44 protein-coding genes and 1 pseudogene are annotated in these 46,977 nt (G+C 44.3%); 23 read left to right on the top strand and 22 right to left on the bottom strand.

Going from position 1 to position 46,977, the window contains the following annotated elements:
• Positions 1-156 precede the first annotated feature (156 nt).
• The 7 genes from HZY94_RS06110 to HZY94_RS06080 all read left to right on the top strand — a co-directional run bounded on the left by HZY94_RS06110 (position 157) and on the right by HZY94_RS06080 (position 6,698).
• Positions 157-654 carry a hypothetical protein gene (locus tag HZY94_RS06110; RefSeq protein WP_179925446.1) on the top strand — a complete coding sequence of 166 codons (498 nt, stop codon included), beginning with the start codon at positions 157-159 and terminating at the stop codon, positions 652-654.
• 1 nt (position 655) lies between these two features.
• Complete coding sequence (locus tag HZY94_RS06105; RefSeq protein WP_179925445.1) at positions 656-1,198, top strand: hypothetical protein; 543 nt, start codon at positions 656-658, stop codon at positions 1,196-1,198.
• 61 nt (positions 1,199-1,259) lie between these two features.
• Positions 1,260-1,955, top strand: a complete 696-nt coding sequence (locus tag HZY94_RS06100; protein ID WP_179925444.1) for a hypothetical protein — start codon at positions 1,260-1,262, stop codon at positions 1,953-1,955.
• Between the two features lie 5 nt (positions 1,956-1,960).
• Positions 1,961-2,479, top strand: a complete 519-nt coding sequence (locus HZY94_RS06095; protein ID WP_179925443.1) for a hypothetical protein — start codon at positions 1,961-1,963, stop codon at positions 2,477-2,479.
• 373 nt (positions 2,480-2,852) lie between these two features.
• Positions 2,853-4,268 (top strand): PTS system trehalose-specific EIIBC component, encoded by a 1,416-nt coding sequence (treP, locus tag HZY94_RS06090; RefSeq protein ID WP_179925442.1) that lies wholly within the window; start codon positions 2,853-2,855, stop codon positions 4,266-4,268.
• 57 nt (positions 4,269-4,325) lie between these two features.
• A complete protein-coding gene (gene treC / locus HZY94_RS06085) occupies positions 4,326-5,972 on the top strand; it encodes an alpha,alpha-phosphotrehalase (RefSeq protein ID WP_179925441.1) in 1,647 nt (548 codons plus the stop codon).
• Positions 5,973-5,975: 3 nt separating this feature from the next.
• A complete protein-coding gene (locus tag HZY94_RS06080) occupies positions 5,976-6,698 on the top strand; it encodes a UTRA domain-containing protein (protein ID WP_179925440.1) in 723 nt (240 codons plus the stop codon).
• A 67-nt stretch (positions 6,699-6,765) separates the two neighbouring features.
• Here HZY94_RS06080 and HZY94_RS06075 read toward each other — a convergent pair whose 3' ends face one another.
• From HZY94_RS06075 to HZY94_RS06060, 4 genes are read right to left on the bottom strand one after another with little or no spacing between them, the layout of a single operon-like run.
• Entirely contained in the window at positions 6,766-7,974 is a 1,209-nt protein-coding gene (locus HZY94_RS06075) for a CapA family protein (RefSeq protein ID WP_179925439.1), read from the bottom strand.
• Positions 7,975-7,985: 11 nt separating this feature from the next.
• Positions 7,986-8,924, bottom strand: coding sequence for a peptide-methionine (R)-S-oxide reductase MsrB (gene msrB / locus HZY94_RS06070; RefSeq protein WP_179925438.1), 939 nt, complete (start codon positions 8,922-8,924; stop codon positions 7,986-7,988).
• Between the two features lie 9 nt (positions 8,925-8,933).
• The gene (locus HZY94_RS06065; RefSeq protein ID WP_179925437.1) at positions 8,934-9,473 is read right to left on the bottom strand and encodes a DUF4352 domain-containing protein; all 540 of its coding nucleotides are present in this window, start codon (positions 9,471-9,473) and stop codon (positions 8,934-8,936) included.
• A 14-nt stretch (positions 9,474-9,487) separates the two neighbouring features.
• Positions 9,488-10,342 carry a mechanosensitive ion channel family protein gene (locus HZY94_RS06060; RefSeq protein ID WP_179925436.1) on the bottom strand — a complete coding sequence of 285 codons (855 nt, stop codon included), beginning with the start codon at positions 10,340-10,342 and terminating at the stop codon, positions 9,488-9,490.
• A gap of 209 nt (positions 10,343-10,551) precedes the next feature.
• On the opposite strand from HZY94_RS06060, the gene sstT reads away from it, so the two are divergent.
• Positions 10,552-11,760 (top strand): serine/threonine transporter SstT, encoded by a 1,209-nt coding sequence (sstT, locus tag HZY94_RS06055; protein ID WP_179925435.1) that lies wholly within the window; start codon positions 10,552-10,554, stop codon positions 11,758-11,760.
• Between the two features lie 52 nt (positions 11,761-11,812).
• On the opposite strand, the gene HZY94_RS06050 is transcribed toward sstT, so the two are convergent.
• The gene (locus HZY94_RS06050; protein ID WP_179925434.1) at positions 11,813-12,061 is read right to left on the bottom strand and encodes a hypothetical protein; all 249 of its coding nucleotides are present in this window, start codon (positions 12,059-12,061) and stop codon (positions 11,813-11,815) included.
• 585 nt (positions 12,062-12,646) lie between these two features.
• Between HZY94_RS06050 and HZY94_RS06045 the strand changes: the two are divergent.
• The 5 genes and pseudogenes from HZY94_RS06045 to HZY94_RS06025 form a co-directional block, all read left to right on the top strand.
• Positions 12,647-12,802, top strand: a pseudogene (locus HZY94_RS06045) (IS110 family transposase); the annotation flags it as partial.
• 324 nt (positions 12,803-13,126) lie between these two features.
• On the top strand, positions 13,127-13,447 hold the full coding sequence (locus HZY94_RS10675; RefSeq protein WP_179925433.1) for an IS630 transposase-related protein: 321 nt from the start codon (positions 13,127-13,129) through the stop codon (positions 13,445-13,447).
• Positions 13,448-13,526: 79 nt separating this feature from the next.
• A complete protein-coding gene (locus HZY94_RS10670) occupies positions 13,527-13,973 on the top strand; it encodes a transposase (protein WP_179925447.1) in 447 nt (148 codons plus the stop codon).
• A gap of 295 nt (positions 13,974-14,268) precedes the next feature.
• Positions 14,269-14,883, top strand: a complete 615-nt coding sequence (locus HZY94_RS06030; RefSeq protein WP_179925432.1) for a CadD family cadmium resistance transporter — start codon at positions 14,269-14,271, stop codon at positions 14,881-14,883.
• A gap of 256 nt (positions 14,884-15,139) precedes the next feature.
• Complete coding sequence (locus HZY94_RS06025) at positions 15,140-16,306, top strand: IS110 family transposase (RefSeq protein WP_179925431.1); 1,167 nt, start codon at positions 15,140-15,142, stop codon at positions 16,304-16,306.
• A gap of 205 nt (positions 16,307-16,511) precedes the next feature.
• Here HZY94_RS06025 and HZY94_RS06020 read toward each other — a convergent pair whose 3' ends face one another.
• The 5 genes from HZY94_RS06020 to HZY94_RS06000 all read right to left on the bottom strand — a co-directional run bounded on the left by HZY94_RS06020 (position 16,512) and on the right by HZY94_RS06000 (position 21,920).
• Entirely contained in the window at positions 16,512-17,861 is a 1,350-nt protein-coding gene (locus tag HZY94_RS06020) for an alanine/glycine:cation symporter family protein (protein WP_179925430.1), read from the bottom strand.
• 235 nt (positions 17,862-18,096) lie between these two features.
• On the bottom strand, positions 18,097-18,408 hold the full coding sequence (trxA, locus tag HZY94_RS06015; RefSeq protein ID WP_179923850.1) for a thioredoxin: 312 nt from the start codon (positions 18,406-18,408) through the stop codon (positions 18,097-18,099).
• Positions 18,409-18,523: 115 nt separating this feature from the next.
• A complete protein-coding gene (locus tag HZY94_RS06010; protein WP_179925429.1) occupies positions 18,524-20,860 on the bottom strand; it encodes an endonuclease MutS2 in 2,337 nt (778 codons plus the stop codon).
• A gap of 248 nt (positions 20,861-21,108) precedes the next feature.
• Entirely contained in the window at positions 21,109-21,666 is a 558-nt protein-coding gene (locus tag HZY94_RS06005; protein WP_179925428.1) for a CvpA family protein, read from the bottom strand.
• 8 nt (positions 21,667-21,674) lie between these two features.
• Positions 21,675-21,920: a hypothetical protein gene (locus HZY94_RS06000; protein ID WP_160332416.1), complete on the bottom strand. Its 246-nt coding sequence runs from the start codon at positions 21,918-21,920 to the stop codon at positions 21,675-21,677.
• Positions 21,921-22,098: 178 nt separating this feature from the next.
• Between HZY94_RS06000 and lepB the strand changes: the two genes are divergently transcribed.
• On the top strand, positions 22,099-22,740 hold the full coding sequence (gene lepB, locus HZY94_RS05995; protein ID WP_179925427.1) for a signal peptidase I: 642 nt from the start codon (positions 22,099-22,101) through the stop codon (positions 22,738-22,740).
• Between the two features lie 205 nt (positions 22,741-22,945).
• A complete protein-coding gene (recD2, locus tag HZY94_RS05990) occupies positions 22,946-25,354 on the top strand; it encodes an SF1B family DNA helicase RecD2 (protein ID WP_179925426.1) in 2,409 nt (802 codons plus the stop codon).
• Here recD2 and dinB read toward each other — a convergent pair.
• A complete protein-coding gene (dinB, locus tag HZY94_RS05985; RefSeq protein ID WP_179925425.1) occupies positions 25,351-26,481 on the bottom strand; it encodes a DNA polymerase IV in 1,131 nt (376 codons plus the stop codon). The two genes, recD2 and dinB, sit on opposite strands and share 4 nt — an antisense overlap.
• A gap of 266 nt (positions 26,482-26,747) precedes the next feature.
• On the opposite strand from dinB, the gene pflB reads away from it, so the two are divergent.
• On the top strand, positions 26,748-29,066 hold the full coding sequence (gene pflB, locus HZY94_RS05980) for a formate C-acetyltransferase (RefSeq protein WP_179925424.1): 2,319 nt from the start codon (positions 26,748-26,750) through the stop codon (positions 29,064-29,066).
• A gap of 186 nt (positions 29,067-29,252) precedes the next feature.
• Here the strand turns inward: pflB and HZY94_RS05975 are convergent, their stop codons facing one another.
• The 4 genes from HZY94_RS05975 to HZY94_RS05960 all read right to left on the bottom strand — a co-directional run bounded on the left by HZY94_RS05975 (position 29,253) and on the right by HZY94_RS05960 (position 33,362).
• A complete protein-coding gene (locus tag HZY94_RS05975) occupies positions 29,253-30,185 on the bottom strand; it encodes a serine hydrolase domain-containing protein (protein ID WP_179925423.1) in 933 nt (310 codons plus the stop codon).
• On the bottom strand, positions 30,178-30,912 hold the full coding sequence (locus tag HZY94_RS05970) for a CppA N-terminal domain-containing protein (RefSeq protein WP_160332410.1): 735 nt from the start codon (positions 30,910-30,912) through the stop codon (positions 30,178-30,180). The genes HZY94_RS05975 and HZY94_RS05970 overlap by 8 nt, the downstream gene beginning before the upstream one ends.
• Positions 30,913-31,027: 115 nt before the next feature.
• Entirely contained in the window at positions 31,028-31,873 is an 846-nt protein-coding gene (gene gla / locus HZY94_RS05965) for an aquaglyceroporin Gla (protein ID WP_160332409.1), read from the bottom strand.
• A gap of 121 nt (positions 31,874-31,994) precedes the next feature.
• The gene (locus tag HZY94_RS05960) at positions 31,995-33,362 is read right to left on the bottom strand and encodes an FAD-dependent oxidoreductase (protein ID WP_160332408.1); all 1,368 of its coding nucleotides are present in this window, start codon (positions 33,360-33,362) and stop codon (positions 31,995-31,997) included.
• A 418-nt stretch (positions 33,363-33,780) separates the two neighbouring features.
• Here HZY94_RS05960 and HZY94_RS05955 point away from each other — a divergent pair, with 418 nt between their 5' ends.
• The 4 genes from HZY94_RS05955 to HZY94_RS05940 all read left to right on the top strand — a co-directional run bounded on the left by HZY94_RS05955 (position 33,781) and on the right by HZY94_RS05940 (position 37,598).
• The gene (locus HZY94_RS05955; RefSeq protein ID WP_179924048.1) at positions 33,781-34,080 is read left to right on the top strand and encodes a YbaB/EbfC family nucleoid-associated protein; all 300 of its coding nucleotides are present in this window, start codon (positions 33,781-33,783) and stop codon (positions 34,078-34,080) included.
• A gap of 212 nt (positions 34,081-34,292) precedes the next feature.
• The gene (locus tag HZY94_RS05950; RefSeq protein WP_179925422.1) at positions 34,293-35,774 is read left to right on the top strand and encodes an SSURE domain-containing protein; all 1,482 of its coding nucleotides are present in this window, start codon (positions 34,293-34,295) and stop codon (positions 35,772-35,774) included.
• A gap of 107 nt (positions 35,775-35,881) precedes the next feature.
• Complete coding sequence (locus tag HZY94_RS05945; RefSeq protein WP_160332405.1) at positions 35,882-36,568, top strand: response regulator transcription factor; 687 nt, start codon at positions 35,882-35,884, stop codon at positions 36,566-36,568.
• Between the two features lies 1 nt (position 36,569).
• Positions 36,570-37,598 carry a sensor histidine kinase gene (locus tag HZY94_RS05940; RefSeq protein ID WP_179925421.1) on the top strand — a complete coding sequence of 343 codons (1,029 nt, stop codon included), beginning with the start codon at positions 36,570-36,572 and terminating at the stop codon, positions 37,596-37,598.
• A 282-nt stretch (positions 37,599-37,880) separates the two neighbouring features.
• Here the strand turns inward: HZY94_RS05940 and HZY94_RS05935 are convergent, their stop codons facing one another.
• Positions 37,881-38,375: a DUF536 domain-containing protein gene (locus HZY94_RS05935; protein WP_160332403.1), complete on the bottom strand. Its 495-nt coding sequence runs from the start codon at positions 38,373-38,375 to the stop codon at positions 37,881-37,883.
• 112 nt (positions 38,376-38,487) lie between these two features.
• Between HZY94_RS05935 and HZY94_RS05930 the strand changes: the two genes are divergently transcribed.
• Complete coding sequence (locus HZY94_RS05930; RefSeq protein ID WP_179925420.1) at positions 38,488-39,669, top strand: NAD(P)/FAD-dependent oxidoreductase; 1,182 nt, start codon at positions 38,488-38,490, stop codon at positions 39,667-39,669.
• Positions 39,670-39,719: 50 nt separating this feature from the next.
• Here HZY94_RS05930 and tsaD read toward each other — a convergent pair whose 3' ends face one another.
• The 3 genes from tsaD to tsaB are packed head-to-tail and all read right to left on the bottom strand — an operon-like array spanning position 39,720 to position 41,822.
• Positions 39,720-40,733 carry a tRNA (adenosine(37)-N6)-threonylcarbamoyltransferase complex transferase subunit TsaD gene (gene tsaD / locus HZY94_RS05925; RefSeq protein WP_179925419.1) on the bottom strand — a complete coding sequence of 338 codons (1,014 nt, stop codon included), beginning with the start codon at positions 40,731-40,733 and terminating at the stop codon, positions 39,720-39,722.
• Positions 40,705-41,139 carry a ribosomal protein S18-alanine N-acetyltransferase gene (gene rimI, locus HZY94_RS05920; protein ID WP_160332400.1) on the bottom strand — a complete coding sequence of 145 codons (435 nt, stop codon included), beginning with the start codon at positions 41,137-41,139 and terminating at the stop codon, positions 40,705-40,707. The genes tsaD and rimI overlap by 29 nt, the downstream gene beginning before the upstream one ends.
• Positions 41,136-41,822, bottom strand: coding sequence for a tRNA (adenosine(37)-N6)-threonylcarbamoyltransferase complex dimerization subunit type 1 TsaB (tsaB, locus tag HZY94_RS05915; RefSeq protein ID WP_179925418.1), 687 nt, complete (start codon positions 41,820-41,822; stop codon positions 41,136-41,138). The genes rimI and tsaB overlap by 4 nt, the downstream gene beginning before the upstream one ends.
• A gap of 199 nt (positions 41,823-42,021) precedes the next feature.
• Here tsaB and HZY94_RS05910 point away from each other — a divergent pair, with 199 nt between their 5' ends.
• Positions 42,022-42,258, top strand: coding sequence for a DNA-dependent RNA polymerase subunit epsilon (locus tag HZY94_RS05910; protein WP_160332398.1), 237 nt, complete (start codon positions 42,022-42,024; stop codon positions 42,256-42,258).
• On the top strand, positions 42,255-43,940 hold the full coding sequence (rnjA, locus tag HZY94_RS05905; RefSeq protein ID WP_179925417.1) for a ribonuclease J1: 1,686 nt from the start codon (positions 42,255-42,257) through the stop codon (positions 43,938-43,940). Before HZY94_RS05910 ends, rnjA begins: the two co-directional genes overlap by 4 nt.
• A gap of 606 nt (positions 43,941-44,546) precedes the next feature.
• On the opposite strand, the gene HZY94_RS05900 is transcribed toward rnjA, so the two are convergent.
• From HZY94_RS05900 to HZY94_RS05890, 3 genes are read right to left on the bottom strand one after another with little or no spacing between them, the layout of a single operon-like run.
• Entirely contained in the window at positions 44,547-45,035 is a 489-nt protein-coding gene (locus tag HZY94_RS05900) for a hypothetical protein (protein WP_179925416.1), read from the bottom strand.
• Positions 45,022-45,624, bottom strand: a complete 603-nt coding sequence (locus HZY94_RS05895; protein ID WP_179925415.1) for an ATP-binding cassette domain-containing protein — start codon at positions 45,622-45,624, stop codon at positions 45,022-45,024. Before HZY94_RS05895 ends, HZY94_RS05900 begins: the two co-directional genes overlap by 14 nt.
• The gene (locus tag HZY94_RS05890; protein ID WP_218925727.1) at positions 45,624-46,103 is read right to left on the bottom strand and encodes a stage II sporulation protein M; all 480 of its coding nucleotides are present in this window, start codon (positions 46,101-46,103) and stop codon (positions 45,624-45,626) included. Before HZY94_RS05890 ends, HZY94_RS05895 begins: the two co-directional genes overlap by 1 nt.
• Positions 46,104-46,977: the final 874 nt, after the last annotated feature.

The following is a 46,977-nucleotide window of genomic DNA, read 5'->3' as shown; positions in this document are numbered from 1 at the left end:
GCCTAAAATCAGCTTACCTAAGTTCAATCCGCCTAAAATCAGCTTACCTAAGTTCAATCCGCCTAAAATCAGCTTACCTAAGTTCAATCCGCCTAAAATCAGCTTACCTAAGTTCAATCCGCCTAAACCTGCCCCTAGTAAAAAAAGGAAAAAATAATGAAAAAATTTTTAATCACACTAATTTCTCTAGTCCTCTTATTTAAAATAGGATTTGAAATTCATCATAATCTAGTTTATTATTCTGTCTACTATGCTCAGCACCTAAATCACAACAAGGATGCGGATCCAGTTATGGCTCTCCTTATTGACAATCTAGATGCTATTCCTAGACCAGAAAATAGCACAATCGGTTATGATTTTGATGGTATAAATATTGCATATCATAATTATAAAAATATTCAAGTAGGAGGTTTAATCAGTAGTTATGATTTATATAACAACCGAAATGTTTACAGTTTTGATACCTCTGGTAAATTCTATGAGTATACAATGATGGGGTCTGAGATTCCTTATAATTTCAAAGAAAAGCAAGAAGAAGCTAAAAAACTCGTATATGACATTATCCAACCGGTTATTGATATTCAACCAGAGCCACCAAAATACGCCAATCTCCAATGGATTTTCAATATAATCTACGGACGAAGATTTCAATAGAATGATTGATAAGATGACCCAAATAAAACTAAAAAAATACTTAGTATTGCTTGGAGTGTCCCTCTCACTTGCTGGAATTGTATACGGATATATCCAATACAATCTAGCCCGCTATTCTGTCTATTACGCTAGCCATATGCCCAGAAAAGAGGAAGCTAAACCTGAATTGATTATGGCTCTAGAAAATATCAACTGGATTGATAAACAAAATACAGAGAATATTTATTTTCATGAAGATCGCGAAGATATAATATATCTTAATAAAGATGCATATTTCAAAAAAAAAAAAAAATATACAGATTATTATGTTCGATTAGAAAAGAAGAACGGTCTTAATTTCTACTATACTGATTCAATCGGAAAATTTAGGACCTACTCCTCTCCAGATAATTGGGAAGAAAAGCCACTAGAAGAGGTATCATTGCAAGAGCTTGAAAATCTCCTAGCTCCTGCAACGAAAGATATAGTTAAAGCTCAAAAAACACCCACTATCAATCTTCAGAAACTTTTCAATCAGAAATATGAGTCGAGATTTAATCATTAGTTTTGGTAAAAGTGTTGGTGTAGCAGGGAAGATAAATGGCCGAAGATTTCAATAGAATAATTTGGCATTACTCGATCAAGTTGTTTTCGAAAAATCTTTTGAACGTGCCTTTCAGAATCCAATAAAAGCTCTAGGCAAGATAACTACACGGATAATGAGTAACACAGGTAAATTTCTTCAAAAGAATATCACTAGGCCATTTCAAAGTATAGTTCAATCTCTTAGAAATAGGGTCTCTCGAAGTTTTGTAAAGGGTAAAAAAGTTTTGCAGAAGAAAATTGTCAAGCCACTTGTGTCTGCAGTGAAAAAGGGTATGAAAGTAACTCGCCAAAGAACAGCACAGCTTGCTAAAACAATGAAACAAGGCTTTAAAAATATAAAAAGCAGAGTGATTAAACCGATGGGAAATGCCATTCGCAAAATTAGCAAACCACTACAAAATGCTGTTCGTAGGGTTGTCAAACCAATCCAGAATGCTGCTCCTAGATTTGCCCAATCAACTGCAAGACTTGTAAAGTCTGTTGTGAGGACTGTGGCTAGACCAGTGGCTCAAGTTGTCAAACCAGTTATTAGAGCTGTAGCTAGACCAGTCGTTCAAGCTGTTAAACCAGTCATTAGAGCTGTGGCCAGACCAGTGGTTCAAGCTGTTAAACCAGTTATTAGAGCTGTGGCCAGACCAGTAGCGCAAGTAGCTAAGGCTATTGCTAAAGTTACACAAATTTTCAAACCGAAGCCATCTGCTAAAAGAAGGAAATAAAGAATATGAAAATAAAAAGATACTTAATGTTATTTGGTATATTCCTTGCACTTGCTGTATTCGTATACGGATACATCCAATACAATCTAGCCCGCTATTCTGTCTATTACGCTAGTCATATGCCCAGAAAAGAGGGAGCTAAACCTGAATTGGTTATGGCTCTAGAAAATATCAACTGGATTGATAAACAAAATACAGAGAATGTTCGCTTTGATGAGGAAGAGACGGGTTCAGTATATATAAACAGAAACGCGTACTTCACATATGCTGTGAAGGGATATTATATAGGAATAAATAAAATGAATGGGAGCTATTATTATGATACTGATCAAACAGGAAAATTAACGACTTACTCATTCCCAGATGATAATTGGGAGGAAAAATCACTAGATGAAGAAAAATTACAAGAAATAGAAGCTATACTGGATCCGGTAATAAAGGATATTATCGAATCTCAAAAAACTCCTACCATCAATCTTCAGAAACTTTTCAATCAAAAATACGAGTCAAGATTTAATCATTAGTTTTAGTGAAAGCCTTAGTGTAGCAGGGAAGGTAATTAGTAAGTCTATCTTTAGAAACTATTATGAGACTAGTTCTGTACCTAGCAAAGATTACTGTTTGGTTTATCGCCAAAATTTTGAGATTGAAGACTTCTGTTAGAGGAAAAAATTACGTCAAACAGCTGACAGGCCACGTCCTGGAAACCCGAGTCACACCACCTATCTTCAATCTCCAATGGCTTTATGACCTGACTTTTAATGAAAAAAAGGTTCTTCATCTGGACGATGAATGAGACCCCGCTTAACTTTTTTGAAACAGCCCCTTGACAAGTCTAGACAAGTCATCTATAATTTGTCTAGACAAGTTTAAAAAACGCTTTCAAAAGGAGAACTTATGAAAAACGATGTCAGCAAAATCGTTCAGGCCATTGGTGGCAAGGACAACATCACCAGTGTAACCCACTGTGTCACCCGGCTTCGCTTTATTCTAAAAGATGAAGGCCAAGTAGATGAAGCTGCCCTCGATCAAATTGATCTGGTTAAGGGGCAATTCTCTGCCAATGGTCAATACCAAGTTATCATCGGACCTGGTATTGTCGATAAGGTCTATGACGAATTGGTCTCACAAACAGGGGCTGCGGCTGTCTCCAAGGAAGAAGCTAAGGAACAAGCTGCCCAAGATTTGAATCCGCTGCAAAAATTGGTTAAACTGTTAGGAGATGTCTTTGTTCCAATCCTACCAGCCATCATTTCTTCTGGTTTGCTCTTGGGGATCAACAATGTCCTTACCCAGCCAGGGATCTTTGGAGCACAATCCATTGTTGAAATGTATCCTGGTTTTGCGGGATTCGCAGGTATCGTTAACTTTATTGCGGCGACTTCCTTCATCTTTATTCCTGCCTTGGTCGGTTGGTCTGCTATGACCCGTTTCGGTGGTTCACCACTTCTAGGGATTGTCTTGGGCTTGGTTCTTTGCCATCCAGGTTTGACTTCTCAATATGCCTTGTTTGATGCCAATACAGGTGGTCTTGCAGAAATTCCAACTTGGGATCTCTTTGGTCTTCCTGTTCAGCAAATGAACTATCAGGCACAGGTTCTACCATCTCTCTTTGCAGCCTTTATCTTGGCCAATGTTGAAAAAGGGCTCAACAAACGGGTTCCAGACAGCTTGAAACTCTTGGTTGTTGCACCAGTTTCCCTCCTAATCACTGGTTTCTTGGCCTTCACCATTATTGGTCCTGTAACCATGTGGTTGGCGACCCAAATTACCGGTATCATGATGGCCATCTTCAGTACCGCTGGCTGGTTGGGAGGTCTGATCTACGGTACCTTCTACGCACCGCTTGTCATTACTGGTATGCACCACATGTTCCTTCCAGTCGATCTGCAATTGGTCGCTTCTGAAAACGGAACCTTCTTGTGGCCAATCCTGGTTATGTCAAACGTCGCTCAAGGATCTGCAGCCCTCGCCATGATGTTGATTTTCCGCAAAAACAAAGACAGTAAAAACGAAAGTATGGCCCTCACTTCTGCCATCTCTGCCTGGTTGGGGGTTACAGAACCAGCCATCTTCGGGGTAACCCTTCGTTACAAAGCAGCCTTCTTGGCAGCCATGGTATCTGCTGGAATCGCGGGAGCTGTGCTCGGTTCTGTACCTGTACTCGCTAACTCTGTCGGTATCGGAGGTATTCCTGGAATCCTCTCCATTATTCCACAATATTGGGGCATCTTCGCCCTTGGATTGGCTATTACAATCGTCCTTCCAATTGTACTAACCTTTGTCTTCATTCGCTTTGAGAAAAAAGACTAATCTGATCAGGAGACGAGGGCTCAGTCCTCGCCTCCCATTTTTTTAGAAAGGCCTTTCATGAACGATTCATTATTTTCTAAAGTTGTCTATCAAATTTATCCCAAATCCTTCAAAGACAGCAATGGCGACGGATTCGGAGATCTGTCCGGTATTCTTGAAAAACTCCCTTATTTGAAAAAATTAGGAGTCGATATTCTCTGGCTCAACCCCTTCTATGTGTCCCCTCAAAATGATAATGGTTATGACATCGCGGATTACCGGGCCATCGATCCTCGCTTCGGGACCATGGAAGACTTTGAAGAATTAGCCCGCCAGGCCAAAACCATGGGAATGGGCATCATGCTGGATATGGTTCTCAACCACACCTCCACCGAGCATGAGTGGTTCCAAAAAGCCCTAGCCGGCGATAAACGCTACCAAACCTACTACTATATCCGTGACCCCAAAGCCAATGGCAGCCTACCTACCAACTGGCAATCCAAGTTTGGTGGCCCAGCTTGGCAACCTTTTGGGGACACCGGCAAGTATTACATGAACCTCTATGACAAAACCCAGGCCGATTTGGACTGGCACAATCCAGAAGTTCGCAAGGAACTCTACGATGTTGTCAACTTCTGGCGGGAGAAAGGGGCTTCAGGCTTCCGCTTTGATGTCATCAATGTGATTGGTAAGGACGAACTACTTGTGGACAGCGTCAATGACCAGCAAGAAAAGAGCCTTTATACTGACACGCCAATTGTCCATGACTACCTACAGGAGCTCAACCAAAATAGCTTTGGTCAGGATCCAAACATCGTCACGGTTGGTGAGATGTCCTCAACCACTATTGAAAACTGTATCCTTTACACCAGACCAGACCGCCATGAGCTGTCGATGACCTTTAGTTTTCACCATCTAAAAGTCGACTATAAGGATGGCGACAAATGGCAAAATCAGGCCATGGACTTTGCGGAGTTGAAACGGATTCTCAACGACTGGCAGGTGGGCATGGATCAGGGTGGCGGTTGCAATGCAGTCTTCTGGAACAACCATGACCAACCACGCGCCCTCACCCGCTTCACCAATGATGGTCCCTATCGGGTCGAGTCTGCGAAAATGCTGGCGCAAACCATCCATATGATGAAGGGTGTCCCTTATATCTATATGGGTGAGGAGATTGGGATGACTGATCCTGGTTTCACCAGCATGGAGCAGTACAAGGATATTGAAAGCATCAATGCCTACCAAATGCTGCTGGAGCGCGGGCTCAGTGAGGCGGAAGCTCTGGAAGTCATCCAGGTCAAATCACGCGACAACAGCCGGACACCGATTCAGTGGAATGACCAAGCCTATGCCGGCTTCTCTACCAGCCAACCATGGTTGGAGGTCGCTAGCAACTATCCTGACATCAATGTCGAGAAAGAGTTGGCTCAAGGAACAATCTTCCCTTACTACCAAGAACTCATCCGCCTTCGCAAAGAGCTGCCGATCATCCAGGAAGGGTCCTACCAACCACTCTTGGTTGACCACCCACAAGTCCTGGCCTACAAACGCCAGTTAGGAGACCAAGAACTGCTTGTCTTCAACAACTTCTACGAGCAAGCAACCACTATCTCTCTGGAAAACACCGATTACAGCTACCTACTTGGCAACTACGGTGAACGAAAAGCCAGCAGCCAACTGGAACTCCGCCCTTACGAAACCATTGCCTTCCTAAGCCGCTAGCCTATGAGTGAAAAAAAATACCAAGTTATTTACGAGCAACTCAAGCAAGAAATTCGGCAAGGAGCCCATCCCCAGGGACAACTCCTGCCATCTGAGATGGAGCTTTGCCAGCGCTTTGAGACCTCACGGGAAACCCTCCGCAAATCGCTCCAGTTGCTTCAAAACGATGCCTACATTCAAAAAATTCGGGGCAAGGGCTCGATCATCATCTATGATCCTTCCCTCAACTTCGAATTGGCCAACCTAACCAGCTTCCAGGAAATCAATCACGGACTCAGCCAGCCCTACCAAACAGTGGTCGCTCTGGTTGAGAAAATCAAGGCCAAGGACTATCCCCAGGTCAAAAACGCTCTGCAATTAAGAGACTTTGACCCCATCATCCGGGTTATTCGCCTGCGGAAAAAAGGGGATCAGGTCAACATTGTCGACATTGACTTCTTCAACCCCCAACTGATTCCCGGACTGACCAGGGAAGTAGCCCAAGGCTCCATCTACCGCTATATTGAAGAAGACCTGGGTCTAGTCATCAGCCACTCGGCTAAAACGATCACCTTCCAACCAGCTAATTCCAGTCTCACAGACTATTTCCAGAACTTGGATCCGGCCTATGTGGCCCTGGTTGAGGCCACCGTCTTTCTAGGCGACGGCCAACCCTTCCAGCTCAACCAGTCTCACCACAGACCTTCATCCTTTAAATTCACCAATTTTTCCCGTAGACACCCTTAAAAAAACCGGTCCTCCGTTTTAGTCGGAAGACCGGTTTTGTCGTATACATTTTTAAAACCCAGATGCTCTACCTCGCCTTTTCATTCTTCGGCCATTTAAGAGCCAAGAGGTCATTAGTTGCCTGGTAGGCTTCTTCGATTCGTGCTTGGGTGTCTGGATCTAGTTGGTTGGCGTAGCGGCCACCGGGTAAGAAGTCTTCGATGATCAGGGTCTGGTAGGAGTATTGCGGGAAGCCTGCTTGGGAATAGCTGCCCTTGTCGACGCGGCTGACCCAGCTTGGATGAGCCTTCACAGACTTAATCCGTGTCTGCTGGCCTTGTTTTTCAACCTGGACATCCATAAGGACACCCCGTTCGGTCCACTCGGCATTCGCCACCAAGCCATCTAAGCTCTCCAGTCGCTGATTGGAGATGAAATTGCCCATGGAGTAGATGATAAACTTGGACTCTCCATCCTTTTCCATGGTTTCCGTTGGTTCTGGAACATGGGGATGACCGCCAAAGACCAAGTCGGCACCCCAGTCGACCATTTTATGGTAAAGCTCGATTTGTTCCTCGGTTGGCTCCAGGCGGTACTCCTCGCCCATTTGCGGCATCACAATGGTCAGATCGGCTTCTTGCTCCGCCCGCTTGATTTCGGCCTCCATTTTATCCAGATCTAAATCAGATAAAGTGGCACTATACTCTTCTGGGCTAAGCCCAGCTTCCAACCCATTAAAACCATAAGCATAGGCCAGAAGTGCAATCTTGATGCCATTCACTTCTCGGATCACCAAGGGGGCTTGGTCGCGTGGCTGATCCGGATAGACACCAATCGGATCGATACCAGCGTCCTTGAAAGCCTGAGCTGTTGTTGCAACTCCTTCCAAGCCCGAATCTAAAATATGGTTGTGGGCCAGATCCACGACATCATAGCCAGCCTCCTTGATCGCCTGAACCACCTGTTCCGGTGCATTAAAGAAGGGGTAGCCCGCCAGAGGATAGTCTGGGTTAATGGTGCCTTCAAAATCGCCCAGGACCAGGTCAGCTTGCTCCAACCAAGGCTTCACATAAGTGAAATTCTCAGAAAAGTCATAGCTGCCATCTGCCTGCTCTGCCGAATAATAAAGCAAATCGTGGTAAAGCAAATCGCCATGGGCCATAATCCGAGCCTTAGTCACTGGATTCTCGGTCTGCTTGGCTACCAATTCTTGCACATAGGGGCGACCAAAGTAGACACCGGCTCCCGCAGCCAGCACAGCAGACAACAGACCTGTCACAAATACTTCTTTTTTCATAAACGTCTGTCCTAGTCAAAGAGTCCTAGCAAGTAACCGTAGCCCTCCGCTTCCATCTCTTCCTTGGCCACAAAGCGGAGAGCTGCACTATTGATACAATAGCGAAGTCCACCAGACTCACGCGGACCATCTTCAAAGACGTGTCCTAGATGGGCATCACCAGCCCGGCTCCGAACCTCGATCCGGCGCATACCATGACTCAAATCTTGCCGGTATTGGATCAAATCCTTGGCAATTGGTTTTGAGAAACTAGGCCAACCACAACCGGATTGGAATTTATCTGTTGATTGGAAAAGCGGCTCGCCAGAGGTAATGTCCACATAAATCCCTTCTTGGAAGTGGTCATCAAAGCGGTTATCAAAGGGACGCTCCGTTGCGTTTTCTTGCGTCACGGCGTACTCTTCCGCAGACAACTGTTCCCGCAAAACCTCTTGCTCCGGCTTCTGGTAAAGAGACGGATCAATCAAGGGTTGGTAAGCATCATTGACGTCGATGTGGCAGTAACCCCCTGGGTTTTTCTTGAGATACTCTTGATGGTAGTCTTCAGCCGGAATATAGTGGCGAAGTGGCTCTACTTCAACGGCCAAGGGTTGGTTGCCAAAATGCTGGGACTGCTCAGCCATCACCTGCTCAATCACCGGCAGGTCATCCGCATCCTGATAGTAAATCCCCGTCCGGTACTGGCGACCACGGTCATTGCCCTGGCGATTGACACTGAGAGGATCAATCACTCGGAAGTAGTACAGTAAAATTTCCCGCAAGCGAATCACTGCCGGATCATAGGCTACAAATACCGTTTCCGCATGGTCAGTCTCCTTCAAGAGGTGATAATTAGTCGTTTCAACCTGACCATTGGCGTAACCGACACTGGTCTCCTGAACTCCATCAATATGGGAGAAATATTCTTCCAAACCCCAGAAACAACCACCTGCTAAATAAATTGATTTCATAACAACCTCCTATTCAGACGTCCATTGTGTATCATAGTGCACAAGGTGATAGGGACCTGTTCCCATCTCACCATCAAAAACCAAGCGATAGTGTCCTTGATCCCCCGGTTGCAGGTTGGAGCTCAAAGACTCCTGATCAAAGGTTACACTATCTAAGAGTAGGGGCTCGCCCTCCTCATCAAATAATTCGTAACTGTAGGGATTCACACGGAAGGTATGGGCGTGACTATTTTCCACCAGCAAGTCGACCACCACCGCTGTCCCCGTCGCATCATCCCACATTTCCTGCTCTGGATCACGCGCAATGACCTTGACCGTTACCCGTTCCCCCGTGACAAATTGCCGTGATTTATTCAGTTCTTGCTCGATAACTGTCTCGTCCTTTTGGTTCAAACCTAAAAGGCGCGCATACTGCTCATTGTCCCGAGCTAAACCCAGATAAGAAAAGAGCAGGCCCGCCAGAACCGCTAGTAGGAACAGATTCAGGCCCACCAAGCTAAAAATCCAGATCCAATAGGGCTGGGATCTTAAGGCCTTCTTCTCCGACATAGGGCCTCACCTCCTTAATTCTGTGTGCTGGAGCTGGAAGAACTAGCCAACTCAATACCAGCCGCTTTGAGGGCATCCTGGTACAAGCGATACAAGGGATAGACAACCCCTGAATCCTGGCCCTGTTGAATGGGAACTGAAATCCGGTAGACAAAGCCCTCACTTCGAATCCACTGAGCCCCAAGAACCTTGGGCTGCCCCTCTAATTGAGACAGGGTCTGCAATTGCGACTGATTGACCTGGGCAATCACCTGATCCACCAAGTCAAAATCCGTTCCCGGTAAAAGGGGCAGATCCAAGGTAACCGAAACCTCCCCCCGCGACTGATTGCTGACAACTAGAATCTGACGATTAGGAATGTAATAGAGGGTTCCATTCCCATCCCGAACCTGGGTCGTCCGAATCCCGACATTTTCAACCGTGCCCGACAACTTGCCCGAACCATTGGGGAGAATCACATAATCCCCAACATCCAACTGCCGCTCCAATAAGATAAAAAAGCCATTGACCATGTCTGACAAAAAGCCCTGGGCACCCAAACCGACAACAACTCCAGCCAAACCAGCTCCAGCCAACAAGGAGGATACCGGTAAACCAAGAATTGACAAGGTCCAGTAAATCAGCAGAAAGTAGAGGGCATAATTGAGCATATTGTCAATCAAATGCAAAAGAGTCTCTTTCCTAGCCGAATTACTTTGCACAAGCAGCAGGGAAGGAGCAACCAAGCGATGAACTAGAGCATGAATCAGCTTCTTCCCAATCCAAAATAGAATAAACAGCAGGAGAAGAGAGATACCTTTCGAAATAAAATTGTCCAGCACTTCCTCCCACTGAACCCTCTCCAGGGTTCGTAATAGTAAATTTTGCATAGCTCTCCTTTTCCCTATTATAACACAGAAATATCCCTGCTTTTACTCCTGAGATCATCAATTCATTTGATGATCTCAATAAGTTTTTTTAAAATTGAATGAAAAATTAGAAAAATTCCGAACTTTTTGCCGAAAAAGCGGTCAAACGCATTGACAGCAAGGCTTTCTTATAGTAGACTATTTAAAATCAAAATAAGGAGGTTTCAGTCATGAAACGTTATATTCAGGCTTGGAATAAAGTCAGTCTGATCAAGCGAATTGTCATCGGCGTCGTCATTGGTTTGGCCCTAGCCCTTGTTGTTCCTTCTTGGTCAGCCATCGGAATCCTCGGAGATGTCTTCGTTGGGGCTTTGCGAGCGGTCGCTCCCCTTTTGGTATTTACCCTTGTTACCAATGCCCTCTCTAAACAAAAAGAAGGCAAAAAGTCTAATATGAAGACTATCGTTGTGCTTTATCTATTTGGCACGTTTGCTGCTGCTTTGGTTGCTGTCATTGCTTCCTTCATGTTCCCAACAACCTTAACACTAGCAAATGCGGCCACGGATATCGCACCACCAAGTGGTCTTGCGGAAGTTGCCCGTAACCTCTTGCTCAATATCGTTGAAAACCCTGTTAGCGCCATCGCTAATGGCAACTACATCGGTATTTTGGCTTGGGCTAGCCTCTTCGGTATGGCAATGCGTAAAGCCAGCCAAAAAAGCAAGGACTTGCTCGAAACAGTTGCAGACGTTACCTCGACTGTTGTAGCTTGGGTTATCAACCTCGCTCCCTTCGGGATCCTCGGTTTGGTCTTCAAATCTATTTCTGATCAAGGGATCGAAGCACTTCTTGGCTACGGACAATTAGTCCTCGTCATTGTCGCAACCAACTTGTTTGTTGCCCTTATCATCAACCCAATCATTGGATTTGTGATGATGCGTAAAAACCCATACCCACTCGTGCTTAAAACGCTTCGGATCAGTGGTGTAACAGCCTTCTTTACTCGAAGCTCTGCTGCCAACATCCCTGTAAACTTACAGTTGTCTGAAGAACTTGGATTGGATCCAGACACTTATAACATCTCGATCCCACTTGGTGCAACCATCAACATGGGTGGAGCTGCGATTACCATTACCATTCTTTCTCTTGCAGCGGTTCATACTCTTGGTATTCCAGTTGACTTCGGAACTGCGCTTCTTCTTTCTCTTGTTGCCGCACTTTCAGCTGCTGGAGCATCTGGTGTAACCGGTGGATCTCTGCTTTTAATTCCGGTAGCATGTAGCCTCTTTGGAATCTCTGGAGATATCTCCGCTCAAGTTATCGGAGTCGGCTTCATCATCGGACTTATCCAAGACCCTTGTGAAACTGCCCTTAACTCCTCAACCGACGTTCTCTACACTGCTTATGCAGAATGGAACGCTTGGAGAAAAAATAGCTAATACCAAAAAACCCTGATCTGTTCATTAGGATCAGGTTTTTTTGTATACTCCGCTAGCGTCCTTCATTCACAAACAAGTCGCCTGCAATGCGCTTCAAAAAATAAGCTTGGCAAACGCTCGCTAAAACGTATAACAACAAAGATAGAACTAGAAGTACTAGGAGCGATAGCTGAAAACTCCAAGCAAAGGCATTCCTTGTTACAAGAATCAAGACAAAGCCTGTGACCAGACTAGCTGTCCCGGACTGAAACTGATAACCACTCAACAAAGAAAAAATAATTTGCAGCCAAGCTAATTCCATCGCTAAAAAATCTAATAATAGTAGTGAAATCCAGTCCGAAAGGAGTTCTCTTCATTGTATCCCTCCTTTTTCAGCTGAAATCCTTCCAAATCCCCCTTGATTATGGAATATCTCAACAACATCAGAACTTCTTTTAAACAAGCCTCTTTAACAAGTAGAAATTCTCCTAATGCTGCTTGATTCAGTTCCTACAATTTTCTAAGCAACTCTGGTCTAACTCCTTTGAAAGAAATATTTACAATAAGCTGATCATTAGACTTCCTGCGGAACTAATGTATTAGATCGCATAACCACACTGAAACATTTTGTAACTCAGTCTTTTTCAAGTGATGACTCCGATAAATCTCAGGTTCTGTCACTGTTTTGCAGGAAGTCTAATAGATCCTTTCGTAGAAACTAAGTGCCCCTGTATCAAACCAAGTAAAGTGGATTTCCCCGCACCATTTTTCCAATTAGAGCTGTCAACTGACCTGGCTGTAGCTTCAATGTAATCCCCTTTAAGACAAGAGAACCATCTCAGTACCTTTTCGTCAACTTTTCCAAATAAAGTTCCGTCATATGATCACCACCTAAGCAAAAACAGTCCATATTGCGGACTGTTATGAGAAACGAAAAAAGCAATCACAAGCGACTTCAACTAAGCCACATGTGATTGCCTCTATGCATCGTCTCATTCTAACGATTCATTACCTCATAACGCACAATAAACTTTACGACTATAATATTGCAAAAAATCGATAAAGAAGGATTGTGCCATGCCATTATAGCACCTTGCGAAAAATTTGAAAGTCAAGGTGCTGTTTCAGTGTACTCTTTTTGAAGAGGGATTCCGTGTAAAGGCACGCTGACGCTCAAGGCCTTGACACAAAATCCCCTTCTCTTCGCTTGCCAATTAGGCTCAGCAGGCACCACTCTGCCAAATAAATTGGCTAATTTTTAGAAAAATGGTTGACAAATGGTAGAAATTAAGGAAGCGAATAAACTAAATTTTTTCATCTTAGTTCTGTCTCACTCTCATATATTATAGTTACTTGAGATATAAATAGTATGTGCTATACTAGTGATATGGTATACGGAATTGATTTTAGAAAACGTGTTTTAGCCTATGTAGAAGAAGGACACACACGTAAAGAAACAGCTAAATTATTTAACATCAGCACAAATACTCTCTATATATGGGAAAAACAATTAAAAGAACAAGGTCATTTGAATCGGAAACAGAGAATCTCTAAAGCTAAAAAAATTCCATTAGATAAGCTTGAGAAGTTTGTTAAGAAACACCTAGATGCTTTTTTAAAAGAGATCGCAGAAGAATTTTCTTGTACACCTAGTACTATTTGGCGAGCCTTAAAAAGGACAGGTATCACTTTTAAAAAAAACAACTAGCTATAGAGAACAGGATTCAGAAAAAGTTCGTCAATACAAGGATTCTCTTGAGGTCTTATCTGATTTACCAGTTGTTTATATTGATGAAACTGGTATAGATACCTATCTTTATCGATCAAGAGCCCGTGCACCAAAGGGAGAGAAAGTCTATGCTCAAGTTAGTGGTCGCCGCTTTGAACGAATATCCATTGTCTCAGGACAAGTGGGGAATCAGTTTATTGCTCCCATGGTTTATAAAGGTAGTATGATCAGTGATTTTTTTGTCAAATGGTTCAAAGAATCATCAGTGCCTTCTCTAGATAGACCTCATCTGATTGTAATGGATAATGCTAGCTTTCACCCTAAAAAGATGTTAGACCAGTTGTCAATAAGTAACGGACATATTTTTCTACCTTTTCCACCCTATTCTCCAGAGTTAAATCCCATTGAGAAAAGCTGGGCTAATTTAAAGAAAGCGGTGGCAGAGTATCTCAGAGAGGGAAGATCTATAATAGATGCTATTGTATACTATTTTGAAGTCAAATGACTATATCAGCTAATTGCACCATATAGGTGCGCTGATACTCGGCTCAAAAGATCCGAAATAGCTGTCTGCAAGATCCCTCGGAGAGCCCATCTTTACGAAGTAAAGTATAGTGGGTTATACTTTACGTGGAAGTAGTCACCGAATTCCAGTTAGAAATTACTTTGTAACTATGTTTTGAGGAGGAGTAAAATGCTTTCCTACGTTCGATATTACCCATTAGCGATAGCTAAATTAATGTGTCTATGCTCTCCTAAAATCTGCTGATTTATTACTGACTAATACAGGAGGTTTTTTTATGGGACAGACAATCATATCTGCTATTGGTGTTTATATTTCCACCAGTATCGATTATTTAATCATTTTAATTATTTTATTTGCACAGCTATCACAGAATAAACAGAAATGGCATATTTATGCAGGTCAATATCTAGGCACTGGCTTACTTATAGGGGTGAGTTTAGTTGCTGCTTATATCGTCAATTTCGTGCCTGAAGCATGGATGGTTGGATTACTTGGTTTAATCCCTATCTATTTAGGGATTCGCTTTGCAATTGTTGGAGAAGGTAAGGAAGAGGAAGAAATTATTGAAAGATTAGAACAAAGCAAGGCAAATCAACTGTTTTGGACAGTTACATTGCTGACAATTGCGTCTGGCGGAGATAATTTAGGTATCTATATACCTTATTTTGCTTCGTTAGATTGGTCACAGACCCTCGTGGCGTTGCTTGTATTTGCAATCGGCATAATTATCTTTTGCGAGCTTAGTCGGGTGCTATCTTCTATTCCGTTAATATTCGAAACAATTGAAAAATACGAGCGAATCATTGTGCCCTTAGTATTCATTTCACTTGGATTATACATCATGTATGAAAGTGGCACTATTGAGACTTTTCTGAACTTTATTTTATAGATAAGAGGCTGGGACAAACGTCCATGATGGCTTTGCCATCACCCACCAGATATGAAAACTAACCACGAAGCCCTCATTAGGTGTATAATCCTAGTGAGGGCTTTGTGGTTGATACTTTATTGGCTCCAATCGCCGAGGGACAAACTAATCAACTCTACTGACGAGTACCCACCATTATCGCCTTGAGCATGAGTATAAAAATACGACACGTTTTTCAGTAGATAAGCTCTCTTTATTTGATAAAGGAGGACAAACTATGGACATCTTATACAAGTCCTGTGCTGGTATTGATGTGCACCAATCAAATATTGTCGTCTGTGTCTTGCATGGCTCACTTACGTCAACTCGCCCTAAGCGTGAGGAGGCACGTTTTGACACAACAACCAGTGGTTTGAAGGATTGCCACGATTTTCTCAGCCAATTTGAAGTTGAGGTTGTTGGTATGGAGAGTACTGGGATTTACTGGAAACCGGTTTGGCATGCCTTGTGTCAAGATTTTGAGCTCATTTTAGCCAATCCTGCTCACATGAAGGCCATTCCTGGGCATAAGACAGACAAGAAAGACGCTTTTTGGATTGCCAAATTGACTAGAATTGGCTTGCTTCCTAAAAGCTTTGTACCAGACGAAACCATTCAAGAGTTGAGAGAATTAACGCGACTACGCAAATATGTGGTGGAAGACCGAACTAGAGAAGTCAATCGCATTCACAAGATTCTACAATCAGCTGGCATTAAGTTGAGCACTTATATTGAGGATATCATGGGAACTTCTGGTCGGAACTTGATGAAGCTTTTGTGTGATGAGGCGGAAATCAATGCGACAAGTGTCCGACAGGCAGTGTACACCAGCTTGAAGAAGAAAGTACCAGACCTACTCAAGGCACTAGACGGTTATTTCTCAGAGCATCATCGCTTTAGGCTCAAACAAGCTCTTCGTATTTATGATCATTATCAGGAGGAAATCCAGCTCTTGGAGGAACGAATTGACAGCTACCTGACTCAGTTTCAAGAGGAAATGGAAATTTTAGACTCTATTCCAGGCATAGACCGACTAACAGCCTCTGTCTTTATCGCAGAAGTTGGTACTGACATGAGTCAATTCCCAACAGCTGGTCATTTAGCTTCCTGGGCAGGGCTTTGTCCTGGAAATAATGAAAGTGCGGGTAAGAAACGCAGCACCAGAATCAGGCCTGGGAATGCCTATTTGAAACGCTGCCTTTGCCAATCTGTCTATGCCGCAAGGCGACAGAAATCCTCTCCTATAGCACAACGATTCTGTCAATTAAAATCACGAAGAGGACCACAGAAAGCCACCATTGCCATCGCCCATCACATCTTAAAATTAGCCTATTATCTCTTAAGTACTCATCAAACCTACCAACAGGCAAGACAAAAAGAAAAAGGACGGTTAGAAGCGAGCTAACCATCCACAAGCAAAAAATTCACTCTTATTCTATTATAAGAGAGGATTTTTTGCACCTTTTTAGGAAGTTTTCGTATAAAAAACCCTCTGACTAACGCAAATCAAATCACCTTACCACTAGAAATTGCTTCAGGGCACCTCTAAAACTAAGAAAGCGAATAAACTAATTTTTTTCATCTTAGTTCTATCCCACTCCCTTCTACTACTAAATCTCTTTAGAGTTTTTTTGTTTCTCTAAGTACTTTTTGGTTTCCAGAACGACAATTGGGCTCAGCGCCAGAAGAGCGATGAGGTTTGGCAGTACCATGAGGGCGTTAACAATGTCTGCAATCAACCAGATTACATCGACTGTCAAGAAGGCTCCAAGGAACACAAAGGCCACATAGAGCGCACGGTAAATCCAAATAAAGCGCAAGCCAAAGAGAAACTCAAAGCAACGTTCGCCATAATAGTTCCAGCCAATAATAGTTGTAAAAGCAAAGAGAACCAAAAAGAGCATCAAAAGAATCGCTCCAAAGTCACCGAAGACGGTTCCAAAGGCCGCCTGGGTCAAGCTAGCTCCATTAGCATCACCAGTCCAAGTGCCGGTAATCAAGATTGACAAACCGGTTAGACTACACACAATAATGGTATCAATGAAGGTTCCGGTCATAGAAATCAAGCCTTGCTCCACAGGAGAATCGGTTTTCGCTGCGGCTGCCGCAATCGGAGCACTTCCCATACCGGATTCGTTCGAGAAGACTCCACGCGCAATCCCTGTTTGAATGGCTGTTCGTACCGTCGCTCCAGCAAAGCCTCCTAGGGCTGCTGTTGGGCTAAAGGCACTTTTGACAACCAGCTCCAGAGTTGGCAATAATTGATCCGCATTCACAACCAGAATAGTTCCAGCAGCAAGTACATAGATCAAGGCCATAAAGGGCACCACAGCTGTTGAAATCTTGGAGATACTTTGAATTCCTCCAAAAATAGCAATGGCTACTAAGACGGTCAAGATGGGGCCGGTTACCTCTGAGCCAATCCCCAAACCAGTCTTAATCGAATCCGTAATCGATGATACCTGGGTAAAGGTTCCGGTCGATAGGAGAGCTGTTAAAACGGCTCCACCTGCAAAGAAATTGGCCAAGGGCCGCCATTTCTCACCCATACCATTAACGATATAGTACATCGGTCCACCAGAGGCTGACCCCTTTTCATCTTTCACCCGATACCGAATGGCCAAGACCCCTTCTGCATATTTGGTCGCCATCCCGAAAAAGGCTGCTACCCACATCCAGAAGAGGGCACCTGGCCCTCCCATCTTGATGGCTGTCGCCACCCCAACAATGTTACCTGTACCAATGGTCGCTGCCAGGGCCGTACTCAAGGCTGCAAAGCTCGAGATATCTCCTTCGCCCTCCTTGTCATCGGCCTTAAAAATCAATTTCAAGGCATGAGGCAATTGGAGAACTTGTAATAAGCCCAAGCGGAAACTAAGGAAGATCCCTGTTCCCACCAATAAAATTAAAAGGGGTGGTCCCCATACAAACGAATCGACTTGCGTTAAAATCTCTAACATGTCTACTGCTATATAAAATATCATCAAATATAGTCCTCGACAAGATTAAACCACATTTGAAAAAGATATACAGACTTCCTTTCTAATTTTAGAAAGACTGGAGTCTCTCTAAAAAAACTGACTTCTCCATTTTAAACTAAAAAAGCCCCTTTGTCAATTTTAACCAATTTTAAATATGCAAAAACCTGAGACTCCAACCACTCCGGCCCGAGTCCCAGGCTTTCCCAAACACCACTTAAAGTGATGCCATCATTTCTTTCAATTGTTCTTTAGTATGCACACCGGCTACTTGTTTCACAACCTCTCCGTCCTTCTTAAACATCAAAGTTGGAATGGACATAATTCCGAATTCACGCGCAGTTGCTGGGTTTTCATCAACATCCATTTTCACGATCTTCAATTCAGACTCATCAACTTCGCCTGCCAATTGTTCCAAGATTGGAGCCTGCATGCGGCAAGGACCACACCAAGTCGCCCAGAAATCAATCAACACAAGACCTTCTTGAGTCTCTTCAACAAAATTTGCATCAGTCACACTTTGTACCATATCAATAGCTCCTTTTTTTGTTCTTGCTACTAGTTTACACCAATTTCGAAAATAATGACAGAATTTGATTCCCGATTCCGATACTAGATCCGCACTAACCTTCGATAAAAAAGTTTTATTTAAAAATTGCGATGGTCGCTCCTGACCCTCCAGCATTCTGTGGCGCATAAGCAAAGGACTTGACCTGTTTATTCCGGCGCAGGTAATTCTGAACCCCCTCACGGATCACTCCAGTCCCAATTCCGTGAATAATATCCACTTGGGCCATGTTATTCAGCAGGGCCTGGTCAATAAAGGCATCCAATTCTTCCATGGCTTCCTCATAACGTTTCCCCCGCAAGTCCAAGCGAGCCTTGGCTCCTCGGCTCTTGCTGCGTTTAACCGTTGAGACCTTCCGAGAGGCTGGCTTCTCGGCAGCCGCTTCCTTGCCAACCGCTTCAAACTCATCCTCTTTTAAGGTCATCTTCATCAAACCAACCTGGGCCTCCCAACGGCCGTCCTTCAAGCGCCGAACCAGATTGCCCCGCTGCCCATATTGGCTAACCAGGATTTCCATCCCGACCTTAGGAGCTTTTTTCTTTTTAGCCCGGTTGAGCACCTTATTTTTGGACAGATCGACTGTTTCTGGTGCCAACTCCTTCAGCTTCGCCTTGGCTTCAATAACTTGGTGGGGCTTGAGTTCCGCGCCTGCTTGTAAGTTTTTCAGAATCTGCTCACTCTCTTCGGTGGCCTTGGCTACAATCTTCTGAGCCTCTTTCCGAGCCTCATTTAACTCGGCTTCTTGTCCACGTTCCAAATCCACATAGAGTTTTTTCAGAGCCCTATTGAGCTTGTAGTTTTCTTGTTCCAAGTCGCGAATGGCTTCCAAGCGTCGGCGACTTTCCAGGGTTTGGTCTTCCAAGCGTTGAATAATCCGTGAGACATCCTGGTCTTGGTCCAATTGCCCCTCTGCTTGGTCCACAATCACCTCTGCCAAGCCTAAGCGTCTGGCAATTTCAAAAGCATTGGAGCGGCCTGGTACGCCCTGCATAAAGCGGTAGGTTGGGCGTAGACTCAAGGTATCAAACTCCATGCTGGCATTTTCCACCGCCTGGGTCTCAATCCCATAAGCCTTGAGTTCTGGGTAGTGGGTGGTGGCCATGGTCTTAATGCCCCGTAAGCGGAGATCTTCTAAAATTGCGATGGCCAAGGCCGCCCCCTCCTGCGGGTCCGTCCCTGCTCCCAATTCATCAAAAAGAACAAGTGAAAAGGGACCGGCTTGCTGGAGGATCTGGATAATATTGGTCATGTGACTGGAGAAGGTCGATAGGCTTTGCTCAATCGACTGTTCATCCCCAATATCCGCAAAAATCTGATCAAAAAGCCCAATCCGACTGCCCTCGGCCGCAAGAATCGGTAGACCAGCCTGCCCCATCAACTGAGCCAAGCCCAAGGTCTTAAGCATCAGGGTTTTTCCCCCGGTGTTGGGACCGGTCATGACAATACTGGTCAAATCCTTCCCAAAGTGCAGATCATTGGCTACAGGCTCTTCCAAGAGGGGATGGCGTACTTGGAGCAGGCGGATATCATTCTGACTCGAAATGGTCGGAATATGGGCATCCCGATCTCGCATGTACTGGTACTTGGCCCCCAAGAAGTCAAAATGCCCCAAGAGCCAATGGTTGTTTTGAAAGGCCTGGACCTGGGGACGGAGAAGGGTGGCCAGTTCTCTGAGAATGCGCCGGATTTCGTAACGCTCTTCTGCCTCAAGGCCAGCAATGTCTTCATTGATTTGGATCAACTCACGCGGTTCAATGTAGACCGTGTTCCCGGTCGCAGAAATATCCTGGACAATCCCCTGGATCCGGTTGCGGAAGCTCTGCTTGACTGGCAAGACATGGCGGCCATTCCGGCTAGCAAAGAGCGGATCTGCCAGGTAGTCTGCCTTCTTCTTGAGCAACTCCTGCATGGTCTGGCGCAAGTCTCGATCGGCCTGGCGCAAACGGCGGCGGATCCGCAACAAGTCCTCACTGGCAAAGTCCTCAATCGTCCCGTTATCAGCGATGGCCTGCAAGGCACCCTGGAATTGCGGGAAGGTCTCCAAGTTTTCAAAATAAACAGCCAGGTGCGGGAGGCTAACATCTTCTAAGTCTAGGTAAAAATCTTTAAGCACCTGACTGGCTCTTAGAAGCGCCTTAATGTCTTGAAAATCATCCAGGTTTAATTCCGCCTCTACCTGTAGGCGTTTCAAGCTAGGGGTCAAATCCCCGAGACTGGGCATAGGCAGGCTATAACCTGCGGTGCCAAGGCTTTCAATATCCCGCAACTGATCAAAGGCTTGCTGGATCTCTTTTTGCTGGGTCATGGGTTCCAGATTCGCTAAGGTCTTCTGCCCCTCTACCGTCCGTAAATAGGTGGCAAAGGCGCTTTTGACTTCTGAAAACTCCAAACTTTCATATATTTTTAAATTCATCATTTCTGCTATATAAAATATAACCAAATATAGTCATTTATAGATCTAACCACATTTGAGAAAGAATATATAGACTTCCTTTCTTCATTTTATTTACTACCGTCATCATTAGTATTCCCATATCCTACAAGAGGGTAATCACAGTGACTAACTCTGATAGCCTAAGGGTGTAGCCCACCCCTACTTGTTTCAAATTTGCTCCAAAAATCTAAAAAGAAAGAGCCTGTCACCAAACTCTTCCATCTTGTTTACAAACTTCCCAAAACGCTAGTCACCCAAAGTTGGCGTAAAAGCAAGCGGCTAAATGGGGAGAGATTCATCATAAATTGCACCAAAAAACTGGAACTAAGCAGGTCTTGCACCATGGGAAGGGGGACGGTCGCCAAAATAAAGAGCACCATCTCCACCCGATACCAGGTCAGAAGCAGGGATAGGCCGCCAGATATAAGTGAGGCTGGCAGGCTATCCCAGGTCCGTTTCCAAGGGAAAAAGACGAAGAAGGTCCCAAAAATGCGTCCAAGAAGCCAAACCAGGCTAAAGGCCAGCAGAAAGCCTAGACCACTATAAAAAACCTGATCCAAATCAAACAAAATGCCCGACTCAAAAAAGAGGGCCTGACTGCCACGAACCGGATTGGCATAGGGAATCCAGAGACTCAGAAACTGGGCCGCTTGGCCATAAGTCAAGGATGCGACGATAAAGGAAATCAAGAAGAGGACTGCCTGGCCAAGTTGCTGGGCCAGCCCCCGCTGGTAACCTAAATAAAAGTTCCAAACTAGCAGCAAAAGAAGGACTAGATCAAGCATAAGAGCACCTACTTCGCTGCTTCCTGATCTTCCTGGGCACGCTCCACTTCCCGTTTCAATTGAACGGACAAGGTATTGATTGCCAACAGGATCGCCAGGGTTTCATCGTCTGCCTTGGGCATCTGTTCCTTGAGAGCCTGGTATTTCTCTTGCGCCAGACGCTCAATCTCTTCCATAAAGAGGTTGTCGTATTCTGTTGTTAATGTTAGAGTTTTCTTTCCAAAAGAAAATTTATATCGATTTAAATTTGCCATAATATCACCTTTTCATCATTATAGCAGAAAGGAAGAGCCTTGTCATTTGTCAAAAGGAGCTCAGTTCACTGACGGAAAAAGATGTAAAATATGATACAATAGGTCTTACTTGTAAAAACTACGAAGAGCTAGGTCTGTTAGAAGACTGTTGACAGGCTAAGGACTAGAAAGGACAACTATGGCAAGTAGAATCGCTAAAAATCAAAAGAAAAAACACGGCCGTGCACGGCAGATTTTTGAAACCCTCCTCTTTATCATCATACTTGGGGGAATTGTACTTTCCCGTTTGATTTTCTGGCAGGCTGTTCGCGTAGAAGGCCATTCCATGGATCCAACCCTGGCAGAAGGCCAACACCTGATTGTCTTTAACCAAAATCAGATTGACCGCTTTGATATCGTGGTGGCGACCGAAAACGACGAAAATGACAAGGAAAAGAAAATCGTCAAACGGGTTATCGGCATGCCCGGCGATGAAGTGGAGTTCAAACAGGACACCCTCTACATCAACGGGAAAGAAGTCGACGAAGCCTACCTAGTTGACTACAAGGCAGCCTTCCAAGCCGACAAACTGCAAAACACCTACTCCTACAGCAAATATTTCCAGAGCCTGGCTCAGGCCTCACCAGCCTTCACCGTTAACCGTGAAGGACAAGCCGACTTCAAGGTGACTGTCCCAGACAATGAATACTATTTGCTGGGAGATGACCGCATTGTCTCCAAAGACAGCCGCGATGTCGGAACCTTTAAAGCCGAGCAAATTACAGGCGAAGTTGTTCTACGCTTTTGGCCCGTAAATAGCTTCAAACTACTCCATGAATAATCTATTAAAGAGAATGAATGAGGCCAGGATTTTTGACTCCGGCCTCTTTTTTATACTACTTCCAATCTAAAATCATGACTCAAACTATTTTGAATGCAAACTAAGTAGCGAGACGCAGGCATAACTAGCGAAGCTAACGACGTGTGAAGCAAAATAGAAAGAGTATGAAAGCCTCTGTAACTATCTTTAAATGACAAGGAAGCACATGGAACACTACTTTTCTGGTCGTGTAGACCGCCTTATTTTTGAAAACCAAAGTAACTTTTACAAGATCCTCCTCGTGGATTTAGAAGACACCGATTCGGATTATGCCGGCTTCGAAATCATTGTTACCGGCACTTTTGCCACTATTGTAGAAGGCAGCTCCTATCGCTTTTATGGCCAACTGGTCCAGCACCCCCGTTATGGAGAACAGGTGGTAACCAGCCGCTATGAGCGGGAAAAGCCCAGTCCACAAGGACTGGTCAAATTCTTTTCCGGGCCTCAATTTAAGGGGATTGGGAAACAGACTGCCAAACGAATTTTAGACATTTATTCTTCAGACAATCCCATCGATGAAATCCTCAACCAGCCTCAAAGGCTAGAAGAAGTCAAGGGATTATCCAAGGCCAACCGCCTGGCCCTGGTTCAAACCTTGAAAATCAATTATGGCTTGGAGCAGGCCTTGGCCCGCCTAGCCGATTTAGGGATCCCCAATCGCCTGGCCCTCGAAATTTATGACACCTACCAAGAGGAAACCCTAACGGTTATTCAGGAAAATCCCTACCAACTGGTCGAGGATATCCGAGGGGTCGGTTTTGTCATTGCCGACCAAGTGGCAGAGCGCTTAGGGATTGAAACCAACTCCCCCCAACGCTTTCGAGCTGGAATTATTCACAGCCTCTTCCAATACTGCCTAGAATCAGGCAATACCTATATCGAAGCTGCCCTCCTACTGGAAAAATCCTTGGTCTTACTGGAAGAGGCTCGGCAAGAGCCTCTTGATCCTCAAATCATTGCCCAGGAATTAACCAGACTGTTGGAGGAAGATAAAATCCAGAACATTGGTACCAAGATTTTTACCAATTCACTCTTCTTTGCCGAAGAAGGCATTGCCAACCACCTGCTCCGCCTCTTAGAAGCCCGGGATCAAAAGGAATCTGAAGCGGATACGGACCACTTAGCAGAACTGATCGCAGCGGTCGAGGAAGAACTGGGAATTCACTACGACCAGGTTCAAAAAAACGCCATCATCCAAGCCATTCAGGAACCGATTTTTATCCTCAGCGGTGGTCCTGGAACGGGGAAAACAACCGTTTTAAATGGGATTATCTCGGTCTACGCCAAGCTTCACAAAATCAACCTTGAGGCCAAAGACATCCCCATCCTACTAGCCGCCCCAACCGGTCGGGCTGCCCGCCGGATGAATGAATTAACCGGCCTCCCCGCAGCTACCATTCACCGCCATTTGGGCATGGTGGCCGATGATGAAGTCAGTCATCTAGAAGAGGCCTTAGATACAGACTTTATCATTGTGGATGAGTTTTCCATGGTCGACACCTGGTTAGCCAACCAGCTCTTCCAAAATTTAGCCAGCCATACAAAAATTCTTCTGGTTGGTGATGCCGACCAGCTCCCTTCCGTCAGCCCCGGACAGGTCTTGGCGGATTTGCAAGAAGTGGAAAGCATCCCCAAAATCCATCTGGAAAAAATCTACCGCCAAAGCGAAGACTCAACCATTGTTCACCTGGCCAATGACATCAAAAACGGACGGCTACCCGCTGATTTTCCCCTCAAAAAAGCCGACCGCTCCTACTTTGAAACTTCAGCGGAACATATTCCAGAAATGATTGAAAAAATCGTGGGGGCAGCGCTGAGAAGTGGTATTGCAGCGCCAGACATCCAGGTCCTAGCTCCCATGTATCGGGGTGTTGCCGGCATTGATGCCATCAATCAGCTCATGCAAAACCTGCTCAATCCTGCCAAAAAAGGCCAACAAAGCTTTGAAGCCACCGATCAGCACTACCGCCTGGGTGACAAGGTCATCCACCTGGTCAACGATGCCCAAGCCAATGTCTTTAATGGCGATATCGGTACGATCACGGAGCTCATTCCAGCCCGCTATAGCGACAGCGACCAGGATGAAATCCGCATGGACTTCGATGGTAGCGAGGTCAACTATCCTCGCAAGGAATGGTATAAGATTCGGTTGGCCTATGCCATGAGCATCCACAAGTCCCAGGGAAGTGAATTCCCAGTGGTCATCCTCCCCCTAACCCAGGCCAACCACCGGATGTTGCAACGCAACCTCCTCTACACCGCTATTACCCGCGCCAAAAGCAAGCTAATTCTCTTGGGACAATCCACAGCCTATACCTATGCTGTGGAAAACGAAGGAACCCAGCGCCAGACCTATCTTTCCTCAAGGTTTTCCACAGCTTATCCACAAGATATCCACAAGTCTGTGGATAAGTCTGTGAAAACTGTGGAAGAAGCAAGCCCTGACTTGGTCCAATACCAACTCACTACGGAAAACTGGGATACGATTGATCCCCTGATCGGCTTGACAGAAGCCGACCTAGCTGAATTTTTCGGAAACCACAAAACCGCCCCGGACAGTGACAGCCCCTCTTAATCAGGGTTGTCCGCCTCCGAGGCGGTTTCCTCTTTATTTGCTAGTAAATCTGTTTCCTGTTCCTTGCCCAAGTTGGTCAAGGTAATGCCCAGGAGACGAATGGCCAGGTCCTTCTGCTCAGTCGATTCATAGAGTTCTAGGGCAGCTACTAGTAAGTCTTCTTCCTTAAATATAGGCCGGTCTAGGGAAACCCGTTTGGTTTGGGTCTCAAAGTTCTCCCAGCGAATTTTTAACACAACCGTCCGTCCCTGAATCTCTTCGCGCTCCAGATTAAGAGCCAAACTGTGGGCTAGGCTCTGAAGCTCCTGGCGGACATCTGCTGCCTGGCGCAGAAAGTGACTGTAGGTTTTTTCTTTACCATAGGATTTCCGAACCCTGTTGGGCTTAACTGGACCATTATGGATCCCCCTAGCCCTCCGATAGAGCTCATAGCCAAAACGCCCAAAGCGATCAATCAGCTCTGTTTCAGAGATTTCTAACAGATCCGCCCCGGTTTTCACCCCCATCTGCCGTAAGCGCTCCGCACTCTTTTTGCCAACCCCATGAAATTTCTCAATTGCTAAGGGCGCTAAAAAATCCAAGGCCTCCCCAGGCTTGATAACCGTCAACCCCCGTGGCTTTTGGTAATCACTAGCCAACTTGGCCAAGAATTTATTGTAAGAAACCCCAGCCGAACAGGTCAGCCGCAGCTCCCGCCAAATATCTTCCTGAATCAGCCGTGCCACCTTGACCGCAGAGGCAGAGCCGATCTTGTTCACCGTCACATCCAAGTAGGCCTCATCAATACTCATGGGTTCTATCAAGTCCGTATAACGCCCAAAAATCTCCCGTACTTGGAGCCCAATCTCGCGATATTTCCGATAATCTCCTTGAATAAATACGGCTTGGGGACAAAGTTGATAAGCTTCCTTGGCACTCATAGCTGAGTGGATTCCAAAACGTCTAGCCACATAATTAGCGGTTGAGACAACACCCCTGCCACCGGTGATTCGAGGATCACGGGCAATCACCACAGGTTTCCCCCTTAGGTCTGGATTATCCCTTTCTTCTACGGCGGCGAAAAAGGCGTCCATGTCTATATGAATGATTTTGCGGGACTGATCGTCCAAAAGTGGAAAAATGAGCATTCCCTTAACCTCCTTGGTGAAGTAAAACAGAATCAATACAGATTTCTGTTTCAAAGAAAACTGTATTACATCAGAAAACCCTTACAGCTTGTGTTTTTAGTATTGAAAACGATTACTTTGTGTTATAATCTAATTGTAATTATAACAGTTCTCGGACTTCCTGAAAAATCGATCGAGTTACAAAGCAACTTGTCTCATAAGCGTGTTGGTCAATCGATTGGTTTTTCTATGCGTCGTAAGACTAGAAAGATAATGAGGTACCTTAAATGGTCGTTAAAACAACCGTTGACACTCAAGACATTTTTGCAAAAGCCTGGGAAGGCTTTAAAGGAACTGATTGGAAGGAAAAAGTCAGTGTCTCTCGCTTTGTCCAAGCCAACTACAAACCTTATGATGGCGATGAAAGCTTCCTAGCAGGACCAACTGAACGTTCCCTCCACATTAAGAAAATCATCGAAGAAACCAAGGCTGGCTATGAAGAAACACGCTTCCCAATGGATACTGACCGTGTCGCTTCCATCGCAGACATCCCTGCTGGTTACATCGACAAAGATAACGAATTAATCTTCGGTCTACAAAACTCTGAGCTCTTCCGCCTTAGCTTCATGCCTAAGGGAGGAATCCGTATGGCGGAAACAACTCTGCGTGAGAACGGTTATGAGCCAGATCCACACTTGCATGAAATCTTTACCAAATACGCAACAACCGTAAACGACGGTATCTTCCGTGCCTACACTACTAACATCCGTCGTGCCCGTCACGCGCACACCGTTACCGGTCTGCCAGATGCCTACTCTCGTGGACGGATTATCGGGGTTTATGCCCGTTTAGCACTTTACGGGGCAGACTTCCTCATGGCTGAAAAAGTAGATGACTGGAACGCCCTTACAGATATTGACGAAGAAACAATCCGTCTCCGTGAAGAAGTGAACCTCCAGTATCAAGCTTTGAAAGATGTTGTAGCCCTTGGTGACTTGTATGGTGTGGATGTACGTCGCCCAGCCATGGACACCAAAGAAGCGATTCAATGGACCAACATTGCCTTCATGGCAGCAGCTCGTGTTATCAACGGAGCCGCTACATCACTTGGCCGTGTTCCAATCGTACTTGACATCTATGCAGAGCGGGACTTGGCACGTGGTACTTATACAGAATCTGAAATCCAAGAGTTTGTTGATGACTTTGTCTTGAAACTCCGGACTGTTAAATTTGCCCGGACCAAGGCTTACGACCAACTCTACTCTGGAGACCCAACCTTCATCACAACTTCGATGGCTGGTATGGGGGCAGATGGTCGCCACCGTGTTACTAAGATGGACTACCGTTTCCTCAATACCTTGGACAACATCGGCAACTCACCTGAACCAAACTTGACTGTTCTTTGGACAGACCAATTGCCATATAGCTTCCGTCGCTACTGTATGGATATGAGCCACAAACACTCTTCTATCCAGTATGAAGGGGTAACAACTATGGCCAAAGAAGGTTACGGTGAAATGAGCTGTATTTCTTGTTGTGTGTCTCCTTTGGATCCAGAAAATGAAAACCAAAGCCACAACATCCAATACTTTGGAGCGCGTGTAAACGTCTTGAAAGCCCTCCTCACAGGACTAAATGGTGGATTCGATGACGTTCATAAAGACTACAAGGTCTTTGACATCGAGCCAATCCGTGATGAAATCCTTGACTTTGATAAGGTTAAAGCCAACTTCGAAGAATCCCTCGACTGGCTCACAGATACCTATGTGGATGCCCTCAACATCATCCACTACATGACTGATAAATACAACTACGAAGCAGCACAAATGGCCTTCCTCCCAACCCACCAAGGGGCAAACATGGGATTCGGTATTTGTGGATTTGCCAACACAGTTGACTCCCTATCTGCCATTAAATACGCAACTGTAAAACCAATTCGTGACGAAGATGGCTACATCTACGATTACGAAACTACTGGTGATTACCCTCGTTACGGAGAAGATGATGACCGCGTTGACTCTATTGCAGAATGGCTCTTGGAAGCTTTCCATAGCCGTCTTGCAAGTCACAAACTATACAAGAATGCGGAAGCTACCGTTTCCCTCTTGACCATCACTTCTAACGTTGCCTACTCTAAACAAACAGGTCACTCTCCTGTTCACCGTGGTGTTTTCCTCAATGAAGATGGTACTGTTAACACAAGTGAGCTTGAGTTCTTCTCTCCAGGTGCCAACCCATCACCAAAATCAAAAGGTGGCTGGCTCCAAAACTTGAACTCTTTGGCGAAACTCGAATTTGCCCATGCAAATGACGGAATTTCCCTCACAACTCAAGTATCTCCACGGGCCCTTGGGAAAACTCGTGATGAGCAAGTAGACAACTTGGTAACTATCCTCGATGCCTACTTTGAAAACGGTGGTCAGCACGTTAACTTGAACGTTATGGACCTCTCCGATGTCTATGACAAGATCATGGCTGGTGAAGATGTCATCGTCCGGATCTCTGGTTACTGTGTCAACACCAAGTACCTCACACCTGAGCAAAAAACAGAATTGACTCAACGGGTCTTCCACGAAGTTCTTTCTATGGATGACGCTTTAGCTTAATCAGCACCTCCTCCCCAGGTTGGATTCTCCAACCTGGGTTTTTCTATATATAAAAGAGCGGTCGCCGGCCGCTCTTTACGCTCATACTCAAAGAAAATCAAAAATAGTCTAGGAAACGAGCTGCAGACAGTACTAGACGTACGGCAAAGCGAGTTGACAACGAATAGTTTTGATTTTCAAAGAGTATCAAAACTTTCCTTGACGAATCAAATCCATAAGTTCGTTTCGGTCTTGGATCCACTTGGCCCGTTGGTCTTGCCAGTAGGTTCGATTGGCTAGGAAAATCACTGCTTCTTGTCGTTTGCGATTGAAGAGTAGGAAAGTTCCGGTATAGCCTGTGTGGTCCAACCAGTCCCCTTCGCGGCGCCAGGCCAGACTGCGGGGGTTCGCTGGATCAGAGCCGTGGACTTGATCCAAGTACACACTAGGTTCCAATAACTGACTTTCCAGGTAACGCTCAAGATCTGGGATGGTTGAAAATAGACCGGCACTACCTGTGTGAGGACCCAAGACCTGGGCCTTGGGATCATGGACTTGGCCTGTGTGATTTCCTCGGACTGTCGGAACAGCACCTGGACAAGGACCATAAGTGGTGTGTCTTAGATTCAGCGGATCACAGATACGGGCAGTGATCAATTCCTCTAAACTTTTTCCCAAAAGAGCTTCCAGGTAAAAGCCCAGTAAAATGTAATTGACATCGGAATAGAGATAGCGCTTATCGGGGCCTAGCTCTAACTGTAGCATGGCCTGGGTCAAACCGGCCCGATCAAGGCTGTCTCTATTGGGGATGTAGGGGTCTAGGCCCGAAGTATGGGTGAGGAGATCAAGAATTCGCAAATGGGCATGGCGAAAATCTGGCAGCTGGCTCTGGATAGGATCCTCTAAATCCAGGATACCTTCTTTTAAGGCTTGGAGCACTAGGGTTCCAACCCCTAGAACCTTGCTGACACTGGCCAAATCATAAATCAGACCCGGCTGGGTTGCGAGCTCCCTATCTGGATCAGCCCAGCCAACATAAAATTCCTGCCATTGTCCCTCCCGATAAAGCGCCAGACTGGCACCTGGATAAATCTGCTGGTCCAACTGTTCCTGAACCTTGTCCGCTAACACCTTATGCATAGGCTTGAATCCACCATTCTAGTTGGTTATAGGGATCGGTTGCCAGGAGGAAGTTACCCCGCTTCGGAACAAAAACTTCCTGATCTTCCAAGTTTTTTTGTAGCTGCTCCAGGTTCCAATCGACCTGAAAAAGACGCAGTTGAAACAGATCCCAGGCTTGCCCAGCTTCTGCTTGTAGATAGTCGCTTTCTGCCTCTGTAAAGACCAAGTTTGCCGGCCACTGAATCCGTTGGTAATGAGCCTTGGAGCCTTCTTTGTCGGAAACATGGAGACGCAATTCTTCCAATTCCACCTGATCCAGTTTGAGGTGACCCGCCTGAAAGCTAGCTGGGTAGTCAGCTGGATCAACCAAATTGAGAGCAGCTACCGACTCTTCCGAGTGAACCAGCACTCGATCCCCTTCAGGAGAGGTCGCCAAATAAGCCCAGCCCTTTGGTCCCTGATACAGAGCATCGAATTGCAAACCACGAGCCAAACCTGCTTCTACCGATTCCGGGCTGTTCACACGAAAAACCATAAGATCCAGCTTCTTCTTCCCTTGCGGCTGGAAAGCTCGGTTGGCAGGTAACTCTTCGATTTCTAGACAGAGCGCTTTTTGCGCATCCCCTAAGCTGGCAACTCCGGCGTCTTCTAACAAGACCGTGAAGCCAATTTGTTCCACATAAAAGTCAAAATTTAAACGACGATTATTTGTTTTTAGTACGGGTACAAGCCTATCTTTACTCATCATTTCCTCCACAATAACTCTTGTTATTTTAAAAGAAAAATAAGAAAAAGACAAGCAATACTATAAAAAGGCAGACAAAAAGCTGTGGGAAGCAAATCCACACAGCCTTATCGTCTTATAGATAAATCATTTTGAATACAGCAACGGCAACAATAGATGCCAAGATTGGCGCTACCACTGGTACCCATGCATACCACCATTTGGAGTCTTTTTTGGCTTCACCAAGAACACTTGTTGGTAAGAGGAAGTGCAAGATACGTGGACCCAAATCACGAGCTGGGTTCAAGGCTGGACCAGTAGGACCTCCAAGCGCAGCAACCAAGGCCATTACAAGGAATCCAATAGCAATGTGAGCCACTGCCAAGCTGCCAGCTGTATAAGGACTTGCGGCTGTTTCAGCCATTGTTTGGTCAAAACCACTATCCACTAGCTTACCAACCAACTCGGCACCAAAGAAATTCTTTGTAAGCGCCAAAGCACCGAAGAAAAGAACAAAGGATCCAACAAACTCATTCACAAAACCATTAATCATGGAAGCTTTTTGAGATTCTTTTGTGCCATCATCCAAAGCTGAAATGGTTGAGAAAGAACCAAGAACGGCATTTGGATTCGTTGTTTTCTTGAAGTAAGGATTGTAGGCTACAACCACCAACAACTGACCAAACATCGCTCCAAGTACTTGAGCCAAGATGTATGGTGCTACGTGAGCCCATGGGAATAGGCCGCTAACTGCAAGACCAAGTGTGAAAGCAGGGTTGATGTGGTTTCCAGAAACATTTCCAAACATCATCGCTGGCATCATAACCGCCAAACCGTAGCCCAAGGCAATCACAACCCAACCAGAACTATTTCCTTTGGTTCCTTTCAAATCAACGTTAGCAACGGCACCGTTTCCCAAAACAAGTAGAAAGGCTGTCGCAATAAACTCAGTAAGGTACTTTACACCCCAAGTTACATCCATTGTACTGTATCTCCTTTTTTCATTTTTTAATACTTGATGATTATAACAAGACTCCCCATAAATGTAAAGTTTTTCTCAAAGTTAAAAAAACCAGCTAGGGAACTCCCTAACTGGCGGTAAATTAAAAGCGGCTATAGCCCAAAGCATCTTGAGCAGCGAGGTTCAACAAGCTCCATTGACGGTCAAAGCCAGGTTGGAAGAAGAAATCAGCTTCTGCCAAATCTTCCAAGGTCAATTTCTGTGCAATCGCCAGAGACAAAACATTTCCTTGAGCTGTCACATCCGCTTGAGATAGAACAGAACCACCAAGGATTTGATGAGTCCGTGGGTGGAAGGTCAAGCTCACAAAGACTTCTGGGTTGTCACTTTCAGGAATGTAGGCTGGACGAACACGATCCGCATAGAAACTTGTTTCAAAGTCCAAACCGATACGACCCGCAGTGTACTGGTTCAAACCTGAAGTCGCGAACTGGTAGCCGAAGATTCCCAAAGCAGAAGAACCAACAACTCCCTTGTAAGCACGCGCAGGTTGCTCATCAAACAAGGTACTTGCTAGGTAGAAGGCTGAACGACGAGTTGTCGTTGCCAGTGCAATCGGCAAGGACTGATTCGCAGGAATTGATGGTTGCAAGGTTGCATCTCCAACCGCATACACATCTTTAACATTTGTCCGCAAGTAAGCGTCTGTCTTGATGTAGCCACGCTCATCCAAAGCTACAAGACCTTGCAACCAAGCTGTATTTGGGTAAACCCCAACAGCCACAATAACAAGATCAGCTGGGATTTCAGCCTTATCAGTCTTCACAGCCTGCACACGTCCTTCACCCAAGAAGGCTTCCACACTTGCACCCATGTGCAAGTTTACTCCAGCATTCACAAAGGCTTGTTCCAAAATCTCTGTAGACTCTGCATTGAGGTAGTTACCCAATGGACGCTCTAGCATATCGATAAGGGTTACAGATTTACCAGCCTTGGTGAAGACTTGTGTCGCTTCAACTCCGATATAACCAGAACCGATTACTACTACATTTTGGATGCTGTCATCTTGCTGTGCCGCATTGATCTTGCTTGCCCAGTCGTAACCGTGCATCAAGTAGATGTTTTCCAAATCCTTACCAGGCAAGTTCAACTCAATGGATTCAACCCCAACGCTAAGGATCAATTTGTCATAAGCCACTGTTTCTTCAGCACCTGCCACCAAGTTTTTCACTGTAATGGTTTTTGCTTCTGGCTGAATGGCTGTCACTTGATGGTTATTGACCACACGTCCGCCACGGCTTTCCAATTCTTCAGGTGAGAAGTTCCGCACGTAGTCTTGACCGATTGTTTTTCCTTCTAGGAAAAGCTCCATTCCACAAGACATGAAGGAAACAAAGTCCCCTGCTTCATAGATGGTTACATCTACATTTTCATACTTATCCAAAATACGGATAGCGGATTCATGACCCCCGTGAGAGGCCCCAACAATAACAACTTTTTTCTTTGACATAGTCGTATCCTTTCTTACTTTACTTCTATTTTACTCAAATGTTCAAAGAATCACAAAGGATTAGCTCGGAAATTTTCGATCCTATTTGATCGCTCAAACGGCGATTTATTCCTTATTCTTATTATACTGCTTTTTTAACAAATTCTAAGCATCGAAGAGGTGAAATCCCTTACTTTTTTTAATCCGAATTCCCATCACTAGACAAAAGACCAACCAACTTACTCGTAGTCCAAAAGAGTTGACTGGTCCTTGGGCAGTTTTTTGGGAAATTGGAAGCACAGTCATTCTATCACTAGACCTAAAATCGTGCTATAATTGAAACAGTGATGAAAAGCTTCCTCTAAGTCCAATCGAAGCTTAACAGACACTCTCCACACCCCAAGGGAAGTCCCTTGATCAGAAAGGAAGAATAACACTTATGATGAATATGCAAAATATTATGAAGCAAGCTCAAAAAATGCAGAAAGACATGGAGAAAAAACAAGCTGAGCTAGCCGCTAAAGACTTCACCGGTGCTTCTGCCCAAGACTTGGTCACAGCCACCCTCTCCGGAGACCGTAAGGTGAAAGCTATCACTTTCAACCCTGCCGTTGTCGATCCAGACGACCTCGAAACTCTTGCAGACATGACAGCTCAAGCCGTCAATAAAGCTCTCGAAAAAATCGACCAGGAAACCCAAAAAACCATGGGAGCCCTTGCCGGGAAGTTACCGTTTTAATCCTGGAGCAACAGAACAGGAAGCCTGCTTACAAAACGCAAACGTAAAAAATTATAGCTTCCCAAAACAAATAGGTTGGAACTTAAGCCCAACCTATTTTTATTTTGGAAAAAGACGCAACAATTAAGAATTATTTAAGAAAGAGCTTACAATTGCTTAAGACAAGTATTCTATACTAACTATAGAATTAAAAGAAAAGAGGTACATAACCTATGTCTCAAGCAAGTAAAAAGGACTTTAAAACCTGGTCTCTCCGTCGTGCTAAAGTTGGATTGGTGTCGGTCGTCGTTGCCAATGGCGCTTTTTTTCTATTAGGGCAAGCTCCTCAAGTACAAGCGGATGAACTAACTCCTGGAATGGAAACCATTAGCCAGTCTACTGAAAAACAAGAAGTCGCTTCAGCTCATTTTGAAGAACCTAAGGCTGACCAGAGCGTTTCCTCCGCAGTTCAACCGAAAGTTCCTGTTGAAACAGAAGTTACCATGCCTCTAAACAATCCTCCTGTAACCGACATGGCTAGTGAGTCTGAGGTGGCCACCTCTGTTACCTCGGCTATCAAGCAAGAAGTCTCAGTACCAGAGACCTACCTCAAAGCAGCCAACCATCCCGGTCCCTTTACAGCAGGTGTCAACCAAGTTATTCCTTATGAGGCCTTCGGTGGCGACGGCATGTTAACGCGACTTTTACTGCAGTCCTCAGACGCCGCTCCTTGGTCTGATAATGGGACTGCTATGCACCCTGCACTGGCTCCTGTCAATAAGCTGGCAGCTAATCACTATTTTTACTCCTTTGATTTAGATGGGGAAGTCAAAAATAAAATGGGAGCTGAGCTGCTGAAAGAGCTCCAAATGAACCCAAATAGAAACTACCAAGGTCGTGTGACCGTCTATGGTTCCACCAACGGAATGGCTGACTTGAGCAACATCATTGCCAGTCAACAGGTTCAACTCAGCTTCCATCCTGTTCTCACTCCAGACGATTTCCGTAAGTTTCTCCAAAACAATACGAAAGAGCACGTTCAGCTACCACTCGACTATCTGGAACACGCAAATGTCGATGGACCTTTCTTAGCTGGAGTAAACCAGGTAATCCCTCTTGAAGCCTTTGGAGGCGATGGGATGCTGACACGCCTTCTTCTTAAAGCAGCTGACAAGGCACCGTGGTCTCACAATGGATCTGCTATGCATCCGACCTTAACCATCGCCCACAACTTACCGACTGGAAAATATTTCTATACCTTTGCCTTATCTGGAGCCGGTAAAGGGTTGATGGGGAAAGACCTTCTTGCTTTTCTCCAAAAAAATCAAACAAATATGGTCAGTGGAACCATTGTCCTGTACGGATCCACAGATGGAAAGAGCGATATGAATCTAGTCTTAGCTCAAAAAGAAGTCCAGCTTTCCTTGGCAGCCAAGGAAAAAATGGATATGTCCGATAAACCACAAATGGATCGAATGAATCAGAGTAAGATGGAACAAATGAAAATGGACAAGGGAGCTCCGATGATGAAGCAAGCCGCAACTTCCATGTCTATGTCTACGGACCATCCTATGCCCATGAAATCCATGACCTCTTCTAAGGTAAAAAAACTACCAGAAACGGGACACAAAGAATCGGCTACTCTGGGACTCATGGGACTTTTAAGCCTTTTTGCAGGCCTAGGACTGATGAAACATCCTAAAAAAGAAGACTAATCTTAGAGAAAAGCTGCCTTTCAAGAATGATATCGAAAAGTGTTATACTAAAAATAAGTATAGCACTTTTTCAATATTTATTTCCCGACACTCTAGAAAGGATCCTCATGAACTACACAATCCTCTTAGTCGACGATGAACCTCAGATTATCGACATTAATCGGCGCTACCTCATACAAGCAGGCTATCAGGTTCACACAGCCAACAACGGACAGGAAGCACTCAAACTTTATCGGCAGCATCCAATCGATCTCATTATTAGCGACATCATGATGCCCGAAATGGATGGGTATGATTTTATTTCTGAAGTGTTGCAGGACAAAGAAGATCAAGGCTTTCTTTTTATCACAGCTAAAATGGCCGAAATGGATAAAATCTACTCGCTTAGTATTGGGGCAGACGACTTCATCACCAAGCCCTTTAGTCCACGAGAGCTCGTCTTACGAGTTACCAATATCCTAAAGCGGATTTATGGCAAAACAGATCCTTCAGACAGCATTCAAATCGGGGACTTAATGCTCAACCACACCAGACGTGAAGCCCAGGTTAACCAACATAGCCTAGACTTGACCAATAAGGCATTTAACCTTCTATGGCTTTTGGCCAGTCAAAAGCAACGAGTCTTTTCCAAGTCTGAACTCTATGAAAAAATCTGGGATGAAGACTATCTCCAAGATACCAATACACTCAATGTCCATATCCACGCTCTCAGACAAGATTTAGCTAAATACAGTACCCCATTGACTCCAAAAATCACTACCGTTTGGGGATTAGGCTACAAATTGGAGGACTAGCATGCGTTTAAAAATGTATTTACTAATTGGCCCCCTCATTACCCTTATCATTACCCTCCTAGGCGTATTTACGGGAATTAGCTATATGCTCATTGATCAAAAAGAAATCGGCTTTATCATGAGCATTGTCGCCTTAGCTAGCCTACTAGGTCTGATTCCCAGTCTTCTTATTAGCCAGAAAGTCCTCTCCTCACTCCAACTTCTTATTGAAAAAATGCAGACTCTTTCCACAGGCCACTTCCAAAAAGAAGTCAACATTACTGCTCCTTTGGAATTCCAACAATTGGGGGACAGCTTCAACACGATGGCCCAAGATTTACAAGAAAGCGAGCAGGAAAAAGCTGTCATGATTGCTCAACTAGCGCACGATATCAAAACACCTATTACCTCCATTCAAGCCAGTATCGAGGGGATTTTCGATGGAATTATCCAAGAAGATGAGATTCTTCACTACCTCCAAACCATGCTTCAACAAACCAAGCGTTTGAATCACTTAGTTGAAAAATTAGACGATCTATCCTTCGAGGTCGAAGCATTTCAACATCAGCCTAGGCAAGCAGAGACAGTCTATTTGGATAAACTGATTTTGGATGTTTTAGCCGAGCACCGATTGCAAATAGAACAAGAAAGTCGAGACGTTCGGATTCAAGTTACACCTGAGTCCGCTTCCATTCAGAGCCACCCTCAGAAACTCTATCGAATTTTAGACAATCTAATACAAAATGCCCTCAAATACTCTCCTCCAGGATCTCCCCTCACTATTGAAGGAGAGACCACCCTCGATCACCTAACAATTGCCATTACCGATCAAGGAGCAGGAATTCCAACCGAGGAAATACCCCATATCTTCAAACGCTTCTACCGCCTAGAAAATTCTCGGAATCCCCACACAGGCGGGCACGGCTTAGGCCTCTACATTGCCCAGGAACTAGCCCAACAACTAGGGGGAAATATCCTAGTAAACAGCCAAGAAGGGCAGGGATCTACTTTTAGACTTCATATCCAGTTTCAACCCGATACAAGCTTTTAGTTTGTCTATTCTTTCAAACCAATACCTCGGAAAGTACTGCCTTTTATTAGCTGCTGTCACTCTGAAATTTTTGATTAGCTTTGATTTGGAGTCGACACAAACATGATTTTTATAGTCTTTTAGTTTACTCTTAGTACGAGGCAACAAGTCGCAGACAGTACTGAAGTACAGCAAGACGAGCTATCACAGTAATAAAATAGAAACTAAAAGACTATGTCAGCAAGGTCTGTTTCTAAAAAGCACCAAAAAATGAGGTTCAGTATGTTTCTAACCTCATTTTTCTTATTGTCCAAATAATCGTGCCCAAAAACCCTTATGGGTCTGTTCTTCTACCTGCTTTTTCGCAGCATCTAGCTCTAGTTTCAAACTATCCTTGTCATTCATGGCCATCAGGGTCAGTTGTTGTTGCTGGTCGAGTTGCTTGTCTTTCTCTGCAATCTGGTCATCCTTGGTGCGGAGTTGTTGGTCCTTGGATTTGAGTTGCTCATGCAAGCGTTCGATTTCCTTCTCCTGGCGTGTAATCTCTTCGTTTTTCTCGTCTACCAAGATTTGTAGGATTTCTTTTTCCTTGGCATCTTCGCTGATTGGCTCGTCTTCGAAGATAGATGTTTTGTAGTGATTTTCTAGCTTGATTAAGCCACTCCTGGTAACAACCGTCACTCCTTTCTCATTCTTGGATAAATCCTCAGGTGGGAGAGTTTTAATACGATCATTGACGGCTTGACGAGTGACCCCTACAATTTCAGCAATTTCCCGTACTGTTTTCTCAATTGCCATAATACCCTCATTGTACTTTTACTTTTTCTTTTTTGGTATCTAAATCTTAACACATCACTCCTAGACTGTCAAATAATCTGAAGTTTCTGGAGACCTATGATACAATGGCAGTATGAAGCATTTTGAAACTATTATATTAGGTGGTGGGCCTGCTGGCATGATGGCTACAATTGCCAGTGCCTATTATGGGCAGCAGACCCTCCTGATTGAGAAGAACCGGCGGCTGGGTAAAAAGCTGGCTGGGACTGGCGGCGGCCGCTGCAATGTGACCAATAACGGGACCTTAGACGATCTTATCGCCAACATTCCTGGCAATGGCCGTTTTTTGTACAGCGTCTTTTCCCAATTTGACAACCACGACATTATTCGTTTTTTTGAAGAAGAGGGAGTGGCCTTAAAGGTCGAGGATCATGGGCGAGTCTTTCCTAAAAGCGATAAGTCGCGGACCATCATTGAGGCCTTGGAGAAAAAAATCAAAACACTGGGGGCCAGCATTCTGACCCAGACGGAAATTGTGGCGGTCAAGAAAAAGGACGACTACTTCCACCTGAGGTCTGCCGACCAGGAGTGGACCTGCCAGCGTTTGATTGTCACAACCGGGGGCAAATCTTATCCGTCAACAGGCTCCACTGGCTTTGGCCATGAGATTGCCCGGCACTTCCACCACCACATTACGGACCTGGAAGCTGCCGAAAGTCCAATCCTCACCGACTTCCCTCATAAGGAACTTCAGGGAATTTCCCTGGACGAGGTGACCCTAAAGCTAGGCAAACGCGAGATTCGCCATGACCTGCTCTTTACCCACTTTGGGCTATCTGGTCCCGCAGCGCTCCGGATGTCCTCCTTTATTAAGGGCGGCGAAAGACTGGAACTGGACCTGCTACCGGATCATTCCCAGGCAGACTTGGCTAAACTGCTGGAAGCCAACCGCGACAAACAAGCTAAAACGGTCTTTAAAGGACTCCTCCCCGAGCGGTTGGCCCTCTTTCTCCTGAAAGACTTGGCCGACCTACCAATCAAGCAAATCCTCAAAGCAGACCTGGAACACCTCTTAACCACGGTTAAAGGCCTCCAGATTCCTGTCACCGGAAAAATGTCCCTAGCCAAATCCTTTGTGACCAAGGGTGGTGTGGACTTGAAGGAAATCAACCCCAAAACCCTGGAAAGCAAATTGGTTCCTGGCCTCCACTTTGCCGGCGAGGTTATGGATATCAACGCCCACACAGGTGGATTCAACATCACCAGCGCCCTCGCCTCCGGCTGGGTAGCTGGCTCTTCCATTTCTTATGACTAATTTTCAGAAAAACCAGCTCTTGAACGGAGCTGGTTTTTTGATGCTAGACTTTAGAGGTCACCCATGCTCGGAAAGGCTAAACTAGGCTTAGCATTGAGGTCCAAGCCTGCCAGGTTCTTTTTGTTCCACTCGCTGACACTGGCATAGGCAATCATGCCAGCATTGTCGCCACAGAGGCGTAGGGGAGGGATCACGACGGGGATGTCTGTAATCTCCTCGGCCAGGCGTTGGCGGAGGCCTTGATTGGCAGCAACCCCACCTGCAACGACCAACATCTCAACGGGGTAGCGCTCTAGGGCTTTCTTGGTTTTCCCAAGAAGGATATCGAGCACAGCCGTTTGGAAAGAGGTCGCTAAATCTGCCTGATTCAGCTCTTCTTCTTTTTGTTGGGCATTGTGATGGAGATTGATAAAGGCTGATTTTAGGCCTGAGAAGGAAAACTCAAGATTGTCCTCCCCCAGCATGGCTCTAGGAAAATTGTAGACATCCTGGCCTTGATGGGCCAATTGGTCAAGCTCACGACCAGCGGGATAGGTCAGCCCCATGACACGGCCAACTTTGTCATAGGCTTCGCCGACCGCATCGTCTCGGGTTTCACCGACGATGCGGTAATCGCCCGGCTCCTTGACATACACCAGCTCGGTGTGGCCACCACTGACCAGTAGAGCCATCAGCGGAAACTTGAGCTCCGCCTGGTCCTGAGCTGCCATCAGGTGGCCCGCCATGTGGTTAACGGGAATCAAGGGGAGGTTGTGGGACCAGGCAAAGGCTTTGGCGGCTGACAGGCCAACTAGAAGAGCTCCGACTAGGCCTGGTCCATAAGTCACCGCAACAGCATCAACGTCCCCAGCCTTAACCTCAGCCTCCTGCAAGGCCTCCTCGATACAGGCCGTAATCACTTCCACATGATGGCGACTGGCCACCTCGGGCACTACACCACCAAACCGCTTGTGACTCTCAATCTGGCTAGCAATTACATTCGAGACCAGCTGCCCCTTCTTCAAAACTGCAACACTGGTCTCATCACAAGATGTCTCAAAGGCCAGAATGATCTTCTCGTCCATGCAAGTCTCCCTTCATTAAAACAGCATCCTCCTTGGGATTCTGATAATAATTGGGCCGCCGTCCCAACTCCACAAATCCAATCGATTCATAGAGTCTGCGAGCAGCCTGATTCGATTCTCTTACTTCTAAAAAATAGGGCTCTCCACCGGGGAGCGACAACAACAGATCACGCGCCAAGCCCTGACCTCGATAGGCTGGCAAGACTCCTAGCTGCAAAATCTCCTGCTCCCCAGCCAAGTCTTGGACGACACAAAGGGCTGCCAGCACCGCCCCCTGATAAACCGTCCAAAAATGGGTATCCTCCCGCTCCAAATCACGGGCAATCATAGCCTCCGTCCAAGGGGAGCCACTGGGATAGACCTGACTCAGAAAGCTATAGACCTCTTGACTGGTTAAGGGACTCATACACGCTGAATATAGGACTCTCCGGCATCAACCGAGTCCTGCTTCATCAACCATTGCTCCTCTGCCTCCACCCGCTTGAGGTAGTTGGGAACCAGAGCATGAGGCTCCACTGGCAACTCCTTGGATATCTGAGCCAGCACAAGGGCATCCGGCAAGGTCGGCAAGATTTTAGCTTGCGGCAAGGCTTCCAGGATCGTCGCTTCAAAGGCCGCCACTTCGCCCACAAAGGTCACCGAAGCTTGAGCCGTCATCAACTCCAAGACCTTGTCCAAGGCATAGTAACCCTCTGGCTGCAGAACTTCCCCATCCTGGTAAAAGCCCGCATAGACATGCTGGCGACGGGCATCCATCAAGGCTACAACAGGACCCGTCACATCAGCTGGTACCAAGGCCCGCAGACTTGAAACAGCCACCAGTTCTGCTCCCAGGGTCTGGGCCAGAACCTTGGCAGTGGTTACGGCAATCCGTACCCCGGTATAAGACCCAGGTCCATAGGCCACATAAATCCGCTCCAAATCCGTCGGTTTCCAGTCACAGGCTTGGCAGAGATAATCGATGGTGGGCATCAAGGTGATGCTGTGATTTTTCTTCAAGGCCAGGGTCACTTGCCCGACCATTTTCCCCTCTTCTAGAAGAGCAACGGATAAGGCCTGATTGGAGGTGTCTAAGGATAAAACTTTCATCTGATTCTACTGTCCTTACTTGATTATCCCTTTTATTTTATGATATAATCAGCATTATTGCAACGAAAGAAAATTTAGCGATTCTAATACTACTTCCAATTCAAAAAGAGAAAGAGTATAAAGAGGAAGGAGCCGGATTTATCAAAGTCCCCCTCCTTCCTTTTCTCATGAATATGCGCAATAACTAGAAAGGAATTTTATGATTTTTAAAGTTTATTATCAAGAAACAAAAGACCGGAGCCCACGTCGTGAAACAACACGTTCCCTCTACCTCGAGATTGATGCTCAAACTGAATTAGAAGGTCGCATCCAGGCTCGTCAGCTGGTTGAAAACAACACCAACTACAACATCGAATTAATCGAAGCCTTGTCCGAAAATCACTTGGCTTATGAGAAGGAAAACGCGAACTTCGCATTAACGGAGTTCCCATCATGAGCTACCAACTAAAAAAAGAGGAGGTTGGGGTTTTCGCCATCGGTGGTCTCGGTGAGATCGGAAAAAATACCTATGGGATTGAATACCAGGATGAAATCCTGATCGTGGATGCCGGCATCAAATTCCCAGAAGATGATCTTTTGGGAATTGATTATGTCATTCCCGACTATTCCTATATCGTCGACAATATCGACCGTGTGAAGGGACTGCTCATTACCCATGGTCACGAAGACCATATTGGCGGCATCCCCTTCCTGCTCAAACAAGCCAATATTCCTATCTATGCTGGACCCTTAGCCTTGGCCCTCATCCGTGGAAAGCTAGAAGAGCACGGACTCTTGCGGGATGCTAAACTGTTTGAAATCAACCACAACAGTGAGCTGCCCTTCAAACACCTCAAAGCCACCTTCTTCCGCACCACCCACTCGATTCCAGAGCCCCTAGGGATTGTTATCCATACTCCTCAAGGGAAGATTGTCTGTACCGGGGACTTTAAGTTTGACTTCACCCCAGTCGGAGAACCCGCTGACCTCCACCGGATGGCGGCGATTGGCGAATCTGGCGTTTTGGTCCTATTATCTGACTCGACCAATGCGGAGATCCCAACCTTTACCAATTCCGAAAAAGTGGTCGGTCAATCCATCATGAAAATTATTGAGAACATTGAAGGCCGGATTATCTTCGCCTCCTTTGCTTCCAATATTTTCCGTCTCCAGCAAGCAGCTGAAGCTGCTGTCAAGACCGGTCGCAAGATTGTCGTTTTCGGTCGTTCCATGGAGAAAGCCATTGCTAACGGGATTGAACTGGGCTATATCAAGGTTCCTAAAGGCACCTTTATTGAACCAAATGAGATCAAGGAATATGCAGCCCATGAGGTTCTTATTATGTGTACCGGTAGCCAAGGTGAGTCCATGGCCGCCCTCTCCCGGATTGCCAACGGAACCCACCGCCAAGTACAACTCCAACCCGGAGACACCGTTATCTTCTCATCCAGCCCAATTCCTGGAAATACAACCAGCGTCAATAAATTGATTAATAAAATTATTGAAGCCGGTGTTGATGTTGTTCATGGAAAAATTAATAACATCCATACCTCCGGACACGGCGGCCAGCAGGAGCAAAAGCTTATGCTACGCTTGATCAAGCCAAAATACTTTATGCCCGTGCATGGTGAGTACCGCATGCAAAAAATCCATGCCCAGCTAGCCATTGACACTGGTGTCGAAAAGGACAATGTTTTCATCATGAAAAACGGTGATGTCCTCGCCCTAACAGCGGATTCAGCCCGCATCGCAGGACATTTTAATGCCCAGGACATCTACGTCGACGGAAACCGCATTGGTGAAATCGGGGCAGCTGTTCTCCGCGACCGCAAAGACCTATCTCAAGATGGGGTCGTCCTAGCCGTCGCAACTGTTGATTTCAAGAGCAAGATGATTCTCGCAGGACCAGACATCCTCAGCCGCGGCTTTATCTACATGCGGGAATCTGGTGATCTGATTCGCCAAAGCCAGCGGATTCTGTTCAACGCTATTCGCATCGCCTTGAAAAACAAAGAGGCCAGCATCCAATCCGTTAATGGAGCGATTGTTAACGCCCTACGGCCCTTCCTCTATGAAAACACTGAACGTGAACCGATTATTATCCCCATGGTTTTAACCCCCGATGAGGATAAAAACTAAAACGATTTTGTAAAGTGAAACAGACTCTGATCATTGGATTTACACCTAACGATCAGAGTCTTGTTTTGATTTTATTTTAAATATCATCAGTAGACCTTCTAGAACCCTTATAGAAATAGTAAAAAATAATTCCTAAATAAAGAACAGTTAGAAAAACAGAAAAATTAAAACTAATTTTTAAACCTGCATTCGTAAAATTCCTATTATCAGGGAAAGTTAACCTATCAATTATTTTCCTAACATTCAGAAAATAATAAATTGATTTAAAGAAACTTAGCAATATATATGCAGTATATGCTATATAAAAAATGTTGAACTTATCTTTTATATAACATAGCAAGCTCAATATAAGCAATAGAATCAAGAATATAACAATTATTTTATTAACAAAATCTTGTTGAAATAAAAATTTTTGATATAAAAATCTCTTACTTTCATTCAACATTAAATCAATCACAGAATCTCCCGTGGATGGTATATCGACTAACTTCAATGTTTTAAAAAAACTTTCATAAATGCGATAACTAGTTGCTATAACAGATAATATTAGTAATATAATAATTATTTTAGACTTCTTCATATACAATCTCCCTCAAATTTCTAAACCTAAATAAATATAAAGAAATTAGTAAGGTAAAAAAAGAAACGAACAGCCAAAACCACCAACGTATACTTTGAAGAATATTTACCCCTTAATAATAGGGCTAATATTGTTAATCCTAATACTGGAATAACTAGTTTCATTATATACAGATCCACAAATCCAAATAAAAACAAAGCTGTAACATAACATATGCTTTCACTTATCATAATCGATACTAAAAGCATTTCATTATTGTAATTTTGGGACTCATCAAACTTGAGAGCAACAAATTCACAAACTTTATAGTAAATCAATAAAACAATTATAGAATAGATTACAGATATTAAAAAAACTAGAATTGTAAGTTTAATTGATGAAATTCCTAGTTCTTTCTGAACCAAATTCAGTTGTGTACTTAAAAGTGTATTAGACGAACTGTAATCAAAAACCAAGAGTAAAAAGCTAATTAAGTAAGTTCCAAATATCAAATAAATTAGTTTATCTTGCTTCATAAATATCTCCTTGCCTCACATAGATGCTCTTCAAATTTTTAAAGCAACTATAGTCAGAGAAATCTACCTGATGTTCTACAAATAACACAATCGTACCTTCATGTACTCTCTCGTCGATTGAATTTAAAAATTTATACATAGTATTTGAATCCAAATTCGAAAACGCTTCATCTAATATGATTAGATCCCAAAAATTTCCAACCATGGCTAGACTAAGACCAACTTTTTGCCTAGTTCCCAATGAGGCATTTTTACATAATGTTTCTAAATGTTCCTCAGGTATCAACTCTGTATTAATTGAATCCTTTATTTTAAATAAAAAATAAGATAACATTAGATTTTCTTTTACAGTTAAATTAGGAAATGTAATTTCTTCATTTGTTAGATATAGGATTTTTTTACAGTTACTTTGAACCATTGAGTCACTGGAAGAAATTAATTGAATCAAATACTTTAAAAAAATACTCTTACCTGAACCATTTTCGCCTCTTATCTGATAAATTCCTGGTACAATCTTTAAGGATTTACATTTCAGCACAAACTTATCACTAACAACTTTATAAAATTTAGATAATTGAATAAATTTCATCAAATACTCCCCTCAATAAAAGCGGAAATAATCAGTATCAGATAGCTGATTAAATAATATCTATAATTAGCAGAAAAAAATTTTTTGATTGTAGATATTCTAGGATTTTTAATAACCTCCATAAACAAAGCAAATGATAGAAAACTATAAAACAATAGATTAGGATATTCTAAAATCGCGTGAGGTAACAGAGATAGAGTTTTTGAAACCCCATAGATATCTAATGCTATTGAAGATGCTACTCCTATAGTGATCAGATCAAATAATAATAAAAAAACACTTATTGGAAAATAAATAACATACATCAAAAAATTATTTGAGTTATTTACAAGAATTTCAATAAATGTTTTTCTTTTTTCAATCACTAGATTCTCAATGTTATCTTGAAAGTTAGTGTTTTGCATAAATATTATCAGTAAAACCAAGAAAATTGTCCACCCAACAACCCATATGTAAAACTGTTTTACTGAAATGCTCATAACAAATAGTCCTTTCTATAACAAATTAACAAATAGAATTACAATAGATAATAAAGTAAACACAAGATATTGAAATGTAAAGCTATTCAATTTCTTTGCCTTAATATACATTCGTTCTTCAATTCTATAATATATTCCACTTAGTATTATCAATAAGAGTACATATAGAATCAGTTTACTCAAATGGATGTTCGAACCTATTGCAAACAAAATCATATAAAACAACAGAGTCACACTATATAAAAAATTATAAGATATGATAAATCGCTCAAAGAAACGAAGCTCTCCATTCTTTAAAAAATAGAATTTAGGTTGAAACTTATACAAATATTTATACTTTTCATCAAGTTGTAACTCAAATTCTAACATAGCTCCATATATAAATAGACTTGCAAAATCATTAGCAAATAAATGGTTCACAACGACTCCAGTTAGAAAACTAGCCAACATCCAAAGAATCCTGTTATTAGATATAACATATATTTGTTTCCAAACTACATTAAAGAGAAAAAAATGATTACTATCAGCAATGCTAAGCAGAGGAGATTTGCTACTAAATTCTCTATCAATACTGAAAGAAAATTTAAATAGATTTATATTTATAAAATAACACAGAATAGCAGAAATTAAAAAACATAAAATCAATATTTTGCTATTCAGAAAACTTATTGCAATAATTGAAAACAATGTAAACAGGAAGACAAACCTTTGATATCCACTAATATGCTGCTTAATCAGAAGTAAATTAAAAAGGCTCTATAATTTCTATAGTGGGTAACGACCCAAAATAGGGATTATAGGGCTTTTTGAGGTACAAAAAAAGCCCCATATGACCTATAATGAATAGTGACCAAACCAACATTAGGAGAATCAT

This window comes from Streptococcus danieliae, from assembly GCF_013415245.1.
In the GTDB taxonomy this organism is placed as follows: domain Bacteria; phylum Bacillota; class Bacilli; order Lactobacillales; family Streptococcaceae; genus Streptococcus; species Streptococcus danieliae_A.
The sequence above is the reverse complement of the archived record's forward strand: the minus strand, read 5'-3'. Positions and strand labels throughout refer to the sequence as shown.

What these genes read in the sequence shown, in the direction of transcription:
- HZY94_RS05930 (WP_179925420.1), top strand. Translation starts at nt 38,488, where the DNA reads ATGAAGCATTTTGAAACTATTATATTAGGTGGTGGGCCTGCTGGCATG.
- rimI (WP_160332400.1), bottom strand. Translation starts at nt 41,139, where the DNA reads ATGAGTCCCTTAACCAGTCAAGAGGTCTATAGCTTTCTGAGTCAGGTC.
- HZY94_RS10675 (WP_179925433.1), top strand. Translation starts at nt 13,127, where the DNA reads ATGGTATACGGAATTGATTTTAGAAAACGTGTTTTAGCCTATGTAGAA.
- HZY94_RS05890 (WP_218925727.1), bottom strand. Translation starts at nt 46,103, where the DNA reads ATGAGCATTTCAGTAAAACAGTTTTACATATGGGTTGTTGGGTGGACA.
- HZY94_RS06095 (WP_179925443.1), top strand. Translation starts at nt 1,961, where the DNA reads ATGAAAATAAAAAGATACTTAATGTTATTTGGTATATTCCTTGCACTT.
- HZY94_RS05900 (WP_179925416.1), bottom strand. Translation starts at nt 45,035, where the DNA reads ATGAAGCAAGATAAACTAATTTATTTGATATTTGGAACTTACTTAATT.
- HZY94_RS05950 (WP_179925422.1), top strand. Translation starts at nt 34,293, where the DNA reads ATGTCTCAAGCAAGTAAAAAGGACTTTAAAACCTGGTCTCTCCGTCGT.
- rnjA (WP_179925417.1), top strand. Translation starts at nt 42,255, where the DNA reads ATGAGCTACCAACTAAAAAAAGAGGAGGTTGGGGTTTTCGCCATCGGT.
- HZY94_RS06005 (WP_179925428.1), bottom strand. Translation starts at nt 21,666, where the DNA reads ATGCTTGATCTAGTCCTTCTTTTGCTGCTAGTTTGGAACTTTTATTTA.
- sstT (WP_179925435.1), top strand. Translation starts at nt 10,552, where the DNA reads ATGAAACGTTATATTCAGGCTTGGAATAAAGTCAGTCTGATCAAGCGA.
- HZY94_RS06000 (WP_160332416.1), bottom strand. Translation starts at nt 21,920, where the DNA reads ATGGCAAATTTAAATCGATATAAATTTTCTTTTGGAAAGAAAACTCTA.
- treP (WP_179925442.1), top strand. Translation starts at nt 2,853, where the DNA reads ATGAAAAACGATGTCAGCAAAATCGTTCAGGCCATTGGTGGCAAGGAC.
- tsaD (WP_179925419.1), bottom strand. Translation starts at nt 40,733, where the DNA reads ATGGACGAGAAGATCATTCTGGCCTTTGAGACATCTTGTGATGAGACC.
- dinB (WP_179925425.1), bottom strand. Translation starts at nt 26,481, where the DNA reads ATGCTCATTTTTCCACTTTTGGACGATCAGTCCCGCAAAATCATTCAT.
- treC (WP_179925441.1), top strand. Translation starts at nt 4,326, where the DNA reads ATGAACGATTCATTATTTTCTAAAGTTGTCTATCAAATTTATCCCAAA.
- HZY94_RS05945 (WP_160332405.1), top strand. Translation starts at nt 35,882, where the DNA reads ATGAACTACACAATCCTCTTAGTCGACGATGAACCTCAGATTATCGAC.
- recD2 (WP_179925426.1), top strand. Translation starts at nt 22,946, where the DNA reads ATGGAACACTACTTTTCTGGTCGTGTAGACCGCCTTATTTTTGAAAAC.
- HZY94_RS05935 (WP_160332403.1), bottom strand. Translation starts at nt 38,375, where the DNA reads ATGGCAATTGAGAAAACAGTACGGGAAATTGCTGAAATTGTAGGGGTC.
- lepB (WP_179925427.1), top strand. Translation starts at nt 22,099, where the DNA reads ATGGCAAGTAGAATCGCTAAAAATCAAAAGAAAAAACACGGCCGTGCA.
- msrB (WP_179925438.1), bottom strand. Translation starts at nt 8,924, where the DNA reads ATGAAATCAATTTATTTAGCAGGTGGTTGTTTCTGGGGTTTGGAAGAA.
- HZY94_RS05960 (WP_160332408.1), bottom strand. Translation starts at nt 33,362, where the DNA reads ATGTCAAAGAAAAAAGTTGTTATTGTTGGGGCCTCTCACGGGGGTCAT.
- gla (WP_160332409.1), bottom strand. Translation starts at nt 31,873, where the DNA reads ATGGATGTAACTTGGGGTGTAAAGTACCTTACTGAGTTTATTGCGACA.
- HZY94_RS06080 (WP_179925440.1), top strand. Translation starts at nt 5,976, where the DNA reads ATGAGTGAAAAAAAATACCAAGTTATTTACGAGCAACTCAAGCAAGAA.
- HZY94_RS05975 (WP_179925423.1), bottom strand. Translation starts at nt 30,185, where the DNA reads ATGCATAAGGTGTTAGCGGACAAGGTTCAGGAACAGTTGGACCAGCAG.
- HZY94_RS06110 (WP_179925446.1), top strand. Translation starts at nt 157, where the DNA reads ATGAAAAAATTTTTAATCACACTAATTTCTCTAGTCCTCTTATTTAAA.
- HZY94_RS06075 (WP_179925439.1), bottom strand. Translation starts at nt 7,974, where the DNA reads ATGAAAAAAGAAGTATTTGTGACAGGTCTGTTGTCTGCTGTGCTGGCT.
- HZY94_RS06065 (WP_179925437.1), bottom strand. Translation starts at nt 9,473, where the DNA reads ATGTCGGAGAAGAAGGCCTTAAGATCCCAGCCCTATTGGATCTGGATT.
- trxA (WP_179923850.1), bottom strand. Translation starts at nt 18,408, where the DNA reads ATGGTACAAAGTGTGACTGATGCAAATTTTGTTGAAGAGACTCAAGAA.
- HZY94_RS05955 (WP_179924048.1), top strand. Translation starts at nt 33,781, where the DNA reads ATGATGAATATGCAAAATATTATGAAGCAAGCTCAAAAAATGCAGAAA.
- tsaB (WP_179925418.1), bottom strand. Translation starts at nt 41,822, where the DNA reads ATGAAAGTTTTATCCTTAGACACCTCCAATCAGGCCTTATCCGTTGCT.
- HZY94_RS06030 (WP_179925432.1), top strand. Translation starts at nt 14,269, where the DNA reads ATGGGACAGACAATCATATCTGCTATTGGTGTTTATATTTCCACCAGT.
- HZY94_RS06105 (WP_179925445.1), top strand. Translation starts at nt 656, where the DNA reads ATGATTGATAAGATGACCCAAATAAAACTAAAAAAATACTTAGTATTG.
- HZY94_RS05940 (WP_179925421.1), top strand. Translation starts at nt 36,570, where the DNA reads ATGCGTTTAAAAATGTATTTACTAATTGGCCCCCTCATTACCCTTATC.
- HZY94_RS05970 (WP_160332410.1), bottom strand. Translation starts at nt 30,912, where the DNA reads ATGAGTAAAGATAGGCTTGTACCCGTACTAAAAACAAATAATCGTCGT.
- HZY94_RS06050 (WP_179925434.1), bottom strand. Translation starts at nt 12,061, where the DNA reads ATGGAATTAGCTTGGCTGCAAATTATTTTTTCTTTGTTGAGTGGTTAT.
- HZY94_RS06020 (WP_179925430.1), bottom strand. Translation starts at nt 17,861, where the DNA reads ATGTTAGAGATTTTAACGCAAGTCGATTCGTTTGTATGGGGACCACCC.
- HZY94_RS06060 (WP_179925436.1), bottom strand. Translation starts at nt 10,342, where the DNA reads ATGCAAAATTTACTATTACGAACCCTGGAGAGGGTTCAGTGGGAGGAA.
- HZY94_RS05910 (WP_160332398.1), top strand. Translation starts at nt 42,022, where the DNA reads ATGATTTTTAAAGTTTATTATCAAGAAACAAAAGACCGGAGCCCACGT.
- HZY94_RS06010 (WP_179925429.1), bottom strand. Translation starts at nt 20,860, where the DNA reads ATGAATTTAAAAATATATGAAAGTTTGGAGTTTTCAGAAGTCAAAAGC.
- HZY94_RS05895 (WP_179925415.1), bottom strand. Translation starts at nt 45,624, where the DNA reads ATGAAATTTATTCAATTATCTAAATTTTATAAAGTTGTTAGTGATAAG.
- pflB (WP_179925424.1), top strand. Translation starts at nt 26,748, where the DNA reads ATGGTCGTTAAAACAACCGTTGACACTCAAGACATTTTTGCAAAAGCC.
- HZY94_RS06025 (WP_179925431.1), top strand. Translation starts at nt 15,140, where the DNA reads ATGGACATCTTATACAAGTCCTGTGCTGGTATTGATGTGCACCAATCA.